Here is a 56016-nt window from a genome sequence, read left to right on the forward strand (position 1 = left end):
CCGCCACGGGCTCGGCCGCCGGTGCACCACCGCGCCCCGGCCCTCGACCGCCGCGTCCGCCGCCGCGACCGCCTCGGCGCCCAGCAGCCGGCGACCGGCCACGGTCCGCCGCTGGTGGGCGTCGAACGCGGCGGCCACCTCGGTGTCCAGCGGGTCGGCCGGGTCCAGCTCCACCCGGCCGGACACCGACAGGGTCAACAGCGCGGGTAGCCCGGCGGTGACGCAGGCGCCGGCCAGGTCGTCGACCTCCTCGGCGGTGAGCAGGTCGAGCAGCGCCGAGCCGGTCACCAGGGACGTGCCGGCGAAGTCGGCCGAGGTCAGCTCGGTCAGGTCACGCCGCACGGTCACCGCAGGGACCGGCAGGCTGGCGGCCGCGTGCCCGAGCAGCGCCAGGTCGCGGTCGGTGAGGATCCAGTGCTGGGGGTTGGGCAGCCGGGGCGCGAGCCAACGGCCCATCGACCCGGTGCCGCAGCCGAGGTCGCGCACGACCAGCGGACCGGTCAGCTGGTCACGCAGCGGTTCGAGCAGATCCTCGCTGCGCGCGGCGGCGTCGGCGGCCTCCCGCAGCGCCAGCCACTCTGGTGCGAACTCGGTGTGCACGGTCCTCCACTCGGGTCGACTCCCTCCCACTAAACACGTCCACGGTCACCAGGAAGTTCATCGCGCGATAGAACCGTTCGGGTAGTAGGGACGTATGGAGGGCGAGACCACGAACTCAGGAGGATCGCGTGGCCCTACTGACAGCGTCCCCAGCGCGCACCCTGGTCGCCGCGGCCTGCGCCCAGGCGCTGCTGCTCGGCCTGCTGGCGGCGCTCGGCGCGCTCGGCCAGGCAGGCTGGCTGGCCGGACTGGTGTACGGCGTGCTCGGCGCGACCGCGCTCATCGTCGCGAGCAGGCGGTTCGACGTCGCGTCGTTCGGCCCGGCCGACCTGGTGACCATCGGCAGAGCGGTCCTCGTCGGCGGGGTGACCGCGCTGGTCGTCGACGGCTCGGCGCCGGTCGCGCTGCTGGTGGTGGTCACCTCGGTCGCGCTCGCGCTGGACGCGGTCGACGGCCGGGTCGCGCGGCACACCAACACGATCTCGGCGTTCGGCGCGCGGTTCGACATGGAGGTCGACGCGTTCCTGATCATGGTGCTGAGCGTGCACGTGGCTGGCGACCTCGGGCCGTGGGTGCTGGCCATCGGCGGCATGCGGTACCTGTGGGTGGCCGCCGGGCGGGTGTTCGGCTGGCTGCGGGCGCCGTTGCCGCCCAGCCTGCTGCGCAAGACCGTCGCGGCGGTCCAGGGGGTGGTGCTCGTCGTCGCGGCGTCCACGCTGCTCCCACCGCTGGGCTCCGGGCTGGTCGTCGGGCTGGCGCTGGTGGTCCTGCTCTGGTCGTTCGGCCGGGACCTGGTGTGGCTGCGCGCCCAGCGGGTCGTCGAGGTCAAGGAGCGGACGCCGTTACGCCGGTTCACCGGGCGGGTGGCCACCGGGCTGGCCTGGGTGCTGGTGCTGTTCGCCCTGCTGGCGCCCAACGACCTCAGCCTGTTCACGCCGGCGACGTTCCTGCGGCTGCCGGTCGAGGCGATCCTCATCGCCGGCATGGCGGTGGTGCTGCCGCGCAGGCCCCGGCTGGTGATGGCGGTGGTGGCCGGTGTCGGCCTCGGCCTGCTGACGATCATGAAGTTCTTCGACATGGGTTTCTACGAGACCCTGGCCAGGCCGTTCGACCCGATCTTCGACTGGACCTTCCTCGGCCCCGGGGTGGAGTTCCTGCGGGACTCGATCGGCGCGTTGGGCGCGAACCTGGTCGTGGTCGCGGCGGTGGCGCTCGCGATCGGCGTGCTGGTGCTGATGAGCTGGGCGGTGCTGCGGATGTCGCGGGTGGCGGTCGACAACCGCATGCGCGCGGCCCGCGCGGTCACCGTGTTCGGCCTGGTGTGGATGATCTGCGCGATGTTCGGCGTGCAGATCACGGACAACACGCCGGTGGCCGCCCGCAGCGCGATGTCGGCGGCGTATCAGGACGCGCGCCAGATCCGGGCCGGGCTGCTCGACCCGATGGCCTTCGCCAAGGAGGCCGCCGACGACGACTTCCGGCACACCAGGGGCAGCGACCTGCTGACCGCGTTGGCCGGCAAGGACGTGCTGGTGACCTTCGTGGAGAGCTACGGTCGGGTGGCGCTGGACGACCCCGAGATCTCATCGGAGATCACCGCGCTGCTCAACGACGGCACCGACCGGCTGCGCGGCGCCGGCTTCGAGTCACGCAGCGCGTTCCTCGAGTCGTCGACCTCCGGTGGCGGCAGCTGGTTCGCGCACGGCACCCTGCAGTCAGGGCTGTGGATCAACAACCAGCAGCGCTACGACGCCCTCACCGCGGGCGACCGGCTGACGCTGTCCGGTGCGTTCCGGCGGGCAGGCTGGCGGACGGTGTGCGTCGCGCCGCAGATCACCAGGGACTGGCCGGAGGCGGAGTACTTCGGCTACGACCAGGTCTACGACGCCAACAACGTCGGCTACCAGGGTCCGCAGTTCGCGTACTCGAAGATGCCCGACCAGTTCGCCATGGCGCACTTCGAGCGGACCGAGCGCGACCGGCCGGACCGGGCGCCGGTGATGGCCGAGCTGGACCTGACCTCGTCGCACTCCCCGTGGGCGCCGCTGCCGTCGATGGTCGACTGGGACGAGGTCGGCGACGGCTCGGTGTTCGACCCGCAGCCGGCCGAGTCCACGCCGTCCAAGGAGATCTGGCCGGACCCGACGAAGGTCAAGCACGCGTTCGGCGACGCGGTCGAGTACTCGCTGGAGACGCTGATCTCCTACGTCGAGACCCACGGGGACGACGACCTGGTGCTGATCATGCTGGGCGACCACCAGCCGGCGCCGATCGTGGCCGGCAAGGACGCGCCGTGGGACGTGCCGATCTCGATCATCACCAGGGACCAGGCGGTGCTCGACCGGATGGCGTCCTGGGAGTGGCAGCCGGGCATGCTGCCGTCGCCGACCGCGACGGTGTGGCCGATGGACACCTTCCGTGACCGGTTCCTGCGCACGTTCAGCCCCCAGTCGGACCCGGCCCGCTCCGCCGCCGGCCACGAGGCGGGCTGACCAGGGGGTTCACTCGCGGCGGTTCACTCGCGGCGGCGGGGCCTGCCGAGCAGGCGCCTGCCGGCCTCCAGGAGGTGGCGGCGCAGCTCGTCGTCGGTGAGGTCGGCCAGGGCGGGTGAGCCGCCGGCCAGGGCGATCCCGAGCATCGCCACGTGTGCGGCGACCTTCGCGGCCGGGTCGCTGTCCGCGTCCCCGTTCGCAGCGCCGTTCGCAGCGCTGTTGGCACCGCACAGCAGGTCGGTCAGGCACTCCTTGACGTTCTCGCCGTCGTGCAGGGAACGCTCCAGCGCCCGCGCCACCCCGGGGTCGCTGGAGAACACCGCGGCCAGTGCCCGGTGCTCGACCACCAGCTCGACGATGCCGGCGAGCACGTGGTCGACCTGGGCCCCCCGCCGCCGCAGCGCGGAGGCCTCCTTGGCGATCGTGCCGAGCTGGCGCAACGCGGGCTCGGCCACCGCCTCGGTGATCTCGTCCTTGGTCCTGAAGTGGTAGTACACCGCCGCCTTCGTGACCCCGAGGGCATCGGCGATCATCTGCAGCGAGGTGCCCTCGACCCCGTGTTGGGTGAACAACGCGAGTGCCGTCTCGAGCAACCGGTCGCGGGTGTCGCCCGCGCGGGCGGCGACCGTGGTCACAGGCGTCATCGGACCTCCTCGCTGAGAAATCCAGCATACTCTCTCAGCTTGTCGATCGACAAGTGCCCAACTTGCCGTGCGGCAAGTCACATACTTGCCGATCGGCTTGGCGCGCGCTTGCCGTTCGGCTAGCTTCGACAGGGATCGAATCCGAGCGAAGCCCCGGGAGTTTGTGGTGGCAACATTCCTCTACCGGCTCGGCCGCGCGTCCTTTCGGCGCCGCTGGCTGGTCACCGGTATCTGGACGGTCCTGCTGATCGTGTTCGGCATCGGCGCGGTGGGGCTGTCCGGCCAGCTGTCCAACGCGGTGTCCATCCCGGGCACCGAGGCGCAGCGGGCCATCGACCACCTCAAGTCGACCTTTCCCGAGGCCGGTGTCGGCGGCGCGACCGGCCGGGTGGCGATCGCCGCCCCCGAAGGCCAGACGCTGGCCGAGCCGGCCAACCAGGTCGCGGTCGGCAAGGTCGTCGCCGCGCTGGGTGACGCGCCGGAGGTCACCCAGGTCGCCGACCCCTTCCAGACCGGGGCCATCTCCCCGGACGGGCGGGTCGCGCTGGTCCAGGTCGGCTACGACCAACAGGCCTTCGAGCTGACCGACGCCGACCGCGAGGCGCTGCTGGCGACCGCGGCCGTCGGTGAGCGGGATGGCCTGCTGGTCGAGATCGGCGGGGACGCGGTACGCGGCGCGCCGGAGACCGGCGCGACCGAGATCCTCGGCGTCGCGGTCGCCGCGCTGGTCCTGGTGATCACCTTCGGCTCGCTGCTCGCGGCCGGGCTGCCCCTGCTCACCGCGCTGGTCGGCGTCGGCGTCGGCATGGCCGGCATCACCGCCGTGTCCGGGTTCACCGAGCTCAACGCCAACACCCCGGTGCTCGCGCTGATGATCGGGCTCGCGGTCGGCATCGACTACGCGCTGTTCATCGTCTCCCGCTACCGCAGTGAGCTGGCCGACGGCCGCGACCACGAGCAGGCCGCCGCCAGGGCGACCGGCACCGCGGGCTCCGCGGTGATCTTCGCCGGCCTCACGGTGATCATCGCGCTGGCCGGGCTGACCGTCATCGGCATCCCGTTCCTGGCCCAGATGGGCATCGCCGCCGCGATCACCGTCGCGGTCGCCGTGCTGATCGCGCTCACCCTGCTGCCCGCGCTGCTCGGCTTCGCCGGCGACAAGGTGCGCGGCCGGCTCCCCGGTCTGCGTGGCGGGCCGAAGCCGGGTGCGCCCAGCATGGGCGAGCGGTGGGCGCGGTTGGTCTCCCGGCACCGGGTCTCGATGCTGGTGGCGTCGGTGGTGGGGCTGCTGGTGCTGGCCGTGCCGGCGATGAGCATGCAGCTCGGCCTGCCCGACGACAGCACCGCGGCGCCGGACTCCGGCGAGCGCAAGGCCTACGAGCTGGTCAGCGACTCCTTCGGGCCAGGGCTCAACGGCCCGCTGGTGGTCGTCGTCGACGTCGCGGACAGCCGGGACAAGCAGGCCGCGGCCGCCACGGCCATGCAGCGGATCGACGAGCTGGACAACACCGGCATGGTCACCCCGCCGCGGTTCAACCCGGCGGGCGACACCGCGCTGCTCAACGTCATCCCGGACACCGGCCCGAGCGACCCGGCCACCGAGGACCTGGTCGCCGACATCCGCGACGCCGCGGGCGGACTGGCCGACGACACCGGCGCACGGCTGTCGGTGACCGGGCAGACCGCGGCCAACATCGACGTCTCCGACCGGATGTCCGACGCGATGCTGCCCTACCTGCTGTTGGTCGTCGGGCTCGCGTTCCTGTTGCTGATGCTGGTGTTCCGCTCACTGCTGGTGCCGCTCAAGGCGACGCTGGGCTTCCTCGGCTCGGTGGCGGCGACCTTCGGCGCGGTGGTCGCGGTGTTCCAGTGGGGGTGGCTGACCGACCTGCTCGGCGTGGAGAGCACCGGGCCGATCATGAGCATGCTGCCGATCCTGCTGATCGGTGTCCTGTTCGGACTCGCGATGGACTACCAGGTGTTCCTGGTGACCAGGATGCGCGAGGAGTACGTGCACGGCGCTCCCGCGGAGGAGGCCGTGATCAGCGGTTTCCGACACGGCGCCCGGGTGGTCGTGGCCGCCGCGCTGATCATGACCAGCGTGTTCGCCGGGTTCGTGTTCGCCGAGGACACGCTGATCCAGTCGATCGGCTTCGCGCTCGCGGTCGGGGTCGCGGTGGACGCGTTCGTGATCCGGATGACGCTGGTGCCGGCGGTGATGGCGCTGCTCGGCCGCAGCGCGTGGTGGCTGCCCCGCTGGCTGGACCGGTTGCTGCCCAACGTGGACGTCGAGGGCGAACGACTGGTCGAGCCCCCACGCGACGAGCAGCCCGACCGCACCCCGGTGCCGGTCTAGGGCCCTGAATGGGTCATTGGGGACGCTCACCGTCCCCAATGACCCATTCAGGGCATCAAGCCGGCGCGGAGGGTGTTGACCCTGGCCAGGGCGTCGCCGAAGGCGGCGGGGTCCAGGGTGCCGTCGGCGAGGGCGGTGGCCAGGGCGGTGGCCGCCGCGTCGCCCTGGTCGACGTCGCGGGCCGAGGCCAGGATCAGGTCCGCGCCCGCCTGTGCGGCCAGTATCGCCCGGTTGCCGGTCGAGCCGTAGTCGCGCAACGCGTTGGCCTCCAACGCGTCGGTGATCGTGACCCCGGTGAACCCGTTGCGGGCACGCAGTTCCCGCTCGATGACCACAGTGGACAGGCCGGCCGGGCGGGCGCCGTCCACCGCCGGATACACCGCCCAGGACAGCATGACGAGCTTCGCGCCCGCCGAGATCGAGGCCTGGTAAGGAGCTTCGTGCACGGTGCGCAGGGTGTCGAGGTCAACGGGCAGGGTGACCGGTTTCTGGTCGGTGTTGTCGGTCGCGTCCGCCGGGCCGAGCCCGGGGAAGTGCTTCACCGTGGCCGCGACGCCCGCTGCCTGCTGGGCGCGCACGTAGTTCGCCCCCAGCGTGGCGACCACCGACGGGTCCGAGCTGAACGACCGCTCGTAGTTGTCCATCAGGTCGCCCGGCTCGTGGAACACGTCCAGCACGGGCGCGAGGTTGACGTTCAGCCCGACACCCGCGAGGTTCTCCCCCGCGCCGCGCCCGGCGTCGGTCGCCGCCGCGCCCGGGTCCGCCGACAGTCCGACGTCCTTGTGCGACAGCGCGGGCTCGCCGGGCAGCCGGCGGATCAGCCCGCCCTCCTGGTCGGTCATCAGCAACAGCGGTTCGCGCACCGGGCTCTGCGCGGCGGCAGCCCGCAGCTGCTCGACGACCGCGGCGATCTGCTCGGCGCTGGACACGTTCTCACCGAAGAAGATCACCCCGGCGGCCTCGCCCGCACGGATGCTGGCCAGCAGGCTCGCCGGCGGCACCAGCCCCGGATACGAGTAGACGACCCGTTGACCGGCGGCCTGTCTGGCGAAGGCGAGCTCGGCCACGGTGGCGTCGCGCTCGGCCTGGCCGCTGGTCACCGCGACCACCCCGAGTGCGACTATCCCCGCCAGCAGTCGGAAGCTCAGTCCTTGGCGCATGAGTTCGAGAGTAACTCAACAATGCAACAGACCGTAAGTTTCTAACTACCTCACGGTACGACCACGACCGGCCAGCGACCGGCGCGGATCAGCCTGGTGGCCACCGAGCCGGCGATGCGATGCCCCGCGCTGGTGGACGCGCCGACCACCACGGTGTCGGCCTGGCACCGGTCGGCCACCTCCCGCAGGCTGGAGTACGGGTCGCCGTAGCGCACGACGAACGTGACCGCGACGCCCAACTCCTCGGCCCGCTCCCGCACCTCGTCGCGCAACTCCGCCCGCAGCAGGGTGAACGTGCGCTGCTCGAAGGCCATCGCCGCACCGCTCAGCGCGAGTGCGGAGCAGGTGCCGATCAGCGCGACCAGCAGGCGGTAGCCCTGGCGCCCGGCAAGGCCGAACGCGTAGGCCGCCGCCCGCATCGCGGTGTCCGAACCGTCGACGCCGACCATGATCGTGTTCGGTGCGGTCGACCTCGGCCCGAAACGCTCCACTGTGGACTCGAACACGCCGGCGGGTTCGGGGTCCATGCCGTATCGCTCCCCTACCTCGTGATCGGGTCGTTGACCGGCTGGTCCTGCTTCTTGGTCTCCTCGAGGTCGATCGTGTTCCGCAGGGTGACCGGCTTGAGCAGCAGTGCCGCGATCAACCCGACGAACGCGGCCCCGGCGGCGATGATGAAGATGTGCGCGGTCGCGTCGCCGTACACCACCCGCACGATGTCCTGCACCTGCGGCGGCAGCGCGGCCAGATTCAGCGCGCTGGTGTCCCCGCCCTGGGTCAGGCCCTGCCCACGCATCGCGGTGGTCAGGTCGGCGGTGACCCGGTTGGCCAGCACCGCGCCGAGCACCGACACGCCGATCGTGCCGCCCAGCGAGCGGAAGAAGGTCACCGACGCGCTCGCCGCGCCGAGATCGCGCAGCGGCACCGAGTTCTGCACGATCAGCACCAGGTTCTGCATCGTCATCCCGACGCCGACGCCGACCAGCAGCATCGCACCGGACACGATGACCAGCGAGGTGTCGTGGTCGATCGTGCCGAGCCCGAGGAACCCGAGCACCAGGACGACCGCACCGGTCACCACATAGGGCTTGATCCGCCCGGACCGGCTGATCATCCGGCCGGCCACGGTGGAGGCCACCAGCACGCCGGCCATCATCGGGATCGTCAACAGGCCGGCCTCGGTCGGCGAGTAGCCGCGGCCGATCTGGAAGTACTGGCCGAGGAACACCGCCCCACCGAACATCGCGAGCCCGACGGCGAGACTGCCCAGGATCGCCAGCGACGCGGTCCTGGTGCGCACGATCCGCAGCGGGACCACCGGTTCGCGCACCCTGGACTCGACCACCGTGGCCGCCGCGAGCAGCACCACCCCGCCCCCGGCCATCGCCGCGGTCTGCCAGGACAGCCAGTCGAACGAGTTGCCGACGAAGGAGACCCAGATCAGCAGCACGCTGACCCCGACCGCGATCAGCCCAGCGCCCGCGTAGTCGATCTGCACGTCGTCCCGGCGGACGGTCTTCAGCTTGAGGGTCTTCTGCAGCACGACGAACGCGATGACCGCGATCGGCACGCCGACGAAGAAGCACCAGCGCCACCCCAGCCACGGCACGTCGACGATCAGCCCGCCGAGCAGCGGCCCGCCGACCGTGGCGACGGCCATCACCCCGCCGAGGTAGCCGTTGTAGCGGCCGCGTTGCAGCGGCGGGATGATCGCGGCTATCACGACCTGGACGAGTGCCTGCAGGCCACCGACGCCGAGGCCCTGCAGGGCGCGGAACCCGATGAGCTGCTCGGCGTTCTGGGCGAACCCGCTGGCCACCGAGCCGAGCACGAAGATCCCGATGGCGACCTGGACGAGCGTCTTCTTGTTGAACAGATCAGCGAGCTTTCCCCAGATCGGGGTACTCGCGGTGGCGGTCAGCAACGTCGCGGTGACCACCCAGGTGTACTGCGCCTGCGAGCCGTTGAGCGAGCCGATGATCAGCGGCAGGGCCGTGGACACCACGGTCGAGCTGATCATCGCTACGAACAGCACCAGCAACAGGCCGGAAAGCGACTCCAGCACCTGGCGGTGTGGCATCGGCTCGCTGCCGACCTCCGCCGTGGCCTGTGGTCTGGCCTCACCCATCCCCTCGGTCCTCCTCCTGGGTTGACGCCCGATTTGCGCATTGGGCAAAATTGCTCACAAGGAATCTAACACGAGCGGATAGGGTGCTATTCCGTGGAGCCCGTGAGCACTCTGCGTGAACGTAAGAAAGCGGCGACGAGGAAGTCGCTGCACGAGACCGCCCTGCGGCTGGCGGTGGCGCGCGGGTTGGACGGCGTGACCGTGGAGGACATCGCCGACGAGGTGGGAGTGTCCCGGCGCACGTTCTCGAACTACTTCGCCAACAAGGAGGACGCGGTCCTGCACGCCGACCGCGAGCGCACCCGGCGGCTGCTGGAGCTGGTGCGCGACCGACCGGCCACCGAGCACGCCTGGACGGCGCTGCGGCACAGCGCGGTCCAGCTGTACGACCGGCGGGCCCAGCGCGCCCCGGAGTGGGTGGCCCAGCTGCGGTTGCTTCGCCGGCATCCGTCGCTGCTGGCCAGGCAGGCAGCCGACCAGTTGGCGCTGGAGCACGACCTGGTCGACGTGCTGGTGGCGCGCGGCCTGGCCGACGTGGAGCTGGCCAGGTTGATGGCGGCGACGTTCCTGGCGGTGGTGCGCACGGCGGGCACGCTGTGGTTCGAGAGCGCGGGCGGGGTGCCGCTGCCCGACCTGGTCGACCGGCTGCTCGACCGGGTCCGGTTCGCCTGACCAGGCTCAGGCGATGTGCTCGTCCGGCCGCCGGTGGTAGCTGTTCACGTACTCCTGGCGGGACAGCTCCTGGATCGCGGCCATCACCTCGTCGGTCGCCGCCCGGCGCGCGCGCAGGTTGTGCTCGGTCCAGCCGGAGAAGTCCATCGGCTCGCCGAACCGGACGGTGACCTTTGCCGGTCGCGGGATCCTGCCGCCACGCGGCATCAGCCGCTCGGTCCCGGTGAGCGCCACCGGCACCACCGGCGCGCCGGTGGTGAACGCCAGCACCGCCACCCCGGTGTGCCCCCGGTAGAGCCGGCCGTCCAGCGACCGGGTGCCCTCGGGGTAGATCGCGAACACCCCGCCCGCGTTGAGCACCTGTTGGCCCGCGTTCAGCGCCGCCAGCCCGGCGTGCGCGTTGCCCCGCTCGACCGGGATGTAGCCGAGGCCGGACATCGCCACGGCCATCAGCCGGCCGCGCACGCCACGCGCGGTGAAGTACTCCGCCTTGCCGAGAAACCGCACCCGCCGGCGCACCACCAGCGAGATCACCGCGGTGTCGAGCACCGCACGGTGGTTGGCCGCCAGGATCACCGGGCCGTCGACCGGCACGTTGGCCAGGCCACGCACCGTCGGCCGGTAGACCAGCCGTGCCAGGGGGGCCAGGACATAACGGACTAACTGGTGCAGCACAGGTCTCTCCCGGTCTCGGACTACCGACCAGCATGCCACGCCGGCCGGTCACCGATCCGGGACACGAGCGATCCACGGCTCGCTCACGGCTGACCGTCAGGGCTCCACATCGGGGCGTTCGGCGGCGAGCTTGCGGTCAAGGCCCTCGCCCTGCTCCTGCTCGCTGGGGGTGGTGCCGAAGCGGTCCGCGCCCGACCAGTGCTCCGGCGGCTCGATGCCCTTCTCCAGCGGGTCGACGCCGAGCTCGTCCTCGTCGGTCCCCTCTGCGGTGTTCAACGTGGCCGGGTCCCATGCCTGCTCGGCAGCATCATCACCAGCATCATCACCAGCATCGTCAGCCATCGCGCCGGTCCTCGTCGTCGGCGGGCACCGGCAGGCTCTGGTCGTGCAGATCGGCCGAGTCCGCCTCGGCATCCGCGGTCGCCGGCGGCTCCTGCTCGGTGTCCGTTCCGGTGTCCGCGCCGACCTCCCGGGACTGCTCGAGGATGTCGGCCTCGTCCGCACTCGGCTCGGGGTTCACGCGGGGTCACCGGTCCACTGCAGCAGCGCGACGGTCATGGTCAGCGCGCGCCGCACGGTGTCCAGCCCGGTCAACGGATCCAACTTGCGCACCACGAGATCCAGCTGGAACGCGGCGTCCTCCTGGTTGCCGTTGAGGTCGGCCAGCAGCGCCCGCACCGTCGCCCGCACCGGTGGCGCCAGCTCGTCGACCGACAGCTGGGTGTCGTCCTCGCCGCGCAGGTCGACGGCGAAGGCGATCTCCCCACTGGCCGTGCCCGCGGTGTCGCGCACCGCGGTGGCGGCCACCTGGATCAGCTCGGCGACCACGTCCCGGACATAGGGCCGAAGCTGTTCGCCCTGGTCGGCGACGGTCTCAAGCGCCTTGGACAGGCCATCCGCGTCACTGTCCAGCACACAGTGGACCAGGCGATGCGCGGTGGCCTGGGCAGCCGTTGCTCTACGCATACCGGGGTGCTCCTTCCCTGCCGGTCGCGGTGAGGGTGCCCAGGCCATGCGCTGGCAAACCATGGGGGATCAATCCAGGGGATCAGCCGAAGGAGTTACCAGCGGTACCAGCGACCGGACCCACCGGCGGCCGGGCGACGCATCACGAAGCCGAGCAGCCAGACGACAAGCAGCACACCGGCGACGATCCACAGTGCCTTCATGGCGAATCCCGCGCCGAACAGAGCCAGGACGACGAGCAGCACCAGAATCAGCGGAAGCATGATCGTTAGAGCCTTCTTCCTTGTTGTCGGGCCGGCGGCCAATTCGGTGAACCGCCGACGCCCCACGGCTACCCTTGCCAGACAAGGAAAAACTCGGCCATCTGGCGGGTTTTGCCGTGCCCGCCACGGGTATTGTCCTCCGGTCCTGTACGCCCTACGGGGCGTCGAACAACGCGCTGACCGACTCTCCATTGTGGATTCGGCGCATCGCCTCGGCGAGCGCGGGCGCGATGGACAGCACGGTCAGCTTCGGTGTCCGGTGCCCGTTGGGCACCGGAACCGTGTTGGTGCACACAATCTCGACGACGTCGGGCTGTTCCCCGATGCGCTGCAACGCGCCCGCCGCGAACAGCCCGTGCGTGCAGGCCACCCTGATCGACCTGGCGTCGCGCTCGCGCAGCCGGTCGAGCAGCTCGATCACCGTGCTGCCCTTGGCGATCTCGTCGTCGAGCACGATCACGTCCCGGCCGGAGACGTCGCCGATGATGTCGGAGATGGTGACCTTGTCGTCGGCGAAGCGCTGCTTGGCACCGGCGGCCACCGGCACGTTCAGCAGCCGGGCGAAGTGCGATGCCTCCTTGGCGTTGCCCAGATCCGGCGACACCACCACCGAGTTGGACAGGTCGAGCCGCGTGAAGTAGGCCGCGAGCTCGCGCAGCGCGTGCAGGTGGTCGACCGGCACACTGAAGAATCCGTGCACCTGCGGGGAATGCAGCGTCATCGCGAGCACCCGGCTGGCGCCGGCGGACACCAGCAGGTCGGCCACCAGCCGCGCGCCGATGGAGATCCGGGGGGCGTCCTTCTTGTCCGAGCGCGCGTAGGCGTAGTGCGGCAGCACGACCGTGGTCCGCGCGGCCGACGCGCCCCTGGCCGCGTCGAGCATCAACAGCAGCTCGACCAGGTTCTCCTGCACCGGGTTCACCAACGGCTGGATCAGGAACACGTCCCGCTCGCGGCAGTTGGCCTGCAGCTGGACCTCGAGGCAGTCGTTGGCGAACCGCTCGACCCGGACCGGGCGCAGCGGCACCTCCAGGTGCGCGCAGATCTCCGCCGCCAACTCCGGATGCGCGCTGCCACTGAAGACCGCGATGTCCCGCACGAACGACTCCCCTGCTCGACCAGCCACGCCCGTGGCGCATCGTACTGGTCGGAGCGGGGAGTCGATCGGGCAACGGAGGTCACGTCAGAACCCCGTCAGAACGAGGTCGGCACCGACGGATGGCGCTGGATCTGCAACGCCCCGCGCACGACCACCTCCTTGTAGAAAGCGGCCAGCCTGCCGGTGAGCACGGCCTCGCGCGGGCTGTCATCCCGGTGCACGAACTGGATCAGCCCGTCCTTGCGGCCGAGGCTGATGCACTGGTTGACATACCGGAACCGCATCGGCTTCACCGTCCTGCCGGCCTGACGGGCCACGATCGCCCGCACCGCCTGCTGCGCGACCGGCAACCCGGTGGCGCACGCCATCCGCAGCTCCTGCCCGTCGGCCAGGCGCACCGCGGCCGCGTCCCCGACGGCGTAGACGTCCGGATGCGACACCGAGCGGAGCGTGTCGTCCACGACCATCCGGCCGTGGTCGTCCACCGCGAGGCCGGCCTCGGCGGCCAGCGCCGGCACAGTGAACCCGGTGGTCCAGACCACGAGGTCGGAGGGCACGTGCTCCCCGTCGGCGAGCACCACCCCGTCCGCGCGCACCTCCGCCACCAGGGCCTGGTCCAGGACGTCGATCCCCAACCGGGTGAACACTCGGCGCAGATGCCGCCGGCCGCGCTCGGACAGCCGCTCACCGAGCACGTCGCCGGTGATCAGCCGCACCTTCAACGACGGCAACGACTCGGCGAGCTCGGTGGCCGCCTCGATGCCGGTCAGGCCGCCACCGATCACGGTGGCTGTGCCCGCGGTGGTGGCCCGCGCGCGCAACGCGGCCGCCTGCTCGGCCCCGACGACGGTGTACGCGTGCTCGGCCACGCCGGGGACCGACTCCAGGTCGGCCCTGCTGCCCAGCGCGTAGATCAGCACGTCGTAGGCCAGCGGCTCCCCCGCCGCCACCTCGATCCGCCGCGCCAGCGGGTCGATCCGGGTGACCCGGTCGACGACCAGCCGCGTGCCGGTCCCCCGCAGCAGGTCGGCGAGCTTGCGCTCGCGCAGCTGCTGTCCGGCGGCCAGCTGGTGCAGGCGCACCCGCTCCACGAACCGGTCCCGCTCGTTGACCAGCGTCACGCTGGTCCCGGACTGCCTCGCGGCCAGGTTGGCGGCCACCTGACCCGCGTAACCGGCACCGACAACCACGATGTTGGTCACGGTGTTCGTCATGGTGTTTCTCCCTTCGCGTCGCCTGGTGGACGGGGCGGCGCGACGGTTCGTGACAACGCCCGATGGCGATGCCGGTCACACACGGTACGGTTTTGACAGCCGAAGGAGGAGACAAGACATGCGAGTCGTTGCGGACACCGCCCGCTGTGTTGGCGCTGGCCAGTGCGTGCTGACCGAGCCCGACGTCTTCGATCAGAGCGACGACGACGGCACTGTCGTGTTGCTGACCGAGACCGTCAACGGCGCCCATCGCGCCGCGGTGGAGGAGGCCATCGAGATGTGCCCCAGCCAGGCCATCTCCATGATCGAGGACTGAATGATCGAGGACTGACCAGCGGACTGACCGAGGGGCTCAGAACCGCACGATCGTCCGGCCGCCGCTGCCGAACCGGTCGAACGCCTCGTTCACGCCACCGAGGTCGGTGGTGTGGGTGGCCAGGGAGGCGATGTCCAGCCGCCCCTCGGCCAGTTCGTTGAGCAGCCGGGGCACGTCCACGTCCGGGTCGCTCGACCCGTACACGCAGCCCTGCAGCGTGCGGCCGAACCAGTACAGCTCGAGCGCGTTGAACTCCACCGGGCTCTTGCGGCTGCCGACGCCGATGACCGTCACCGTGCCGCCGCGCCGGGTCGCCGACCAGGACGCGCGGATGGTCGCCGGCTGGCCGACACAGTCGAAGGCGTGGTCGGCGCCTCGGCCGCCGGTCAGCCGGCGGACCGACTTGCTGGTGGTCTCGTCCGCGCGCACGAACTCGGTCGCCCCGTGCAGGATCGCCAGCGCCGCCTTCGCCTCGGTGACGTCCACGCCGATGATCGGCGACGCGCCGGCGGCCCGCGCGGCCTGCAGCACCGACAGGCCGACCCCGCCGAGGCCCATCACCAGCACCGACTGGCCAGGCCGGACCCGCGCCGTGTTGTGCACCGCGCCGTTGCCGGTGAGCACCGCGCAACCGAGCAACGCGGCCTCGGCCAACGGCACGTCGGCCGGGATCGGCACCACACCCTGTTGGGGGACAACGGTTTCCTCGGCGAAGGCGCCGGTCCCCAGGCCCGGGTACACCGGCGTGCCGTCCGCCAGCGTCGCGTAGGGCTGGGCGGCGCGCTCCTCGGCATGCACGCACAGGTACGGCTCGCCCTCCTCGCAGAACCAGCACGCCCGGCACGCGGGCGCCCAGTTCAGCACCACCCGGTCGCCGACGACCACCCGGTCGACCCCGGGGCCGACGGCCACCACCGTGCCGGCGCCCTCGTGCCCGAGTACGGCGGGCATCGTGGGCGCGAGGGTGCCGTTGGCCAGCGACAGGTCCGAGTGGCACACGCCGGCGGCCGCGATCTTGACCCGGACCTGGCCGGGGCCGGGATCGGGGAGCACGATGTCGCACACCTCGAGCGGATCGCCCTGTCGCATCAGCACCGCTGCCCTGACCATCGGTCTCCCTCGGTTCGTCGATCTGCCGGCCGTTTATACCCGTCCAGGATGACTGGCCAGGGCACCGGGGAGCCAGTACCGGTGTCCAGGTCGGTGTCCTACTGGGCGCGTCGCACAAGTGGGACTGTGCCGGAATAGCGGTCCGCGGACGTCCATTCCGGAATTGCGCACCGGGATTGTCGCGTTCGTACAATCGGCCGCGGCGGCCGCCATGCCATGCTCGGTCCTCGTGGCACGATACGGATACCTGGGAACCATGCGGACCAAGCCCGGCGGACGCGACGAGGTGGTGCGCCTGCTGCTGAGCGGTCAGGACGGCCTGCGCGCGGCTGGTTGTGAGCTCTACGTCGTCGGCACCGCCGAGCACGACCCCGACCTCATCTGGGTACAGGAGGTCTGGGGCAGCAAGGCCGAGCACGACGCCGCGCTCCACCAGCCGGCGACCAAGGCCGCCATCGCCGCCGCGATGCCGCTGCTCACCGGGGAGTTCACCAGCCAGGAGATCGACATCGCCGGTGGTCTCGGACTGACCGCCACCCCGTAGGTCACCCGTCGAACAGCGACAGCCGGATGTCCCGCGCCTCGGTGAAGTGCTCCAGTGCGAGCTTCTCCGCGGTGTCGCTGTCCCTGGCGTCGATCGCCGCCACCAACGCGGTGTGCTGGTCGTTGGACCGTCCCCAGCGTCCCGGACTGGACAGCGTCGTCGCCGGGTAGCGGGCCAGGTGCAGGTCCAGCCGCTCCAGCAGGTCGATCAGCGACACGTTGCGGCTCGCCCGCCAGATCGCGGTGTGGAACTGGCGATTGGTCTCGACCATCGCCTCGACGTCGCCCTCGGCCACCGACTCCAGCTTGGCCAGCGCCCGGCGCAACAGCATCAGGTCGTGCGCGCTGCGCCGCTCGGCGGCGAGCCGGGCGGCGGTGCCCTCCAACGCGATCCGGGTCTCGTAGATGTCGAGCACCTCCTCCGGACCGCGTTCGCGCACCACCAGGCCGCGCTCACTGCGCTCGACCAGACCGTCATGCTGCAACTTGGACAGTGCTTCCCGGATCGGCGTTCGGCTGACCTCGCACCATTCGGCCAGCGCGGACTCGACCAGTTGCTGGCCAGGACGCAGATCTCCCGACCGGATGGCTTCCTTGAGCCGCTGGTACGGTGTGATCTTGTTTACCGCTTCCGGCATTCGTACGATAGAACGGCTTGTCCTGGCGGACGCCATGACACATTCTCCCCATCTCGTGCGTCGTGGCGGTTACCCCGGTGTCCGCCGATAGAGGGCATTCTTGGCTGATTTTCGCGAGTCGTCAACGTTTTCCGGCAATTGTGGTCATAGAAATGACCACAATTGTCCTGTCCATTTCGGATCGGTGATAATCATGCGGAAACATATCGTTGTGCGACCGGGCACCCGTCGACCGGTACCGTGCGGGCCATGACCCGGATCGCGTTCATCGGACTCGGCATCATGGGCCTGCCCATGGCCACGAACCTCGTCCAGGCCGGCCATGACGTCGTCGGCTACAACCGTAGCGAGCCGAAGCGGGCCAGATTCGCGCAGGCCGGCGGTATCGCGGCCGACTCGGTGGCCGACGCGGTCGCGGACGCCGAGGTGATCATCACCATGCTGCCGGACTCCCCCGACGTGGCCTCGGTGGTGCTCGACCCCGGCGGCGTGCTGGAGTCGGCGAGCGACGGCGCGCTGCTGATCGACATGAGCACCATCGCCCCGGCCACCGCGCGCACGGTCGCCGAGCGCGCGGCCGAGGCCGACCTGCGCGCGCTCGACGCGCCGGTGAGCGGCGGCGAGCAGGGCGCGATCGACGGCACGCTGTCGATCATGGTCGGCGGCGACCCGGCCGATGTCGCGGCCGCCCGCCCACTGCTGGACGTACTCGGCGCGACGATCGTCCACGTCGGACCGGCCGGCTCCGGGCAGACGGTGAAGGCCGCCAACCAGCTGATCGTCGCCGGCACCATCGAGCTGGTGGCCGAGGCACTGACCTTCCTCGCCGCACACGGGGTCGACCAGCACCGCGCGATCGAGGTGCTCGCCGGCGGGCTGGCCGGCAGCACGGTCCTGGACCGCAAGGCGGCCGGCATGGTGGCCGACGAGTTCACCCCCGGCTTCCGGATCGACCTGCACCACAAGGATCTCGGCATCGTGGTCGACTCGGCGCGCGCGGCGGGCGTGGTGATCCCGCTCGGCGCCGCGGTGGCCCAGCTGATGGCCGCGGCCCGCGCCCAGGGCGACGGCGCCCTCGACCACTCAGCCCTGATCCGCAACGTCCGCCGCCTGTCCGGCCGGGACCAACTGCCCTGAATGCCCCATTCAGGACGCTGAACGTCGCCAATGCCCCATTCAGGGCATCGCAGCCGGCGCGGCGCCACGGGGAAGCGTCCCTGCGGTGCTGGTTGGACAGGACACTGGTTGGACACCGTGATCCAGAACGCGGAAGCTGGGTAGGACAACACTCGGCGGAAGGGAAGCCATGCAGACTCGCCGTATCGGTGACGTCCAGGTCAGCGCCATCGGGCTCGGCGGGATGCCGATGTCGATCGAGGGCAGGCCGGACGAGGCGCGCTCGGTCGCCGCCGTGCACGCCGCGCTCGACGCCGGAATCACGATCTTCGACACCGCGGACGCCTACCACGTGCGCGCCGACGAGGTCGGCCACAACGAGTCACTGATCGCGGGCGCGATCGCCAGCTACGGCGGCGACACCTCCCAGGTGCTGATCGCCACCAAGGGCGGGCACCTGCGCCCCGGCGACGGCTCCTGGACCCTCGACGGGTCGCCGGCCCACCTCAAGCGCGCCTGCGACGCCTCGCTCAAGCGCCTCGGCGTCGAGGCCATCGGGCTCTACCAGTTCCACCGGCCGGACCCGAAGGTCGACTACGCCGAGTCCATCGGCGCGCTGCGCGATCTGCTCGACGCCGGCAAGATCCGCAACGCCGGCGTGTCCAACGCCAGCGTCGACCAGATCGAGCTGGCCAACGAGATCCTCGGCGGCCGGCTGGCCAGCGTGCAGAACGAGTTCTCCCCCGCCTTCCGGTCCAGCGAGCCGGAGCTGACCCGCTGCACCGAGCTGGACATCGCGTTCCTGCCGTGGAGCCCGTTCGGTGGCATCAAGAACGCCGGCGCGCTCGGCTCCCGGTTCGCGCCGTTCACCGAGATCGGCCAGGCGCACGGGGTCGGCCCGCACCAGGTCTGCCTGGCCTGGATGCTGGCCAAGTCGCCGACGCTGATCCCGATCCCCGGCTCGTCGCGCCCGGAGACCATCCAGGACTCGGCCAAGGCGGTCGAGCTGACACTCAGCGCGGCGGAACTGGCCAGACTGGACGGCTGAGCTCAGCCCGCCCTGCCGGCGGAGTCCCGCGCGCGGTCGAGCAGCAGCCGCCGCTCGGCCTCGTTGCGGGTCAGCTCGGCGGCGCGGGTGAACTCGGCGCTCGCCTCGGCGTGCCGGTCCAGCTTGGCCAGCAGGTCGCCGCGCACGCTGGGCAGCAGGTGGTAGTTGGCCAGCGACGGCTCGGTCAGCAGCTCGTCCACGATGCGCAGGCCGGTCGCGGGACCGAAGGCCCGCGACATCGCCACCGCCCGGTTCAGCTCGACCACCGGCGAGGGCAGCACCTGGACCAGCCGCGCGTACAACGCGGCGATCTTGGTCCAGTCGGTCTGCTCCGGCGTGTTGGCCCTGGCGTGGCACGCGGCGATGGCGGCCTGCAGCTCGTAGGCGGCCGGCTGGCCGGGCAGCCGCTCCGCGCGGGCCAACGCCGCCAGCCCTCGGCGGATCAGCAGCTGGTCCCAGCGGGCCCGGTCCTGGTCGAACAGCAGCACCGGCTCCCCGGACGGCCCGATCCGCGCCTTGGCACGCGACGCCTGGATCTCCATCAGCGCGATGAGGCCGTGCACCTCGCGTTCGGCCGGCACCAGCTCGGCGAGCATCCGGCCGAGGCGCATCGCGTCCTCGCACAGTGTCGGGCGCATCCAGTCCGACCCGCCGGTGGCCGAGTAGCCCTCGTTGAAGACCAGGTACACGACCTCGCACACCGACGCGAGCCGCTCGCCGAGCTCGGCGGCGTCCGGCACCTCGAACGGGACCTTCTTCTTCGCCAGGGTCTTCTTCGCCCGCACGATCCGCTGGGCGATCGTGGACTCCGGGGTGAGGAACGCGCGCGCGATCTCGTCGGTGGTCAGCCCGCCGAGCAGCCGCAGCGTCAGCGCCACCCTGGCCTCGGTGGACAGCACCGGATGGCAGGAGATGAACACCAGCCGCAGCAGGTCGTCGCTGATGTTGCTGTCGATGGCGTCGAAGTCCGGCTCGGCCGATGGCGGCTCCTGGGTCTCCAGGTCGCGGCCGATCTCGACGACCTTGCGTTCCAGAGTCTCCCGCCGCCGGAACTGGTCGATCGCCCGCCGCTTGGCGATGGCCATGAGCCAGGCGCCCGGATTGTCCGGGACACCTGACTCCGGCCACTGCTCAAGGGCCGCGACCAGCGCGTCCTGCGCCAGCTCCTCGGCCAACCCGACGTCGTGCACCATCCTGGTCAGGCCGGCGATCACCCTGGCGGACTCGATCCGCCACACCGCCTCGACCGTCCGGTTCGCCTCCAGCGTCGCCACGACCCCATCAGAGCAGAGCCGCGAACACCACGGCAACCGGGTTCAGTTGCCCTGCTTGAGCTGCTCCTCGATCTGCTCCTGCCGCGCGCGCAGCTCCGGGGTGGCCGCGTCGCCGAGGTCGTCGAGGGTGAGCAGCTGGCGGATCTCGATGCGCCCGGGGACCGTCGGGTCCGCCGGCACCCGCTTGATCCACTCGATGGCCTCCTCGCGCGACTTCACCTCCAGGATCCAGAAGCCGCCGACGAGCTCCTTGCCCTCGGCGAACGGGCCGTCGATCACCGTCGGCTGGCCGTCGCGGAACTTGACCAGCGCGCCGTCCGACGAGGGCATCAGGCCCTCGCCGGCGAGCATCACGCCCGCCTTCACCAGCTCCTCGTTGTACCGCGCCATCTCCGCGAAGGTCGCCTCGTCCGGCGCCGGGCCGTCCTCGGTGCCGCGCACCATCACCATGAATCGCATGTCGTTCACACCCCTCGGTTCTGCTCGGTGTCGGCGCGCAGCCGGCGCTCGGTCTCCTTGAGCTCGTCACTCATGTCGTAGTCGTCCAGCTCGCCGACCCGGCGGATCTCCAGCTCGACGTTGCCGTTGCCATCCAGCGTCGGCCAGCGCTTGGCCAGCTCGATCACGTCCTGCAGCGAGTCGGCCTGGACCATCGTGTAGCCCGCGACCAGCTCGGTGACCTCGCCGAACGGGCCGTCGACCACGGTCACCCGGCCGTCGCGGAAATCGACCGCGGCGCCCGTGGACGATGGCGCGAGGCCGGCGCCGTCCAGCAGCGCGCCCGCCTTCATCAGCTCCTGGTTGTAGCTGGACATGGCGTCGAACAGCTCCTCGCTGGCCGGCACCCCCGCCTCGGTGTCCGCGTCCGCCCTGCGGATGATCATGAAACGCAACGGTGTCACTCCCCTTCGGTCAGTTCCGGTGTCAACCAGGCGTCGAACGCACCGACGCCGGATCGACACGTCGCCAAGACTATTTCCCGCCGGCCGCGCGGGCGGCCCGGGCAGCCACTGTGGCCAGCTGGTCCACCAGCTCCGGCGGCTCGTGCGCGCGGAACTCGCACCCGAGCGTGAGCAGCCGGTGAACCAACCATCCGATGGTGTCAGCCGCGCTCTCCCAGCGGCAGTGTCCGGCGTCGATCGGCGTGATTTCCCCGCCGAGGTAGGCCGGCACCGCCTCGGCCGGCAGGTGCAGCGTGACCACCGCCGGATAGGTCGGCACGGTCGAGTACAGCCTCGAGGTGACGACGGTGGCGGCGTCCGCGGCCGGCAGCTCACGCGGGGTGACCCGGGCGCCGGTGGCCACCGGATCGGTGACCCGGTCGAGCCGGTAGATCCGCCAGTCGTCGCGGTCGGTGTCGTAGCCGAGCAGGTACCAGCGACGGTCGACGGCGACCAGCCGGCTCGGCTCGACCTGCCGGCGGCTGGTGGCGCCGTCGCCCGCGCGGTAGGAGAACCGGACCCGCTCCCGGTTGGCGATCGCGGCGGCGACCGTGGTCAGCGTCTCCGGCTCGACGGCCGGGCCCGCGCCGGCCACCGCCACCATGGCCGAGCCCAGCGCGCCGACCCGGTAGCGCAGCCGTGCCGGCAACACCTGCTCCAGCTTGGTCAGCGCGCGCACCGACGCCTCCTCGATGCCGGCGACCGCCTGCCCGGCCGAGGCCCGCAGGCCGACCGCGATGGCCACCGCCTCCTCGTCGTCGAGCAGCAGCGGCGGCATCGCCGCGCCGGCCGCGAGCCGATAGCCGCCATCGGCGCCCATGCTGGCGTGCACCGGATAGCCCAGGTCGCGCAGGCGCTCGACGTCGCGGCGGACCGTGCGCGGGCTGACCGACAGCCGGTGCGCCAGCTCGCTGCCCGGCCACTCGCGCGGGGTCTGCAGCAGCGACAGCAGCGCCAGCAGCCTGCCGGAGGGATCACGCACGCCGACCACGATGCCACCCATCTAGGACACGACCTGACCTATACGGACGTTAGCGTCGCCGGTATGACCACCACGTTCACCTGGGCCCAGGTCTGCGCCAGGCGCCTCGCCCGACACGGGCTGACCAGCCAGTTCACCACCGGTCCCGCCGACGTGGTGGCCCAGGTCGCCGGCACCCACGCGCAGGTCATGTCCGCCGCCGAGCTGTCGATCGGGCTGCGGCTGGCCGGCGCGACCCGCCAGACCGTGCGCACGGCGCTGTGGACCGACCACAGCCTGATCAAGACGTTCGGCCCACGCGGCACCGTGCACCTGCTGGCCGCCAGGGACCTGCCGAGGTGGACCGGCACGCTGGCCACCATCCCGTTCCATGGCGGCCAGCCACCGGAGCACGCCCGGCTGACCGGCGAGCAGACCGAGCAGGTGCTGGCCGCGGTCGAACACGCGGTGGCCGACGCGGAGCTGACCGTCGACGAGCTGTCCGAGGCGGTCGTCGCGGCCTGCGGCTCGTGGGCGGGCGACCCGGTGATGGAGGCGTTCGGCGGCAAGTGGCCGCGCTGGCGCCAGGCCATGCACCTGGCCGGGATGCGCGGCGCGCTGTGCTTCGGTCCCGGCCGCGGCCGCAAGGTCACCTACACCAACCCGCGCCGGCTGATCCCCGGCTTCGCTCCGGCGGCCCCGGCACCGGCCGAGGTGCTGCGCGCCTACCTGCACGCCTTCGGCCCGTCGACCCCGGCCAGATTCGCGAACTGGGCCGCCGCGCCGCCGGCGTGGGCGCGCGCGATGTTCACCGAACTGGCGGACTCCCTGACGGAGGTGGCGGTCGAGGGCGAGCGGGCCTGGGTGTGGCAGGGCGACACCGATCCGCCGGCCGACCCGCCGCGCGGGCTGGTGCTGCTGCCCTACTTCGACACCTACGCCTATGCCGTGGGCAACGACCGGCCGCGGCTCTACCCCGGCCAGGCGGCCACCCGCGCCGCCGGGAACTTCCAGGTGATGCTGATCGACGGCGTCGTGCGCGGCCGCTGGCACCAGCGCCGGTCGGGCAAGAAGGTCCAGCTGACCGTCGAGCCCTTCGGCCGCTACCGCCGCGCCGCGCTGGACGAGCAGGTCGAGCGGGTCGGCGAGATCCTCGAGGCGAAGCCGGAACTGACCATCGGCGAGGTGACCGTCGGCGGCCACGCCTGACCCTGTGGACAACTGCTGGGGCCTGTCGGGCCCCGCCCCTAGAATCGCCCCGTGACGCTCCCCAACACCGCTGCCCCCGCACTGGACACGCTGCGTCGCGTGTTCGGCTACGACGCCTTCCGCGGCGACCAGCAGGAGATCATCGACCACGTCGTCGACGGCGGCGACGCGCTGGTGCTGATGCCGACCGGCGGCGGGAAGTCGCTGTGCTACCAGATTCCCGCGCTGGTCCGCCCCGGTGTCGGCATCGTCGTCTCCCCGCTGATCGCGTTGATGCAGGACCAGGTCGACGCGCTGCGCGCGCTCGGGGTGCGGGCCGGCTTCCTCAACTCCACCCAGGATCTCGGCACCCGGCGCACGGTCGAGGCGGAGTTCCTCAGCGGCGAACTCGACCTGCTGTACCTCGCGCCGGAGCGGCTGACCGTCGAGTCCACCCTGCGCCTGCTCGACCAGGGCCAGATCGCGCTGTTCGCGATCGACGAGGCGCACTGTGTCTCCCAGTGGGGCCACGACTTCCGGCCCGACTACCTCGCGCTGTCGGCCCTGCACGAGCGCTGGCCGAAGGTGCCGAGGATCGCGCTGACCGCCACCGCCACCGAGACCACCCGCAAGGAGATCGCCACCCGGCTGAACCTGGCCGAGGCCAGGCACTTCGTCTCCAGCTTCGACCGGCCCAACATCCAGTACCGGATCATCGGCAAGAACCGGCCCGACCACCAGCTGCTCGAGCTGCTCACCACCGAGCACAAGGGCGAGGCCGGCATCGTCTACTGCCTGTCCCGCGCGTCGACCGAGCGCACCGCCACCTTCCTGTCCCAGAACGGGATCGAGGCGCTGCCCTACCACGCGGGGTTGGACGCGCGGACCCGCGCGCGCAACCAGTCCCGGTTCCTGCGCGAGGACGGGCTGGTCGTGGTGGCCACGATCGCGTTCGGCATGGGGATCGACAAACCGGACGTCCGGTTCGTGGCCCACCTCGACCTGCCGAAGTCCGTCGAGGGCTACTACCAGGAGACCGGCCGGGCAGGCCGCGACGGCCTGCCCTCCACCGCGTGGCTCGCCTACGGCCTGCAGGACGTGGTGCAGCAGCGGAAGATGATCGCCACCTCCGAGGGCGACGACGCGCACCGCCGCCGGCTCGGCGTGCACCTGGACGCCATGCTCGCGCTGTGCGAGACGGTGGAGTGCCGCCGGGTGCAGCTGCTGAACTACTTCAGCCAGCAGGCCCAGCCGTGCGGCAACTGCGACACCTGCCTCGCGCCGCCGCAGTCCTGGGACGGCACGGTGCCCGCGCAGAAGGTGCTGTCCACCGTCTACCGCCTCGACCGGGAACGCCGGCAGAAGTTCGGCGTCGGTCACGTGGTCGACATCCTGCTCGGCCGGGCGACGGCCAAGGTCAGCCAGCACAACCACGAGTCGCTGACGGTGTTCGGCGTCGGCACCGAGCTGGCCGAGGCCGAGTGGCGCACGGTGATCCGGCAGATGCTCGCCCAGGGCCTGCTCACCGTCGAGGGCGACCACGGCACGCTGGTGCTCACCGAGGCGAGCGCGGAGGTCCTCGGCCGCCGCCGCGAGGTCCGGCTGCGCACCGAGCCCAAGCGGGCGACCAAGTCCGCCGGCCGCGCGAAGTCCACGCCCGTCGTCGAGCTGGCGGCCGAGGCCAAGCCGCTGTTCGAGCGCCTGCGGGCGTGGCGCGGGGCCACCGCCAAGGAGCAGGGCATGCCGGCCTACGTGATCTTCCACGACGCGACCCTGCGCCAGATCGCCACCGACGCGCCGACCACGTTGGCGCAGCTGGGCACGGTCAGCGGGGTCGGGGAGAACAAGCTGGCCAAGTACGGCCAGCAGATCCTGGACACCCTCGCGGAGAGCTGACCCCACACCGTCCCGTACGCTACAAATGTAGCGAATGGAGGCGATGATGGACGATGTGCTCATCGTGGGTGCCGGCCCGACGGGCCTGATGTCCGCCTGCGAACTGGCCATGGCCGGCGTGACCTGCACGGTCGTGGACAAGCGGGACACCGGGCAGCACGTCACCCGGGCGTTCGGCCTGCACGCGCGGGCGCTGGAGCTGCTCGACGCGCGCGGCATGGCCGACCACCTGGTCGCGCGGGGAAACCCGCTGCGGACGGTGCACCCGGCCTACGCCTCCCGGGTGGACTTCGGCCGGCTGGACACGCGGTACCCGATGATGCTGATCGTGCCGCAGAGCGGCACCGAGACGCTCCTGCGCACGCGGGCCGCCGAGCTCGGCGTGCGCGTCCGCCGCGACGCGCGGGTCGTCGGGCTCACCCAGGATCCCGAGTCCGTCCAGCTGCGCCTTGCCGACGGCACCACGCTGTCCGCCAGGTACGTGATCGGCGCGGACGGCGCGCACAGCACCGTGCGCGATGCGCTGGGCATCGGCTTCACCGGCGAGACCTACAGCCTGCCGATGCTGCTGGCCGACGTCCGGATCCCCGGCGACGAGCTGCCGCCGATCACCCAGCTCGGCCGGCAGGGCGCGGTGGTGGTCCTCCCGTTCGGCGACGGCTGGTTCCGGGTCGGCGCCTGGCTGCTCGACGGCGACGAGCGGGAGGCGTCCTTCGGCCAGCTGCGCACCGCGTTCACCCAGATCGCGGGCACCGACTACCGGATGAGCGAGCCGCACTGGTTCTCCCGCTTCGCCGCGCAACGCCGGCAGGCCAGCGACTACCGGTCCGGCCGGGTGTTCCTCGCCGGCGACGCCGCCCACGTGAACTCCCCCATCGGCGGGCAGGGCATGAACACCGGCATCCAGGACGCGGTCAACCTTGGCTGGAAACTCGCCGCCGACGTGCACGGCTGGGCACCGCCCTGGCTGCTCGACACCTACCACGCCGAACGGCATCCCGTCGGCACCGCGGTGCTAGCCATGACCGACCACCTGACGTCACTGGTGCTGACCGGTTCCCGCCTGCGCCAACAGCTCAACCGGCAGCTCATGGCGGCCCTGCTGCACACCGCCCCCGGCCGGCGGCGCGTCCTCGGCCTGCTGTCGGGCCTCGAGATCGCCTACCGGCCCGACGCGCACCCCGACCACCACCGCCTGGTCGGCCGGCGCGCGCCCGACGGGCCGACCACCGACGGCCGGCTGTACGAGGTCCTGCGCACCGGCCGGTTCGTGCTGCTCACCACCGGCGACCCAGCCGTCGCCCGGCCATGGCGCGACCGAGTACGACCCACCAGCCCACGTGCCCCGTTGGGTCCGCAGGCGGCGCTGGTCCGCCCCGACGGCTACGTGGCCTGGGCGGGCGACCACCAGGACGTCCGCACGGCCCTGATGAGATGGTGTGGCCCCGCAGCCGACCTCGATCCGGGAGACCGACCCGCCCGTGCCGCCTCCTAACCCCCAGCGCCGCGACCACCTCGCCGACGCCGCCGTCCGGGTGCTCGCCGAGCAGGGCTCCCACGGCCTGACCCACCGGGCGGTCGACACCGCCGCCGACGTCCCGCCGGGCACCACCTCGCGGTACTTCCGCACCCGCGACGCCCTGCTCGGCGGCGTCATCGACCGGTTCTCCCAGCGCCTCGACGAGCGGGTCGCCGCGCACGCGGTGCCCCCGGCCGACGTGGCGGCGGCGCTGACCACCGTGCTCACCATGATGGCGACCGACCTGCCGCACGAACCGCTGGCGCTGTTCGAGCTGCACCTGGAGAGCACCCGCAACCCTCACCTGCGGAGCGTGCTGACCACCGCGCTCCACGCCAGGCGCGACCTCATCGTGCGCCACTGCCGGGCGGCGGGCATCGACATCACCGAGTCCGACGCCATGAACCTGGAGATGGCGGTGCTCGGCATCCTGTTCACCACGCTGACCACCGGCTCGCCGGACACGCTCGGCGCGTCGATCCGCGGCGCCGTGCACACCGCGCTGCACCCGTACACCCGAGCGGGCGACTGAGCCCGGAAATCAACGTCGGCTTCACCCCGGCACTGCCACTGTGGCCCGCATGCTGGTGAACATCCTCGGTGTGCTGCTCTTCGCCCTGTGCGTGTGCCTGTCCCTGGCGCTGCACGAGGCCGGTCACCTGCTGGCCGCCAAGGCGTTCGGGATGAAGGTCCGCCGGTACTTCGTCGGCATCGGCCCCCGGGTGTTCTCGTTCCGCCGAGGGGAGACCGAGTACGGCCTCAAGGCGCTGCCCTTCGGCGGCTTCTGCGAGATCGCCGGCATGACCACCCTCGACGAGCTGACCCCGGACGAGGAGCGCCGGGCGATGTGGCGGCACAAGACCTGGAAGCGCAACACCGTCATGGTGGCCGGCCCGCTGACCCACTTCGTGCTCGGCTTCGTGCTGCTCTACGCGCTGGCGGTGTCGCTCGGCCTGCCGAACATGGCCGACAAACCGGTCGTGTCCACCACCGCGGCGTGTGTGACCGACGCGCGCACCACCGAGCAGCTCACCGACCCGGCCTGCCCGCCCGGCGCCACCGGCCCGGCGCAGGCGGCCGGCATCCGTCCCGGCGACCAGATCCTCACCGTCGGCGGCACCCCGACCCCGACCTGGACGGAGATGGTCACCGTCGTCCGCGACGCCGAGGGCCCGACCGCCTTCGAGGTCCAACGCGGCGACCAACGGCTGACCTTCACCGTCGACGTGCCGACCGTGACCCGGCCGGCGACGGCCGCCGACGGCGAGGCCGAGGTCGTCCAGGTCGGGGTGGCCGGCGTGTCGCTGTCCACCTCGTTCGACTACGGCCCGCTGTCGGCCGTGCCGGCGACCCTGAGCTTCTCCGGCGACATGTTCGCCCAGACCTTCCAGCGCCTGATCGAGTTCCCCGAGCGCATCCCGGCCCTGGTCAGCTCGATCTTCGGCGGCGAGCGCGACCCGAACACGCCGGTCAGCGTCGTTGGCGCGAGCCGGATCGGCGGCGAGGCCGTCGAGGCCGGCCTGTGGTCGCTGTTCTTCCTGCTGCTGGCCGGCCTGAACTTCTTCATGGGCGTGTTCAACCTGCTGCCGCTGCTGCCCCTGGACGGCGGCCACATGGCGGTCGTGACCTACGAACGCGTCCGCAACTGGCTGCGGGAACGCCGGGGCCTCACCGCCGCGAGCCCGGTGGACTACTCCAAGCTGTCCAAGGTCACCATCGCCCTGGTCCTGGTGGGCGGCGCGGTACTGCTGCTGACGGTCACCGCCGACATCGTCAACCCCATCCGGATCACCTAGCGGCCTTTACCCACGGCGGCCGAGCGGGTATCAGTGGACCATGTTGCTGCGCCAGCTCGAGTACCTGAGCGCGCTGGCGCGAGAGGGGCACTTCGGCCGCGCGGCCAAGGCCTGCCACGTCTCCCAGCCGGCGCTCTCGGCCGCCATCCGCAAGCTGGAGGCCGAACTGGACGTCCAGATCGTCCAGCGCGGCCAGCGGTTCGAGGGGTTCACCCCGGAGGGCAAGCAGGTGCTGCGGTGGGCGCACCGGATGCTCGCCGAGCAGGAGGCCATGCGCCACGAGCTGGCGAGCATGCGCGGCGGGCTGTCCGGGGTGCTGCGCATCGGCGCCATCCCCACCGCGATCACCCTGGCCTCGCTGCTCACCACCCCGCTGGCCGAGCGCCACCCCCAGCTCCGGGTGTCCATCGAGTCCCTGTCCAGCAAGGAGATCGTGCAGCGGCTGGCCGAGTTCGACCTCGACATCGGCATGACCTATGTGGATGGTGAGCCGCTGGGCACGGTCCGGGTGGTGCCGCTCTACCGCGAGCGCTACCTGCTGCTGACCGCCGCCGACGGCGAGTTCGCCACCCGGGACCTGGTCGGCTGGCACGAGCTGGTCGACACCCCGCTGTGCATGCTGTCGCCGGTCATGCAGCACCGCCGGATCCTCGACCGGGCCTTCGCCGAGGCGGGCGTGACCGTCAGCCCGTCGGTCGAGGCCGACAGCGTCTCCTCGATCTACGCGCACGTCGCCACCCGGCGCTGGTCGGGGGTGATCGCGCACGCCTGGCTGCACGTGTTCGGCGTGCCGGAGGGGCTGCGGGTGGTGCCGCTCGAACGGCCGCGGCGGGAGTACCAGGTCGGGCTGGTGCTGGCCGACCGCGATCCGGAGCCGATGCTGGCCAGGGCGTTGCTGGACACCGCGCACCGGGTGGACGTGCGGGCCTCGCTCGACGAGTTGGTTCGTCGGTTCCTGGCCTGATTTTCGCGTCTGGCAGGAATTTTCTCCCCCCGGCGAACCGGCGGCGGTAGGTTGTGAACTACGTTCCTCTCGCATACCGCATACGCTTCCCATGGAGGTGCGTCGTGGCCGCGTTGTCGTTCCTCGATCGCGAGCACACCGTGGCCGGTCCCGGCTACAGCCGGTGGCTCATCCCGCCCGCCGCGCTGGCGATCCACCTGTGTATCGGGCAGGCCTACGCGACGAGTGTCTACAAGAGCGCCCTGGTCGAGCACTTCGACACCAGCCTGACCGCGATCGGCATCATCTTCTCCATCGCGATCGTCATGCTCGGCGTGTCGGCCGCGGTCATGGGCACCTGGGTCGAGCGGGTCGGCCCGCGCGCGGCCATGTTCACCGCGGCGTGCTTCTGGGCGTCGGGCTTCCTGATCGGCGCGCTCGGCATCGCCACCAGCCAGCTGTGGCTGGTGTACCTCGGCTACGGCTTCATCGGCGGCATCGGCCTCGGCATCGGCTACATCTCCCCGGTGTCCACACTGATCAAGTGGTTCCCGGACCGCCCAGGCCTGGCCACCGGCATGGCGATCATGGGCTTCGGCGGCGGCGCGCTGGTCGCCTCGCCGCTGTCGCGGCAGCTGATGTCGCTCTACGACCCCGAGTACGACTCCTCGATCGCCTCGTCGGTGGCCTCCGGCGACGCGGTCGCGAAGCTGTTCCTCACCCTGGGCATCGCGTACTTCCTGGTGATGATGCTCGGCGTGTTCAACGTCAAGGTGCCCGCCCCCGGTTGGCGCCCGGCCGGCATGGACCCGGCCAGGATCCCGGCCAAACCGCTGGTCACCAGTGCGAACGTGTCCGCGGCGAACGCGATCAGGACCCCGCAGTTCTGGCTGCTGTGGACGGTGCTGTTCTGCAACGTGACCGCCGGCATCGGCATCCTCGAGCAGGCAAGCCCGATGATCCAGGACTTCTTCCGCAACGGCGGCGGGTCCAGTGTGGCGATCACCGCGGCGACCGCGTTCGTCGGCCTGCTGTCCATCTTCAACATGGCCGGCCGGTTCGTCTGGTCGTCCACATCGGACTTCATCGGCCGCAAGCCGACGTATGTGATGTACCTGGGCGTCGGCATGATCCTCTACTTCCTGCTCGCCGTCGCCGGGCACACCTCGACGGCGATCTTCGTGCTGCTCGCCGCGGTGATCATCTCCTTCTACGGCGGCGGCTTCGCGACCGTCCCGGCCTACCTGCGCGACCTGTTCGGCACCTACCAGGTGGGTGCGATCCACGGCCGGCTGCTCACCGCGTGGTCGGCGGCGGGCATCGCCGGTCCGCTGATCATCAACGGTTTCCTGGACGCGCAGGGCAAGCCGGGCGAACTGGTCGCGAGCGACTACCGGCCGGCGCTGTTCACCATGGTCGGCGTGCTCGCGGTCGGCTTCGTGGCCAACCTGCTCGTCCGGCCGGTCGCCGCGCGGTTCCACGAGGCGGCCGAGCACACCGACGCGTTCGCCGAGGCGGGGTCGACCACGACGCCGTCGGGGAGGAGCCAGCCGTGACCCAGCCGTCCGCGCCGAGCAGCCAGACCGCCAGGTTGGTGGTCTCCTGGCTGGTCGTCGGCATCCCGCTGGTCTACGCGCTCTACCAGACGATCAAGTCGATCGTGCCGCTGTTCGGGGGCTGAGCAGCGCGCTGATCCCGGCGTGCAGGCCGTCCTCGTCCAGCGGCTCGCCGCTGGCCAGCGCGCGCAGTGCCGCGCCGTCCACCAGCGCGGCGAGCGCGAACCCGGCTGCCGGTCCACCGGCCAGGCGTGCGCAGATCCCGCGCAGCCCGTCGATCCACAGCACCGCGACCGGGCGCAGCGCGGGGGTACGGGCGGCGGCCAGGCAGAGCTCGTAGTCGACCAGCGCCTGGCCGCGGTCGTCGAGGTAGCGCCGGACGAGGGCGACGAGCGTGCCGGCGGGGTCCCGGCTGGCGGTCAGCGCGTCGGCCCACTCGGTGAGTCCGGCCCGCGCGGCCTCGGTCGCCGCCCGCAGCGCGTCGGCGACCAGGTCGTCCAGCGTCGGGTAGTAGTAGGTGGTCGAGCCGAGCGGGATCCGCGCGCGGGCCGCGATCAGCCGGTGGGTCACCTGGGCGACGCCGACCTCGGCGATCACCTCGACCGCCGCGCGCACGATCGCCGCCCGCCTGCCGTCCGGGTCGCGCCGGGCGGTCACTGCGTCGCCCCGCCGAGGTTGAGCGTCACGACGCCGCCGACGACCAGCAGCACGCCGACGATCTTGGTCAGGTTGATCGACTCGTGCAGGAACACGACCCCGATCGCAACGATGACCGTGGTGCCGATCCCGGACCACAGCGCGTAGGCCACGCCGATCGGGACCTGGCGCACGGCCAGCGACAGCCAGGCGAACGAGCCGGCGTACCCGGCGAGGCAGGCGACTGTCGGCCAGAGCCGGGAGAACCCGTCGGTCGACTTGAGCAGGCTGGTCGCGGCCACCTCGAAGGCGATCGCGAGCAGCAGGTACACGTAGGCCACGCGGCGACTCCCACTGTTGTACATCAGTACATGTACAACAGTACAGGACTAGCCGGCCGCCTCCCGCGTGTAGCCGACGCCGGCCATCAGACGTGCGCGCCCGCCGAGATCTCCTCGACCGTCTTCGCGCAGAACGCGTCCAGGTCGCCCGGATCGCGGCTGGACACCAGGCCGTTGTCCACCACGACCTCCCGGTCGACCCAGGTCGCGCCCGCGTTGCGCAGGTCGGTGCGCAGGCTCGGCCAGGAGGTCATCGTGCGGCCACGCACCACGTCGGCCTCGGCGAGCACCCAGCCACCGTGACAGATCACCGCGACCGGCCTGCCGGAGAGCACGAAGTCCTTGACGAACCGCACCGCCTGGTCGTCGGCGCGGACGAAGTCGCCGTTGGCCACGCCGCCGGGCAGCACGAGCGCGTCGTAGTCGCCGGCGTCGGCCTCGCCGACCACCGTGTCGACCGGCCGGCGGTCACCCTTGTCGAGGTGGTTGAACGCCTGGATCTCGCCCGGGGCCAGGGAGAGCAGCTCCGGTCGCCCGCCGGCGTCGGCGACCGCCCGCCACGGCTGGTCGAGCTCCACCTGTTCGACACCGTCGGTGGCGATGAACGCCACCCGTTTCCCCTCGATCGTGGGCATGCCGGTCACTCCTTACTTGTTGACGGGACGTCCTGGCGTACTACCCGGACTTCTTCGCGGCAAACGCCTTGCCGCTGGGCACCCCGTCGGCCTCGGCCAGGCTGATGCCCTCCGCCGGCACGAAGCCGAAGTGCACGATCTGCCGTCGGGTCAGCAGGTCGGCGACCCAGTCGAACACCACCCGCAGGCGGTTGGACGGCAGCGCGAGCAGGTGGTAGCCGCGGGTGACGATCTTCGCCGGCAGTCCGTGCAGCGGGATGTGCAGCGGGTCGGCGACCGCCTGGGAGCCGGCGAGGTCGACCACGAAGCCCAGGTCGCGGTGCCGGTACTCGCGGGCCTCACCGGCGCCGAGCGACGCGGCGATGTTGATCGCGGCGACCCGGCCCTGCCGCTGCGCGTGCTGGGCGGTCATCGGGGTGATCTCGCCGGGCCGCACCAGGTCGGGCACGGCGGCGACATCACCCGCGGCGAACACGTCCGGGTGACCGGTGACCCGAAGGTGGGTGTCGACGTCGAGCCGACCGTCCGTGGTGGCCAGGTGCAGCGGTTCGATCAGCGGATCGGGCCGCACGCCGACGCACCAGACGACCGTGCGGGTGGCGATCCCGGTGCCGTCGGTCAGCCGGACGCTGTTCCTGGTGACCTCGCGGACGCTGGTCCCCAGCCGGACCTCGATCCCGCGCCGCAGCAGCACCCGCAGCGCCGGTCCGGACAGCCGCACACCGAGGTTGGGCAGCACCCGATCGGCCAGGTCGACCAGGATCCAGCGGACGTCCTCCGGGCGCAGGCCCCGGTAGCGGTGCAGTGCGTGGCGCACCAGCTCCTGGCCCTGGGCGACCAGCTCGGTGCCCGTGTAACCCGCGCCGACCACGACGAACGTGCTGCGCTCGCGGCGCTCGGCGGGATCGTCGGTCTGCTCGGCGAGCTCGAGCTGACGCAGCACGTGGTCGCGCAGGTACACGCTCTCGGCCACCGACTTGAACCCCTTGGCGTGCTCGGCGACCCCGGGGATCGAGAGCAGCCGGGTCACGCTGCCGGACGCGATGACCAGCCGGTCCCAGGCCAGTTCGGTGACGCTGCCCTCGACGTTGGTCACGGAGACCGTCCGGGTCGCCAGGTCGATGCCGGTGACGCTGCCGAGGACGACCTCGGTGTGCTTGAGCTTGGTGCGCAACGGGATGGCGACCTGACGGGGGTCGAGCGCGCCGCCGGCGACCTCGGGCAGCAGCGGGACGTAGAGCATGTAGTCGGTCGGGTTGACCGCGCACAGCGTGACCGCGTCGCGGGGCAGGCGGCGCTCCAGCGCGCGCAGGCAGTGGAAGCCGGCGAAACCCGTGCCGATCACGACGATCCTGGGCAGCCGTTCGAGGTCACTCGTCATCTCGCACCCTTTCCCAACTGACTCCCGGTGTCTGCCGCATACCCGAGTCGTGGTCAGGCGAACCGTCCCGGTCCGCAGGTTCACACTGGGTGTCACACTGGGTCGATGCGACGCTGGCTTCCGCTGGTTCTGCTGCTGGCCGCCTGTTCGTCACCGTCGACCGCCCCATCGTGTGACGAGGACCCGATCGAGTTGTTCGACGGCTCGCTCGCTGGCTGGTCCCAGGCCGGCCCCGGCGGCTTCGAGGTGGTCGACGGGGTGTTGCGCAGCGAGGGCGGCATGGGCCTGCTGTGGTACTCGGCCCGCGCGTTCGACGACTTCGACCTGCGCCTGGACTGGCGAGTCAGCGCGGAGACCGACAACTCCGGGGTCTTCCTGCGGTTCCCGGACCCGGGTGACGACCCGGGCGTCGCGGTGGCGAGCGGCTACGAAGTCCAGATCAACGACAATCGCGAGGGTGACCCCCAGAAGACGGGCGCGATCTACGGCGTGCGGCCGCCGTCGGCCGCCGCGTCTCACCCGGTCGGGTCATGGAACAGCTACCGCATCCTGGCGACGGGGCAGCGGTACCAGGTGTGGCTCAACGACACGCTGGTCAACGACCTGACGGGCACCGACGAGAACCGGGGCACGACCGGTCACCTCGGCCTGCAGAACCACGATCCAGCCAGCCGGGTGGAGTTTCGCGCCATCTCGCTCACGTGTTCGAATTAGCGTGTACTGTGGCCGCCATGACAGCCGGACTGCAGGGCTCACTGCTCGACGATCTCGACGAGGTCGGCCTGCGCTCACTGTCGTCGCTGAGGCGGACGCAGCTGAGCGCGGGCGCGTGGATCGACACCCGTCCAGGGTGGCTCAAGGGCGCTGGCACGGTGTTCGATCGCCTCTCCCGAGACGTGCCGTGGCAGGCCGAACGCCGCAGAATGTACGACCGCGTCGTCGACGTCCCGCGCTTACTGAGCTTCCACGACGAGACCGACCCGCTCCCCCACCCGGTGCTCGCCGCCGCGCGCGACGCGCTGAGCGCGCACTACGCGCCGGAGCTGGGGGAACCGTTCCGCACGGCCGGCCTCTGCTACTACCGCACCGGCCGCGACAGCGTCGCCTGGCACGGCGACCGGATCGGCCGGGGCGACACCGAGGACACCATGGTGGCGATCCTGTCCGTCGGCGCGCCGAGAGACCTGTTACTGCGGCCGCGCGGTGGCGGCCAGACCCGCCGCTACGCCCTTGGCCTCGGCGACCTCATCGTGATGGGTGGGTCCTGCCAGCGCACCTGGGAGCACGCCGTCCCGAAGACGGCCAAGCCGATCGGCCCGAGGATCAGCATCCAGTTCCGCCCCCGCGGCGTCCGCTGACCCGCGCCGCTCAGGACCGCACGAGCCGGGCGATCGCCTCGCTGGCCTCGCGCACCTTGTCCTCGGCATCCTTGCCGCCGTCGGCGAGGGCCTGGGCCACACAGTGGCGCAGGTGCTCGTCCATCAGGTTGAGCGACACCGCCTGCAACGCCTTGGTCGCGGCCGAGATCTGCGTCAGCACGTCGATGCAGTACTCGTCGTTCTCCACCATCCGCTGCAGGCCACGGATCTGTCCCTCGACGCGGCGCAGACGCTTGAGGACGGCGTCCTTGTCGCTCGTGTAGCCCCGCATCCTGGGTCCCTTCCCGCCGAAAACCGAACACCGAACCACCCAGTATACCCAAGGGGGGTAATCAACGCACCAGGCTGCCGCGCACGATACCGGTCGAGGCGGTGGCGGCCGGCCGCTCACCCATGCACCGCGCACGCGCCGGTCGGCCATTCCACTGTGGACCGTGCCGGCGGCCGGCCCACCAATGGTGACGACCGCGCTCATCAGTTGGAGCACGGTCGACCGGCCGTTGGACGGCACGCTGTTCCCACGCACGCGCGCGCCACCGTACTGGCGGTCCACTTGGCACGCGAACGGATCTTGGACAACTCGTTTGCGTAACGAATTCCCGTTTCAGGACAACTTGATGCGCATTGCGCAACAGGCCGGTCTCTCAGCGTTGCCGTACGGTCTAGGCTGCCGCGAGTCGCCAGCCGAACCAATCGGAAGGGAGGCGTCGCGCCGGTTTGGGTTCGGCGCGGACTCACAAAGATGGACGATGAACAGACAACGGCACCGGAAGACACCGGTCCAGGCACGTCGACTACCGCCGACGTGCCCGAACAGGCTTCCGACCGCCCAGCGGTCACCGACAAAATCGTGTTCGGGGTCGCCGCCGCGCTAACCGTGGTTTTCCTTGCCTGGGGCGTGTTCGGCACCGATTCGATGATCAGCGTGGCCAGCAGCATTCTCAATGACGGCATTATCCCCTACGGTGGCTGGGCTTTCGTCCTCGTCGCAAGTGGATTCGTGCTGTTCGCGATCGGACTGTCGATCAGCCGCTACGGCCGGATCCCACTCGGCGCGGACGAGGAACGACCGGAGTTCCGCACGGTCTCCTGGATCGCGATGATGTTCAGCGCGGGCATGGGCATCGGGCTGATGTTCTTCGGGGTCGCCGAGCCGATCCAGCACCTCATGGCCCCACCGCCGGGCACGGAGCTGCCGGCCTCCGACGGGGCCGTGCACACCGCCATGGCCACCACCCTGTTCCACTGGACCATCCACCCGTGGGCGATCTACGCGGTGGTCGGCCTCGCCATCGCCTACAGCACCTTCCGCCGCGGCCGGCGCCAGCTGTTCAGCTCGGTGTTCGCACCGCTGCTCGGTGAGCGCCGCGCGGCGGGACCGGTCGGCAAGGCGATCGACGTCATGGCGATCTTCGCCACCCTGTTCGGCTCGGCGGCCTCGCTCGGGCTCGGCGCGCTACAGGTCGGCGAGGGCATGGCGTTCGTCGGCTGGGTCGGCGAGCCGGGCACGTTCCTGATGGTGTGCATCATCGCGGTGCTGACCATCGCGTTCGTCGCCTCGGCGGTGTCCGGCGTGGCCAAGGGCATCCAGTGGCTGTCGAACATCAACATGGTGCTGGCGCTCGTGCTCGCGGCCTTCGTGTTCGTGGTCGGCCCGACGGTGCTGATCCTGAACCTGGTCCCTGGCGCGATCGGCGACTACGCCCGCGAGTTCGCCGAGATGTCCGGGCGCACCGGCGCGACCGGCGGCGAGGCGATGCAGTCCTGGCTCGGCGGTTGGACGATCTTCTACTGGGCGTGGTGGATCTCCTGGACGCCGTTCGTCGGCATGTTCATCGCCCGCATCAGCCGGGGCCGGTCGATCCGCCAGTTCATCGGCGGCGTCATCCTCGTGCCGAGTGTGGTGAGCCTGTTCTGGTTCGCGATCTTCGGTGGCGCGGCGATCCAGCAACAACGCGACGCGCTCGAGGCGCAGGGGCTGACCCCGACGGAACTGGCGCAACACAACGCGGACGGCACGATGTCCGAGGTGTACGACGCCGGCTCGTGGGTGTTCAACCCGGACGGCACCTCACAGGCGATGACGTTCTCGTTCCTGGAACACCTACCGCTGTCCACCCTGGCCGCGGTGCTGGTGATCATCCTGGTGTCGATCTTCTTCGTCTCGGGCGCGGACGCCGCGTCGGTGGTGATGGGCACGCTGTCCCAGGGCGGCTCGGTACATCCGAAACGCAACGTGGTGATCTTCTGGGGCGTGCTGATGGGTTGCGTCGCAATCGTGATGCTGCTCGCCGGCGACGGCGGTACCAACGCGCTAACCGGGCTACAGAACCTGACCATCATCGTGGCGGCGCCGTTCGCACTGGTGATGATCGGGTTGTGCTGGTCACTGTGGCGCGACCTACGCACCGATCCACTGGTACTGCGCGAGGACGAGATGATCAAGGCCCTCCGGAAGGAGGCGGCCGACGGCCGGTTCGGATCGCGCCGGCGCGGCGTGCGCAAGCGCGGCTAGCCGATCACCCGGCGGATCACGGTGATCGGCCCGATCGCGTCGATGCCGGCCAGCTTGACGTTCTCGCCGAAGGTGGGGGCGTGCACGGCGCGCTGGTTGTCCACCGCGATCGCCACATGTTGGACAGGCTGAAAATAGAAGATCAGGTCGCCCGCACGGACCTCCGTGCGGGCGATCGCCTGTCCGACCTGCGCCTGCTGCCGGGACACCCTCGGCATCGCGACCCCCGCGTTGCGGAACGCGGTCTGCACCAGCCCGGAACAGTCGTAGGAGTCCGGGCCGACCGCGCCCCACAGGTACGGCTTGCCCATCTGCGCCAGCGCGAACTCCAACATCCCCCCGACGTCGCCCGACGGCACGACCACGTCGCCGCCGAAGTCGTCGATGCCGGCCAGCAACGAGCGCTGCTCGGGGGTCAGGCCGTCCAGCGCCGAGCGCACCTCACGGATCTGCGTGTCCAGCGCGCCTCGGCGGCGCTGCACGTCCTCGGCCCCGGCGGCGACCTTGGCCTCGGCCCGGTCCGCCGCCTTCTCGGCCGCCTCGGCGACCCGCGCGGCCTCGTCGGCCCTGGCCAGCGCGCCGTCGTCCGCACCGCCGGCGCCGCTGAGCAGGGTGGCGAGCTCGGCGGCCTCCAACCGGGCCAGCAGGTCGTCCGGGGTCTCACTGACGGCGAAGGCCGACAACGCGTCGACCCCCCGCCGCCGGGTGAGCACGTCGGCCATCCGGTCGAGGTTGGGCACCGCGTTGGCGTGCCGGTGGGCCAGTTCGGCGGCCGCCTTCGCCCGGTCGGCCTCGGCCTTCGCGGTCTCCGACGCCCGCTGCTGGGCGACCAGCGACTCCTGGACGATCAGCAGTTCCTCGTTGACCCGCTCGGCTTCCTTGCTCAGGTCGTAGTAGTGGGTGAGCAGGCCGGCGGCCGTGGTCGGCTGGCCGGCGGCCGGCGTCGGCGCGACGAGGACGGTCGCCGCCAGCAGCACGACACCACTGATCGAGACCCGAACTCCGCGCACCGTTGTCCCCCTCATGAACCCTGATCCACGACCATTCTGCGGCACCGGCCGGCATCGGCGAGCGGAAACCTCCCGACCGGGCACCCACGTCTGCACCAACGGACGGTAGGCGAACCGGGATAACACGACCGTTAGGGTCTGGCAGGTGAGCACCGGCACCCTCTTCGCGGTCAGTGACCTGCACGTCTCCTACGACGACAACCGTGAGGTGGTCCGTGGGCTCAAACCGACCTCGGACGACGACTGGCTGCTGGTCGCCGGTGATGTCGCCGAACGGTTCGCGAGCGTCGAGTGGGCGCTCACCACGCTGCGGGAGAACTGGGCGAAGGTCATCTGGGCGCCGGGCAACCACGAGCTGTGGACCCCGCCGGACGACCCGGTGACGCTGCGCGGCGTCGAGCGATACGAGGCGCTGGTGGAGCTGTGCCGCCGGCTCGACGTGCTCACGCCGGAGGATCCCTACGCGACCTGGACCGGGCCGGGCGGGCCGGTGACGATCGCGCCGCTGTTCACGCTGTACGACTACACGTTCCGCCCGCCGGGCTGCGCCACCAAGGAGGAGGGCCTGGCCTACGCCCACCAGACCGGCGTGGTGTGCACCGACGAGTTCCTGCTGCACCCCGACCCCTACCCGACCCGCGACGACTGGTGCCGGGCGCGGGTCGAGCAGACCGCCCGACGGCTCGACGAGCTGGACCAGGACATGCCCACGATCCTGGTCGGGCACTACCCGCTGGTGCGCACCCCGACCGACGTGTTGCGGTTCCCGGAGTTCGCCCAGTGGTGCGGCACGGAGCTGACCGCGGACTGGCACACCCGCTACCGCGCGACCGCCATGGTCTACGGCCACCTGCACATCCCACGCGTCACGCACTACGACGGGGTCCGCTTCCAGGAGGTCTCCCTCGGCTACCCGCGCGAATGGAAGCCCCGCAGCCGCCCACACGGCCTGCCCCGCCAAATCCTCCCGGCCACCACGCAGTGAAGGGACCCTTCGCTGCGGTCAGCTGACGGCCGGGTCAGGTCGCGGCCGGGTCGAGTGGCGGTCGCGTGGGTGGGGTCAGCTGGCGGCTTCGACGATGGCCGCCATGCCCTGGCCGCCGCCGACGCACATGGTTTCCAGGCCGTAGCGGACGCCGCGGCGGTTCATCTCGTGCAGCAGTGAGGTCAGGATGCGCACCCCGGTCGCGGCGATCGGGTGGCCGAGCGACACTCCGCCGCCGTTCACGTTCAGCCGGTCGGGGTCGTCCCAGTGCCAGCCGCGCAGTACGCCGAGTACCTGGGCCGCGAACGCCTCGTTCAGCTCGACCAGTCCGATGTCGTCGAACGACATCCCGGTGCGGTCGAACAGTTTGCGCACCGCCGGCACCGGACCGATGCCCATCTCGGCCGGCTCGCAACCGGCCGCCGACCAGCCGACGAGGAAGCCGAGCGGGGTCAACCCGAGCGCGGCCAGCCGGTCCTCGGCGACCACCAGGCAGGCGGCCGCCGCGTCGTTCTGCTGGCTCGCGTTGCCCGCGGTGACCGTGCCGTCCGGCAAGATCGTGCGCAGTGTGCCGAGCACCTCCTGGCTGGAGTCCGGGCGCACGCCCTCGTCCCGGTCGAACAGCACCGGGTCGCCGCGCCGCTGGGGCACCTCCACCGGGACCACCTCGGCCGCGAACCGGCCCTCGTCCCACGCGGCGGCCGCCCGCCGATGGCTGCGCGCGGCGTAGGCGTCGGCCTGCTCGCGGGTGATGCCGTAGCGCCCGGCGACGTTCTCGGCGGTCTCGACCATCCCGGAGATCCGGCCGAACCGCCACTCCGGCTGGGACCGCTCGCGGCCACGGTCGAGCCGGTCCCACAGCTGCACGCCACCCGACTTGCTCCCCCACCGCACACCGGTGGTGTAGTGCTCGGCGTTGCTCATGCTCTCCACCCCGCCGGCCAGCACCACGTCGGCCACACCGGTCTGCACCATCATGGCCGCGGTCGCCACCGCCTGGAGCCCGCCCGCGCACCGGCGGTCGAGCTGCAGGCCGGGCACCTCGACCGGCAGGCCGGCGTGTAACGCGGCCCACCTGCCGACACACGGCGTCTCGGCGTTGGCGTAGGACTGCGCGAACACCACGTCGTCGACCAGCGCCGGGTCCACCCCGGAGCGGGCGACCACGGCCCGCACCACGGTCGCGGCGAGATCCTCGACGGGCACCTGGCGCAGGGTCCCGCCGAACACGCCGACAGGGGTACGCAACGGGGTCACGATGGCGGCTCGTCTCATGTCCCGCATTCTCACCCGAGGCCCGCTACCGCGTCGCTATGGCGGCGAGCACGTCGGCACCGGCCGCGCGCCGCGCCGGCCACAGCGCGGCGAGCACGCCGACCGCGACCATGCCGGCCAGCGACACCCCGATCACCTGGTAGGGCACGGAGATGTCGAACAGCTCCCGGCCGAGCATCACGTGCTGCATGATCGCGCCGAACACCACCCCGACGGCGATCCCGGCGACCCCGCCGTAGCCGCAGATCAGCAGGCTCTCCACCCGGACCGCGCGGCGCACCAGCCGCCGGCGGGCGCCGACCGCGCGCAGCACCCCGACCTCGCGGCGGCGTTCCAGCACCGACAACGCGAGCGTGTTGACCACACCGAAGATCGCGATCACGACCGCGGCGCCGAACATCGCGTACATCACCGCGAGCACCGACTGGAAGTCGTCGGCGTTCTCCTGGATCAGGTCCTCGCGGTCGGTGACCCGGACGTCGGGGCGCTGCGCGAACGTCCGGTCGAGCGCGGCGCGGACGGCGGCCGGGTCGGGCCCGGTGGCGTAGACGGTCGTGGCGCGCTCGCGGAACCAGGCGGGCGCGGCGCCGACATCGAGGTAGAACAGCGGCTGTGCCTCGGTGGTGGTGTGCAGGCCGACGATCGGCCGGGTCACCGGTTCGCCGTCGAAGTCCAGGGTGACCTCGTCGCCGAGGCCGACGCCGAGCATCGCGGCCTCGTTGGCGCCGACCACGAAACCCCGACGCAGGTCGTCGGTGCCGGCGGTGAGCGCCGGGGTGAGCACGGTGCCGAACGCGGCCGGCTCGATCGCCGAGACCGTGGTCTGGCCACTGCCGCCGGCGTGGCGGACTCCGGCGCGACCGTAGCGGTCGGCGGCCACGCCGGTGACGCCTGGCGTGTGCCGGACGCGGTCGAGCACGTCGGTGCCCAGCGGTGCGTCACCGGCCGCCGAGCGGATCATCGTGGTCGTGGCCGGCACGGTGGCGCGCGCCGACTCGCCGAACATCGACACGATCGTCTCCCCGAGCGTGGCGAACGCGCACACCAGCGCGAGCCCGACCAACAACGCCGAGGAGGTGGCCGCGGTGCGCCGAGGATCGCGCAACGCGTTGCGGGCGCCGAGCCGGGTGGCCGGGCCGCCGAACCGGCCGAGCAACGCGCTCACCGGGCGGAGCACGACGGCCAGTTCCGGGGCGAGCACGAGGATGCCCAACCAGCCGGTGATCCCGCCCGCCAGACCGACGATCCGTCCGGTGGTGTCCAGGTCGACGCCCGAGGTGGCCGCGACCGTCGCCACGCCCGCCGCCAGCAGCACCAGGCCGACCGCCACCCGCAGCCGCCGCGCGCGGCGGGGTAGGACGAGTGCGTCGGTGCGCAGGGCGGCCACCGGCGCGACCGTGGCCGCGCGCCGGGCCGACCCGTAGGCCGCGACCACCGTCACCCCGACGCCGACCGCGTAGCCGGCGAGAATCCCCAGTGGTGACACCGTGAAGTGACTGTCCTCTTGGGATAATGTGCTGGCGAAGGCGAGGCCGACGCCGAGCAGCACGCCCCCGGTCGCGCCCGCGGCGCCGAGCGCGGCGGCCTCGAGCAGCACGGCTCGGCGGACCTGCCGGCGGGTGGCGCCGACCGCGCGGAGCAACGCGAACTGGCGCACCCGCTGGGTGACGAGCATGGCGAAGGTGTTGGCGATGACGAACCCGCCGACCAGCAACGCCACCGCCGCGAAGGCCAGTAGCGACTCCCTGGTGGACGCGGCGGCGGCCGAGGCGTCGACGCGTGCCTCGTCGTTGAGCCGGGCCGCGGTGGCCACCTGCCGGCCGGCGTTCGGCGGCACCGCGATGGCCTCGCCGGTCAGCTCGATCCGGGTGTAGTCGCCGAACGCGGCGCGCGCGGTGTCCTGGTCGTAGGCGAGGCTGGGCGCCGGCTCGACGCCGATGGACCGGTAGCCGAAGGTGCCGACGACCGTGGCGCGTAACTCCTGGCCGTCGGCGAGGATCACCCGCGCACTGTCCCCTGTGGACAGTCCGGTGTGGTCGGCGGCGGCGACCTCGGCCGGCCCGCGCGGGGCCCGGCCGCCGGTGATGGCGAACCGGCCGGTGTCGTCCCAGCCGGTGCCGGCGCGTTCGTGTGGACCGGGGACCAGCTTGCCGTCCGCGCCGACGAGCGCGGCCGAGCCGGCGAGGACACCGTGCGCGGTGGTCACGCCCGGCAGACCGGCCAGCCGGGCCAGGTCGCTGTCGGTGAGGCCCCGACCGCTGACCGCACCGCTGACCACGATGTCCACATCGGACCGCAGGTCGGTGGCGCCGACACCGCGAGCGGTCGAGTCGGCCAGCACCCAGCTGGACACCACGAACGCCACCCCGAGCACGATCGCGACCAGCGTCAGCGCCAGGCGGCCGCGGTGCGCGCGCAGGTCCCTGATCATCGCGCGCCACATCAGGCGACCCGCTCGAGGGACTTCATCCGGTCGAGCACCCGGTTCGCGGTCGGCGCGGTGAGCTCGTCCACCAACCGACCGTCGGCCAGGAACAGCACGTGGTCGGCGTACGCGGCGGCGGCCGGCTCGTGGGTGACCATGACGACCGTACGGCCGAACTCGTCGACCCCTCGGCGCAGCAGCGCGAGCAGGTCGGCGGACGCGCTGGAGTCCAGCGCGCCGGTCGGCTCGTCGGCGAACACCACCTCCGGGGCGGTCACCAGCGCGCGGGCGCACGCGACCCGCTGCTGTTGGCCGCCGGAGAGCTGGCTCGGCCGGTGGTCGAGCCGGTCGCCGAGGCCGACCGCGTCGATGATCGACTCGACGAGCGCCGGGTCGGCCCGCCTGCCGGCGAGGTCGAGCGGCAGCATGATGTTCTCCAGCGCGGTCAGCGTCGGCAGCAGGTTGAACGCCTGGAACACGAACCCGACCCGGTCGCGGCGCAGCGCGGTCAGCTCGTCGTCGGCCAGGCCGGTCAGCTCGACCGCGCCGAGCCACACCCGCCCGGCGCTCGGGGTGTCCAGCCCGGCCACGCAGTGCATGAGGGTCGACTTGCCGGAGCCGGACGGGCCCATGATCGCGGTGAACCGTCCACTGTGGAATTCGACGGAGACGTCGTCGAGCGCGACGACGCGGGACTCGCCGCCGCCGTACACCTTGGTGAGGCCGTCCGCGCCGGCCGCTGCTGTCGTTGTGCTCACCTGATCAACGGTGCCCGCCGCGGCCGGTTCGCACATCGAACCCAGGGCTGGATCGCGGGGTCCACCCACGGGTTGACCGCCCTCCGACCGACGCGCCCGGCCGGGCCAGCAGTTACCGTCGAGCCGTGGTGCGAAAAGGACAGGCGTCGGCGCCGCTGGTGGCGATCGACGTGATGGTGGCCATGGTGATGACCGTCGTGGTGTGCTTCGCCGCGATCGACACCGCGACGCCATCGACGATCGGCGAGCCGGTGTGGCTGTCCTGGCTCGCGTCGGCCGCCGTCGCCGGGCCGATCGCGGTCCGCCGCCGCTGGCCGCTGGCCGCGCTCGCGGTGGCGATGGCCGCGACGGTGGTGAGCCTGCTGACCGGGCTGATCCCGATGGTCGCGTTCGGCGCCCCGCTCGCCGCGGTCGCGGTGACGCTGTACCTGGCCGGCCGCGCGCTGCCCAACCGGCGCTCGACGGCCGCGCTGACCGCGGCCGTGGCGGCCTTCCTCGTCACGGCGGTGGCCAGGTGGGTGATCGATCCGCCAACCGGCGACAGCTGGCTGAGCCTGGCCTACGGCATGTGTTTCGGCACCTTCCTGCTGATCCTTGGCTGGTTGTTCGGCCTCATCGCCAGGACCCGCCAGATCTACGCCGAGCAGGCGACCGCACAGGTCGCCCGCCAGGCGGTGGCCGACGAGCGGCTGCGGATCGCGCGGGAACTGCACGACATCGTCGCGCACAGCATGAGCCTGATCGCGGTCAAGGCCGGCATCGGCAACCACGTCGCGGCCGCCCACCCGGAACAGGCGCGGGAGGCGTTACGGGTGATCGAGTCGACCAGCCGGGGCTCGCTGGCCGAGATGCGCCAGCTGCTCGGCGTCCTGCGGTCCGAAGTGGACGATCCGGTGCTCGCGCCGGCGCCCGGGGTGACCGCCCTGCCCGCACTGGCCTCCCGGGCGGCCGACGCCGGCGTCGCGGTCACCGTCGACCTCGGCGACGGCGAGCTGCCAGACGGTGTCAGCCTCTCGGTGTACCGGATCGTGCAGGAGTCGGTGACCAACGTGGTCAGACACGCCGGGCCGACCCGCTGCCGGGTCACCGTCGCGCCGACGGGCGAGGATGTGCGGGTGGAGGTCATCAACGACGGCCCGGTCGTGCCGGCGCACCAGCACACCGGACACGGCCTGATCGGGATGCGCGAGCGGGTCGCGATGTACGGCGGCACGTTCGAGGCCGGACCGCGCCCCGACGGCGGTTTCCGGGTCGCGGCGACGATCCCGTACGGCGCGGCATGATCCGGGTACTCGTCGCCGACGACCAGGCGCTGGTCCGGGGGAGCTTCCGGCTGCTGGTGGAGACCGCGCCGGACATGGTGGCCGTCGGCGAGGCGGCCACCGGCATCGAGGCGGTCGAGCTGGCCGGCACCACCCAGGCCGACGTGGTGCTGATGGACGTGCGGATGCCGGAGATGGACGGCATCGAGGCGACCCGGCGCATCTGCTCGGCCGAGCGGACCGCGCGCGTCAAGGTCCTCATCCTCACCACGTTCGACCTGGACACCTATGTCTACGCCGCGCTGCGCGCGGGCGCGAGCGGCTTCCTGCTCAAGGACGCCCCGCCCGCCGACCTGCTGCGGGCGATCACGGTGATCGCCGGCGGCGACGCCCTGCTCGCCCCGAGCGTCACCCGCAGGCTGATCGCGGAGTTCAGCCTGCAGGAGCCGCTGACGCCGGCCAGGGGTCTGGACGGGGTGACCGACCGGGAGCGCGAGGTGCTGACGCTGATCGCGAAAGGACTGTCCAACCCCGAGATCGCCACCCACCTGCACCTCGGGCTGGCGACGGTCAAGACCCACATCGGCAGGCTGCTGAGCAAGCTCGGCGCCCGCGACCGCGCCCAGCTGGTGATCATCGCGTTCCGGACCGGGCTGGTCAGCACCGGCTCGGGCTGACCTCAGCGCACGCCCCGGCGCCGCGCCGACCACGCCACCCCGCCCCCGATCGCGACCGCCGCGGCGACCAGGATCGCCGTCTCGGTCCACTGGAACCGCCAGTACATGCTCGGCGGGTAGTAGTCCACCGCCAGTTGGTAGCCGTGCTCGAACAGGCAGGGGCTGTAGTCGAAGCGCACGCCCTCGTCGGCACATCCCGCGTCCAGCGCGAGGACGTAGGCGTCGGCGGTGGTGGCCTGGCCCGCGCCGTCCAGCCACTGGGAGTCCAGGCGCCACGACCCGTCCGGCAGGATGTCGGTCGCACCCGTCTGCACCACCTGTACCGGCTCGGCGTACATGTCCCGGAAGTCGACCAGCGGCGAGGCGATCACCACGAACGCCACCAGGTAGCCGGCGAAGGCCACCGCCATGGCCGGCAGCGTGCGCCGCAACGCCAGCCCGGCGGCCACGCCGAGTACGAACGCGAACAGCCACCACGCGCCCGCGGCCACTCCGGAGCCGCCGAACAGCGGCAGCAGCTGGAACCGGTAGCCGTCGCCGGTTTCCCGGAAGGTGGCCAACCAGGCGTTGATCATGGTGCCGAGCGCGAGGCCACCGAGGGTGACCACCCCGCCGAGCACGACGAGCTTGGTCACCAGCCACCGGTGCCGCGAGACCGACTGGGTCCACGCCAGCTTGGCGGTGCCCGCCTCGAACTCCCTGGTCAGCATGGGCGCGCCGAGGAAAAGGCCAACCAGCCCCGGCACCAGCGGAAGCCAGTTGATGAACAGGTACAGACCATTGAACTGCTCCCCGAACAGCCGGGCCAACTCGTCGCTGCCCGGCGCGAGGCCGGCGGCGAGGTCCGCGGTGCGCAGGCCGTGGATCAGCAACACCGTGCCGAAGGCGAGCAGCAGGAGGAAGGTGATCAGCACCGGCAACCGGTGCTGTCGCCAGACGAGCCACAACACGACAGAAACTCCTTCAAGGTAGGGCCGCGGGGGACAGCACTGGGCCTGTCCGCGCCGTTGTCGCTTGGGTTGGGCAAGTGCCCTGAATGCCCCATTCGGGACGTTGAACGTCGCCAATGCCCCATTCAGGGCATCGCGGCTCAGCCGGCCATGACCAGCCGGGGCAGTGCCGCGGACTCGGGCTGGCGCAGGTAGGCCAGCACCAGCTCCTCCAGGTTCACCGGCCGCGCGTGCCATCGCGGGTCCAGCGCCGCCAGCCCGGACTCGGCCCGGACGAGCATGGTCGCCTGCCGGTCGGTGCGGTTGTCCTCGACCACCGACAGCCGGCCGGCGAGCCCGGCGGCCAGCTCGGCCGGCCCGGACAGCAGCCGGTGCGCGCCGAGCAGCTCCTCGATGTCGCCGCTGACCTGGACCCGGCCGCGGTTGACCACCACCAGCCAGTCGCAGGTGTTCTCCAGGTCGGAGACCACGTGCGAGGACAGCAGCACGGTCATCCCGGTGTCCGCGACCGCGGTCATCAGGTCGCGCATCACCTCGTGCCGGGCGAGCGGGTCGAGGTTGGCCATCGGCTCGTCGAGCAACAGCAGCTCCGGCCGCTTCGCCAGCGCGATGGTCAGCGCGACCTGGGCCTGCTGCCCGCCGGAGAGCCTGCCCGTGCGGCGATCGAGCGGGATGTCCAGGGCGGCCAGCCGCGCGGTGGCGAACTCGTCGTCCCAGATCGGGTTCAGCCGCCTGCCGAACCGGAGCATGTCGGCCACGGTGAACGAGTCGTAGAGCGGCTTGTCCTGCGCCAGGAACGCGACCCTGCCCAGCTCGCTGCCGGCAGGCCGGCCGAACGCCCGCACGGTGCCCGCCGTCGGGGCGAGCAGGCCGACGGCCAGATGCAGCAGCGTCGTCTTGCCGGCGCCGTTGGGGCCGACGAGCGCGACCACCCGCCCGGCCGGGATCGCCAGCGAGCAGTCGCGCAGCGCCCACCGGCGCCGGTAGCGCTTACCGAGGCCGGTCGCCTCGAGGACGGTTGTCGTCATGCGGTTTCCTCCCGAAACGAGTCGATCAGTACCGAGGCGAACAACGCCTCCAGGTCCTCGGCGTCCAGGCCGGCGGCGCGGCCGTCGCGCACCACCCTGGCCAGGTCCTTGCGCAGCCGCGCGTGGTCGGTCAGCGACGCCCCGCCGAGTGAGCGCTGCACGAAGGTGCCCAGGCCGGGACGCGCGGCCACCAGGCCCTCGCGCTCCAGCTCGCGGTAGGCCTTCAGCACGGTGTTGGGGTTGATCGCCAGCTTGGCCACCACGTCCTTGGCCGTCGGCAGCCGGTCGCCTGCCTGCAGCACCCCCAGCCGCAGCGCCTGTTTCACCTGTTGCACCAGCTGCAGGTAGGTGGCCACGCCGGACCCCCGGTCAAGTCTGAAGTCGATCACGCAAACAACCCTTTCACTAATGAAGTAGTGGAATAGTGGAACCGGTCCGGGGTCGTTGTCAAGTCGTGCCCCGGTGAACCGGAGAATTCCGGGACTACTCCCCGTCGTCGCGGACTACGCTGCGATCAGACCTGGGGTAAGTCGCTCGGAAAGGGGGGCCCCGCTGCCGTGACCGCTGTCGTCGAAGCCGATCGGTCGGCACCGCCGGCGCGTGCCGAACGCGTCGCCGAGCTGAACCAACTCGCCAGGACAACACCCGGCGTGCTGACCATCCTGACCGCCGCACTGGTGCTGATGAGCGTGCTCGTCGGCGTGCTGACCGCGCTCGGGGTGCGCGGCCGCAGTGCCGCCCTGGACGATCTGGCACAACGCAGCGGCCCGCTCAGCGTGGCCGCCCAGGACACCTACCGCGCGTTGTCCGACGCGGACGCCACCGCGACCAGCGCGTTCCTGTCCAGCGGCGCCGAACCGGCGGAGTTACGCGACCGGTATGCCACCGACATCGCCAGGGCCGAGGCGGCCATCGCGGTCGCGATCGCCGCCAGGGAGCCGGCCGAGGTGTCCACCCAGGACGGTCCGCTCGCCGTGCTGTCCGCCCGCCTGTCGGTCTACACCGGACTCATCGAGACCGCGCGGGCCAACAACCTGCAGGGCTTCCCGGTCGGCGCGGCCTACCAGCAGGAGGCGTCGCACCTGATGCGCACCGAGCTGCTGCCGGCCGCCGAGGAGCTCTACCGCACCGAGACCGCGCGCGTGGCCGCCGATCAGGAACGCGCCGAGGGCTTCCCGGTGGTCGAGGTGATCCTCGGGATCGTCGCGCTGGCCGTGCTCGTGATCGCCCAGCTCTACCTGCGACGCGCGACCAGGCGGATGTTCAACATCGGCTTACTCGTGGCGACCGGTGCGGCGCTGGTCTCGCTGATCTGGGTGGTCATCGCGGTCCTCGGCGTCTCGCACAACGTCGCCCAGAGCCGCGACGACGGCTCGACCAGGATCAACCAGCTGACCGAGACGCGCATCGCGGCGCTCACCGCGCGTGCCGACGAGACGCTCACCCTCGTCGCCCGCGGCAGCGGCACCGCCTTCGAGGACGACTACCAGCGGATCGCCGACCAGCTCGGCGGGCTGCTGGAGCGCGCGGGCCTCCCCGACGCGCAGGCGGCGTGGACCGACTGGCACGCCGTGCACGACCAGATCCGCGAGGCCGACGACGCTGGCGAGTACGGCCAGGCGGTCACGCTGGCGGTCGGCGAGGACGGTGCCAGGGCACACTTCGACGCCGTGGACGGGGACCTGGCGATCGCGCTCGGCGACACCAACCGGGTGTTCACCGACGAGATCTCGCAGGCGAGCAACGCGGTCACCGGCACGGTGATCGGCGTGATCGTGCTGGCCGTGCTGATGGCCGTCGGCTCGGCGGTCGGCATCTGGCAGCGGCTCAAGGAGTACCGATGACTCACCGACCGGTTCGCCGTCTCCTGGTGGCCGTGGCGGTCGTGGCGACCGTCGCCGGATGTGGCGGCGGCGACCCCGTCGGGCGGAGCGAGGTGTCCGCGGCGGCACCCCGGCCGGCGGGCGCGAGCGAGCTGACCGAGCCGCCGGCGGCGCAGGAGCAGGTCGACTGCGGCGACCCGACCGCGCAGAGCCCTCGGCCGCCCGCCGAACTGCCGACCCCTGGGCAGATGCCGGGCGGCACCACGATGGCGCGCATCCAGGCCGACGGCAAGCTGGACGTCGGCGTCGACCAGAACACCTTCAACTTCGGCTACCGCGAGCCGGACACCGGCGAGATCGTCGGCTTCGACATCGACATGGCCCGCGCGATCGCCCAGGCCATCTTCGGCGACCCGGACGCGGTGCGGCTGCGGGCGATCACCTCCGCCCAGCGCATCCCGGTGTTGCAGGAGGGCGAGGTGGACATCGTCATCCGGACGATGTCGATCACCTGTGAACGCCTCGAGGAGGTCGCCTTCTCCTCGGTGTACTACGAGGCGGGCCAACGGGTCCTGGTGAAGAAGGAGTCCGGGTACACCGGCATCGAGTCCCTCGGCGGCAAGAAGGTGTGCGCCACCGAGGGGTCGACCTCGCTGCGCAACATCGCGGCCGCGGCGTCCAAACCGGTGCCCGTGCAGGTGCAGAACTGGACCGACTGTCTGGTGCTGCTGCAGCAGAACCAGGTCGACGCGGTGTCCACCGACGACACCATCCTGGCCGGGCTGGCCGCCCAGGACCCGTCGACCCACGTGGTCGGCGACCCGATCTACACCGAGCCCTACGGCATGGCGATGCCCAAGGGGCAGAACGACTTCGTCCGGTTCGTCAACGGCGTGATCGAGCAGACCCGCACCGACGGCCGCTGGGCGCGCAGCTACGCCACCTGGATGGCGCCCCTGCTGGGCGCGTCGGCCGGACCGCCGGCGGCCAGGTATCCGTCGTGAACGCCTGGACCAGGGATGACGTGGACCACGAGCTCGACCGGTTGGCCGCCGACTGCGACACGATCGCCCAGTCGCTGGTCGAGATGGACGGCCACCCCGGCCACCGGTTGCTGCGCGGCGCGGCGCTGAGCGGGCTCACCGCGCGCCGCTGGGCCGAGACCAGCACCGCGATGACCACCCTGTGGGAGCAGTACTCGACCTACCGCGGCCTGGTCGAGCACGCCAAGGCGACCCGCGCGCGCCGCGGCCGGCTGAGCGAGGAGGACCTCGCCGAGCTGAGCTCGCTGCTCACCGGGCACGTGGTGGAGCTGGACTCCGAGCACGTGCCGATCGAACGGCGTGGGCTGACCGGGGCCGCGGTGGTCACCGAGCGGATCACCATGGCCGAGCTGCTGGCCAGGATGAAGCAGACCTTCGCCACGGTGATCGACGTGCTCGCGACCGCGGAGTCCGCGTGGTCGGCGGCCATCGGGCGGCTCGACCCGCTGACCGACGAGCTGCGCGCGGTGTCCATCCTCGCCGAGTCCGTCGCCGCCGGCGACCAGGCCACCACCCACCGGCTCGACCGGCTGCGCCGCGAGCTGGACGACGCCCGCGAGCGGGTGGTGACCGACCCGCTGTCGGTGGCCGCCGACGACCCGTTGCCCCGGCTGGCCACCGAACTCGACGCGCTGCGCGACCACCTCGGGCGGACCGCGGCCGTGCGCGACTCGTTCGACGCCCGGCTCGCCGACATCGACCGGGTGTGCGCCGACATCGAGGCGGCCGAGGCGACCGCGCGGCAGATCTGGGCCGCAGTCGTGCAGAAGATCGCCAACCCCGGCCTGCCGGCGCCGACGACCACCGGCTCGGCCAGGCTGCGCACCGAGGTCGACGCGCTCACCAGCAGGCGGGCCACCGGCAGGTGGGGCGAACTGGGCGCCGAGGCCGACCGGCTCGACCAGGCCGCCGCCGACATCCTCGAGGAGGTCCGCCGGTCCCTGCGGACCATCCGCGGCCTGCTCGACCGGCGGGCCGAGCTGCGCGGCCGGCTGGAGGCCTACCAGGTCAAGGCCGCCCGGCTGGGCTACGCCGAGGACCTCGCGCTGCAGGAGTCACACACCGCGGCCCACCAGCTGTTGTTCACCGCGCCGTGCGACCTGGCGGCCGCCACCCGCGCGCTCAACCGTTACCAGCAGGCTCTCCAGGAGCGAGAGCGGCCACCTGAGGAGGCGACCAGATGACCGCGTGCTCCCGGCCGGACTGCTCGGGCTCGATCGACGAGGACGGCTACTGCGACACCTGCGGGCTCGAGGCGCCGGCCGGTGCGGTCGCGGCGGCCGACCCGTCGGCCAGCACGCCGAGCACCAGCACCCCGAGCACCCGCACGGCCAGTACCCGCACCGGCAGCACGGCCACCTCGTGGACCTCGCCGACGACCTCGTCCGGCGCGGTGACCACCAGCTCGCGGCGTGGCTCGACCCGATCGTCGTCGCGCGGCCTGCTCGGCGCCGGCCTGGTGGAGATCCCCCGGGTGCCCTACCGGGACCCGAGGTCGGCGGTGCTCGAGGACCCGAAGGTGCCAGAGGACAAGCGGTTCTGCAGCAACTGCGGCACCAAGGTCGGCCGCGGCCGCGACGGCACCCCCGGCCGGCCCGAGGGCTTCTGCACCAAGTGCGGACACCGGTTCTCCTTCTCCCCCAAGCTGTCCAGGGGCGAGGTGCTGCACGACCAGTACGAGGTGCTCGGCTGCCTCGCGCACGGCGGCCTCGGCTGGATCTACCTCGCGCTGGACCGGGCGGTCGCCGACCGCTGGGTCGTGCTCAAGGGCCTGCTGGACACCGGCGACGCGGACGCGATGGCCGCCGCGGTGGCCGAGCGGCGGTTCCTGGCCGAGGTCGAGCACCCGAACATCGTCAAGATCCACAACTTCGTGCAGCACCGCGACGCCGAAACCGGCGCGATGGTCGGCTACATCGTGATGGAGTACGTCGGCGGCCAGTCGCTCAAGGACATGATCAAGGAGCTGCGCCGGGCCCAGGGCGGCGCGGCGGTGCTGCCGCTGTCGCAGGCGATCGCCTACGCGCTGGAGATGCTGCCCGCGATCGGCTACCTGCACACGCTGAACCTGCTGTTCTGCGACTTCAAGCCGGACAACGTGATCCAGACCGAGGAGCAGCTCAAGCTGATCGACCTCGGCGCGGTGCGCCACGTCGACGACGAGGACAGCGCGGTCTACGGCACGGTCGGCTACCAGGCACCGGAGATCGCCAGCGCGGGCCCGTCGGCGTCCTCGGACCTCTACACCATCGGCCGCACGCTCGCGGTGATGACCTTCCCGTTCGACTTCCAGCGCGCCCACCAGTCCTCGCTGCCGACCCCGGCCGACGAGCCGATGCTGGCCGAGTTCGAGTCCTACGACCGGTTCCTGCGCCGGGCGACCGCCTTCGAGCCGTCGGCCAGGTTCACCTCCGCCGAGGAGATGCGCGAGCAGCTCACCGGCGTGCTGCGGGAGGTGCTGGCGACCGAGGACGGCCTGCCACGGGCAGGGGCCTCGACCGAGTTCACCCCGGAGCGGCGGCCGTTCGGGGTCCGCGCCGGGTCGACCCCGACCCTGCCCGAGCTGGTGACCGCGCTGCCCGCGCCGAGGATCGACGGCGCCGACCCGGCCGCGGCGTTCCTCGCCTCGGTCACCGCGACCGAGCCGGTGGCGCTGATCGAGGAGCTGCACACCGCCCCGAAGTCGACCACCGAGGTGCGGCTGCGCATCGCGCGGGCCTACATCGAGCTCGGCGACCAGGCCACGGCCGTCCGCCGGCTGGACGACCTGGCCAAGGACGCGACCGACCTCGACCGGCTGTGGCTGATCGACTGGCACCGGGGCCTGGCGCACCTGGCCAAGGACGAGGCGGCCGCCGCGCGGGAGCGGTTCGACCGGGTGTACTCGGCCGTGCCGGGCGAAGCGGCGCCCAAGCTCGCGATCGCGATGTGCGCGGAGGCCATGGCCGACTGGCCGGCCGCCGACCGCTACTACCGGATGGTCTGGCGGACCGACCGCGCCTACGTCAGCGCCGCGTTCGGACTGGCCCGCTCGTTGCTCGCCCGGGGTGAGCGGCACGAGGCGTTCGAGGTGCTCTGCTCGGTGCCGGAGACCTCCAGCCACTACGTCGCCGCGCGGCTGGCCGCGGTCGGCGCGCGAACCACGGTCGGGTCCATCGGCGAGTTGACCGAGGAGGACCTGACCGCGTGCGGCACGCTGCTCGTTGACCTGGAACTCGACGCGGAGCGGCGAGTACGGGCGACCGCCGACGTGCTCACGGCCGCGTTCGACCGCGTTCGGGCTGGTCAGGGCGTGCGGGCCGACATCACGGTGCTCGGTTACGCGCTCACCGAGCACGGGCTGCGAACGGGTCTGGAAAAGTGTTACCGGACGCTGGCCAGGCACGCCGACAACACGAAGGAGCGCATCGCTTTGGTGGACACCGCCAACCGGATCCGGCCTAGGACATGGGTATGAAGTGTCCCAACTGCGGCGAGGCCGCCGGCACCAAGGACCGGTTCTGTGAGGGGTGTGGGGCGAGCCTGCTGGTCACCCGCACACCGGAGGGCGGCCCACTGGGCGCCACCCAGGACGCGAGCTGTGCCGCCTGCCGCGGCACGAACATCAACGCGGACGGGTTCTGCGAGGACTGCGGCCGGGCCCAGCCCTCCGGGCGCGACCGGATGGTGGCCGATCTCGGCCAGGTGATCGGGATCAGCGACAAGGGTCGCCGCCGGGCGGGCAACGAGGACTCGATGGCCTTCGGCACGGTCGCCGGTGAGCGCCCGGCCGTGGTGGCCGTGGTGTGCGACGGGGTGGCCACCTCCGACCGGGCGGCCAACGCCTCGCAGCTGGCCGTCGACGAGGCCCTCGAGGTGCTGCTGGGCGCGGTGCCGGAGGGCACCGACGCCGACACGGCCACCCGCACGGCGGTCGCGCGGGCCATCCAGGTGGTCACCGAGCTGGCCGACCCGTCGGTGCCCGGCACGGCCCCCTCGTGCACCTACATCTCGGCGGTGGTCACCGACACCGAGGTCACCGTCGGCTGGGTGGGCGACAGCCGGGTCTACTGGCTCGGCGCCGACGAGGCGCGCCTGCTGACGATCGACGACACGGTCGCCACCGAGCTCGTCGCCGAGGGCATGAGCGAGGAGGAGGCGATGGCCGTGCACCAGGCGCACGCGCTGTCGAAGTGGATCGGCGCGGACGCCGGCCAGATCGAGCCACGGACGCTGACCATCCAGCCGGCGGGTCCCGGGCTGGTGCTGCTGTGCAGCGACGGGCTGTGGAACTACCTGCCGGAGCCGGCGGCGCTGGTCGCCGCGCTGCCCGGATCGCCGGCCGAGGTCGACCCGATGACCGCCGCCGACGAGCTGACCAGGGTCGCCCTGGAGCTGGGCGGGCACGACAACATCACCACCGTGCTCGTGCCGTTCCCGCCGAACGCCGAGAAGACCAGGAGCGAAGGATGAGTGCCGCGCCGGAGTTCACCGTCGACGTCTACCAGAACGAGTACCTGTCGCAGGGCGCGACCGAGGTCAACGCGATCGTCACGGTGACCGCGGCCGGCACGCCCACCGTCGAGGCGCCGGCGGGGACCGCGGCCGAGGTGATCATCATCGACTGCTCCGGGTCGATGCACGTGCCGCGCAGCAAGCTGCTGGCCGCCAAGCAGGCCACCAAGGCGGCGATCGACACGCTGCGCGACGGCGTGCTGTTCGCCGTGGTGGCCGGCACCGACCAGGCGACGCTGATCTACCCGCGCCAGCACGGCCTGGTGCCGGCCGGCGCGCGGACCC

At 71.7% G+C, this 56016-nt stretch carries 57 protein-coding genes (1 of these 57 only partly in view); 27 read left to right on the forward strand and 30 right to left on the reverse strand.

What is annotated here, in order from left to right:
- Positions 1-600: class I SAM-dependent methyltransferase (locus ACYVIP_RS42145; protein WP_460406718.1), on the reverse strand; the 600-nt coding region annotated here is incomplete at its 3' end.
- Positions 601-728: 128 nt separating this feature from the next.
- Here ACYVIP_RS42145 and ACYVIP_RS42150 point away from each other — a divergent pair.
- Positions 729-3092 carry a CDP-alcohol phosphatidyltransferase family protein gene (locus tag ACYVIP_RS42150; protein ID WP_460406719.1) on the forward strand — a complete coding sequence of 788 codons (2364 nt, stop codon included), beginning with the start codon at positions 729-731 and terminating at the stop codon, positions 3090-3092.
- Between the two features lie 23 nt (positions 3093-3115).
- On the opposite strand, the gene ACYVIP_RS42155 is transcribed toward ACYVIP_RS42150, so the two are convergent.
- Positions 3116-3736 carry a TetR/AcrR family transcriptional regulator gene (locus ACYVIP_RS42155; protein WP_460406720.1) on the reverse strand — a complete coding sequence of 207 codons (621 nt, stop codon included), beginning with the start codon at positions 3734-3736 and terminating at the stop codon, positions 3116-3118.
- A gap of 166 nt (positions 3737-3902) precedes the next feature.
- Between ACYVIP_RS42155 and ACYVIP_RS42160 the strand changes: the two genes are divergently transcribed.
- Entirely contained in the window at positions 3903-6092 is a 2190-nt protein-coding gene (locus tag ACYVIP_RS42160; protein WP_460406721.1) for an MMPL family transporter, read from the forward strand.
- Positions 6093-6139: 47 nt separating this feature from the next.
- Here the strand turns inward: ACYVIP_RS42160 and ACYVIP_RS42165 are convergent, their stop codons facing one another.
- From ACYVIP_RS42165 to ACYVIP_RS42175, 3 genes are read right to left on the reverse strand one after another with little or no spacing between them, the layout of a single operon-like run.
- A complete protein-coding gene (locus ACYVIP_RS42165) occupies positions 6140-7252 on the reverse strand; it encodes a glycoside hydrolase family 3 N-terminal domain-containing protein (protein WP_460406722.1) in 1113 nt (370 codons plus the stop codon).
- A gap of 50 nt (positions 7253-7302) precedes the next feature.
- Entirely contained in the window at positions 7303-7779 is a 477-nt protein-coding gene (locus tag ACYVIP_RS42170; protein WP_460406723.1) for a universal stress protein, read from the reverse strand.
- Positions 7780-7793: 14 nt separating this feature from the next.
- Complete coding sequence (locus ACYVIP_RS42175; protein ID WP_460406724.1) at positions 7794-9380, reverse strand: MDR family MFS transporter; 1587 nt, start codon at positions 9378-9380, stop codon at positions 7794-7796.
- Positions 9381-9482: 102 nt separating this feature from the next.
- Between ACYVIP_RS42175 and ACYVIP_RS42180 the strand changes: the two genes are divergently transcribed.
- Positions 9483-10052 carry a TetR/AcrR family transcriptional regulator gene (locus ACYVIP_RS42180; RefSeq protein ID WP_460406725.1) on the forward strand — a complete coding sequence of 190 codons (570 nt, stop codon included), beginning with the start codon at positions 9483-9485 and terminating at the stop codon, positions 10050-10052.
- Between the two features lie 6 nt (positions 10053-10058).
- On the opposite strand, the gene ACYVIP_RS42185 is transcribed toward ACYVIP_RS42180, so the two are convergent.
- The 7 genes from ACYVIP_RS42185 to ACYVIP_RS42215 form a co-directional block, all read right to left on the reverse strand.
- Positions 10059-10727, reverse strand: a complete 669-nt coding sequence (locus ACYVIP_RS42185) for a lysophospholipid acyltransferase family protein (protein WP_460406726.1) — start codon at positions 10725-10727, stop codon at positions 10059-10061.
- A 96-nt stretch (positions 10728-10823) separates the two neighbouring features.
- A complete protein-coding gene (locus ACYVIP_RS42190) occupies positions 10824-11069 on the reverse strand; it encodes a hypothetical protein (RefSeq protein WP_460406727.1) in 246 nt (81 codons plus the stop codon).
- Entirely contained in the window at positions 11062-11247 is a 186-nt protein-coding gene (locus ACYVIP_RS42195; RefSeq protein WP_460406728.1) for a hypothetical protein, read from the reverse strand. Before ACYVIP_RS42195 ends, ACYVIP_RS42190 begins: the two co-directional genes overlap by 8 nt.
- Positions 11244-11693, reverse strand: a complete 450-nt coding sequence (locus ACYVIP_RS42200) for a hypothetical protein (protein ID WP_460406729.1) — start codon at positions 11691-11693, stop codon at positions 11244-11246. The genes ACYVIP_RS42195 and ACYVIP_RS42200 overlap by 4 nt, the downstream gene beginning before the upstream one ends.
- Before the next feature lie 95 nt (positions 11694-11788).
- Positions 11789-11956, reverse strand: a complete 168-nt coding sequence (locus tag ACYVIP_RS42205) for a DUF5670 family protein (RefSeq protein ID WP_460406730.1) — start codon at positions 11954-11956, stop codon at positions 11789-11791.
- Between the two features lie 154 nt (positions 11957-12110).
- Positions 12111-13055 carry a ribose-phosphate diphosphokinase gene (locus ACYVIP_RS42210; RefSeq protein ID WP_460406731.1) on the reverse strand — a complete coding sequence of 315 codons (945 nt, stop codon included), beginning with the start codon at positions 13053-13055 and terminating at the stop codon, positions 12111-12113.
- Between the two features lie 95 nt (positions 13056-13150).
- Positions 13151-14269: an NAD(P)/FAD-dependent oxidoreductase gene (locus ACYVIP_RS42215; RefSeq protein WP_460406732.1), complete on the reverse strand. Its 1119-nt coding sequence runs from the start codon at positions 14267-14269 to the stop codon at positions 13151-13153.
- A gap of 118 nt (positions 14270-14387) precedes the next feature.
- On the opposite strand from ACYVIP_RS42215, the gene ACYVIP_RS42220 reads away from it, so the two are divergent.
- On the forward strand, positions 14388-14585 hold the full coding sequence (locus ACYVIP_RS42220) for a ferredoxin (protein ID WP_460406733.1): 198 nt from the start codon (positions 14388-14390) through the stop codon (positions 14583-14585).
- A 36-nt stretch (positions 14586-14621) separates the two neighbouring features.
- On the opposite strand, the gene ACYVIP_RS42225 is transcribed toward ACYVIP_RS42220, so the two are convergent.
- Positions 14622-15695: an alcohol dehydrogenase catalytic domain-containing protein gene (locus tag ACYVIP_RS42225; protein WP_460406734.1), complete on the reverse strand. Its 1074-nt coding sequence runs from the start codon at positions 15693-15695 to the stop codon at positions 14622-14624.
- Positions 15696-15951: 256 nt separating this feature from the next.
- On the opposite strand from ACYVIP_RS42225, the gene ACYVIP_RS42230 reads away from it, so the two are divergent.
- Positions 15952-16239, forward strand: a complete 288-nt coding sequence (locus ACYVIP_RS42230) for a putative quinol monooxygenase (RefSeq protein WP_460406735.1) — start codon at positions 15952-15954, stop codon at positions 16237-16239.
- 1 nt (position 16240) lies between these two features.
- Here the strand turns inward: ACYVIP_RS42230 and ACYVIP_RS42235 are convergent, their stop codons facing one another.
- Positions 16241-16876 (reverse strand): GntR family transcriptional regulator, encoded by a 636-nt coding sequence (locus tag ACYVIP_RS42235; RefSeq protein WP_460406736.1) that lies wholly within the window; start codon positions 16874-16876, stop codon positions 16241-16243.
- A 249-nt stretch (positions 16877-17125) separates the two neighbouring features.
- Between ACYVIP_RS42235 and ACYVIP_RS42240 the strand changes: the two genes are divergently transcribed.
- The gene (locus ACYVIP_RS42240) at positions 17126-18013 is read left to right on the forward strand and encodes a 2-hydroxy-3-oxopropionate reductase (RefSeq protein ID WP_460406737.1); all 888 of its coding nucleotides are present in this window, start codon (positions 17126-17128) and stop codon (positions 18011-18013) included.
- A gap of 169 nt (positions 18014-18182) precedes the next feature.
- Complete coding sequence (locus ACYVIP_RS42245; RefSeq protein ID WP_460406738.1) at positions 18183-19040, forward strand: aldo/keto reductase; 858 nt, start codon at positions 18183-18185, stop codon at positions 19038-19040.
- Between the two features lie 2 nt (positions 19041-19042).
- Here the strand turns inward: ACYVIP_RS42245 and ACYVIP_RS42250 are convergent, their stop codons facing one another.
- The 4 genes from ACYVIP_RS42250 to ACYVIP_RS42265 form a co-directional block, all read right to left on the reverse strand.
- Positions 19043-20314, reverse strand: coding sequence for an RNA polymerase sigma factor (locus ACYVIP_RS42250; protein WP_460406739.1), 1272 nt, complete (start codon positions 20312-20314; stop codon positions 19043-19045).
- 42 nt (positions 20315-20356) lie between these two features.
- Positions 20357-20773 carry a YciI family protein gene (locus ACYVIP_RS42255; protein ID WP_460406740.1) on the reverse strand — a complete coding sequence of 139 codons (417 nt, stop codon included), beginning with the start codon at positions 20771-20773 and terminating at the stop codon, positions 20357-20359.
- Between the two features lie 5 nt (positions 20774-20778).
- Complete coding sequence (locus tag ACYVIP_RS42260) at positions 20779-21198, reverse strand: YciI family protein (protein ID WP_460406741.1); 420 nt, start codon at positions 21196-21198, stop codon at positions 20779-20781.
- Between the two features lie 88 nt (positions 21199-21286).
- Positions 21287-22237 carry a helix-turn-helix transcriptional regulator gene (locus ACYVIP_RS42265; protein WP_460406787.1) on the reverse strand — a complete coding sequence of 317 codons (951 nt, stop codon included), beginning with the start codon at positions 22235-22237 and terminating at the stop codon, positions 21287-21289.
- Positions 22238-22300: 63 nt separating this feature from the next.
- Here ACYVIP_RS42265 and ACYVIP_RS42270 point away from each other — a divergent pair, with 63 nt between their 5' ends.
- From ACYVIP_RS42270 to ACYVIP_RS42305, 8 genes are all read left to right on the forward strand, one after another.
- The gene (locus ACYVIP_RS42270) at positions 22301-23425 is read left to right on the forward strand and encodes a winged helix DNA-binding domain-containing protein (RefSeq protein WP_460406743.1); all 1125 of its coding nucleotides are present in this window, start codon (positions 22301-22303) and stop codon (positions 23423-23425) included.
- 51 nt (positions 23426-23476) lie between these two features.
- On the forward strand, positions 23477-25300 hold the full coding sequence (gene recQ / locus ACYVIP_RS42275; RefSeq protein ID WP_460406744.1) for a DNA helicase RecQ: 1824 nt from the start codon (positions 23477-23479) through the stop codon (positions 25298-25300).
- Between the two features lie 46 nt (positions 25301-25346).
- Positions 25347-26795 carry an FAD-dependent oxidoreductase gene (locus ACYVIP_RS42280; RefSeq protein WP_460406745.1) on the forward strand — a complete coding sequence of 483 codons (1449 nt, stop codon included), beginning with the start codon at positions 25347-25349 and terminating at the stop codon, positions 26793-26795.
- Positions 26740-27351, forward strand: a complete 612-nt coding sequence (locus tag ACYVIP_RS42285; protein ID WP_460406746.1) for a TetR/AcrR family transcriptional regulator — start codon at positions 26740-26742, stop codon at positions 27349-27351. The genes ACYVIP_RS42280 and ACYVIP_RS42285 overlap by 56 nt, the downstream gene beginning before the upstream one ends.
- A 49-nt stretch (positions 27352-27400) precedes the next feature.
- Positions 27401-28615: a M50 family metallopeptidase gene (locus ACYVIP_RS42290; RefSeq protein ID WP_460406747.1), complete on the forward strand. Its 1215-nt coding sequence runs from the start codon at positions 27401-27403 to the stop codon at positions 28613-28615.
- A 40-nt stretch (positions 28616-28655) separates the two neighbouring features.
- The gene (locus ACYVIP_RS42295) at positions 28656-29579 is read left to right on the forward strand and encodes a LysR family transcriptional regulator (RefSeq protein ID WP_460406748.1); all 924 of its coding nucleotides are present in this window, start codon (positions 28656-28658) and stop codon (positions 29577-29579) included.
- 104 nt (positions 29580-29683) lie between these two features.
- A complete protein-coding gene (locus ACYVIP_RS42300; RefSeq protein ID WP_460406749.1) occupies positions 29684-31114 on the forward strand; it encodes an OFA family MFS transporter in 1431 nt (476 codons plus the stop codon).
- Positions 31111-31239 (forward strand): MFS transporter small subunit, encoded by a 129-nt coding sequence (locus ACYVIP_RS42305; RefSeq protein ID WP_460406750.1) that lies wholly within the window; start codon positions 31111-31113, stop codon positions 31237-31239. The genes ACYVIP_RS42300 and ACYVIP_RS42305 overlap by 4 nt, the downstream gene beginning before the upstream one ends.
- Here ACYVIP_RS42305 and ACYVIP_RS42310 read toward each other — a convergent pair.
- From ACYVIP_RS42310 to ACYVIP_RS42325, 4 genes are all read right to left on the reverse strand, one after another.
- The gene (locus tag ACYVIP_RS42310; RefSeq protein WP_460406751.1) at positions 31208-31771 is read right to left on the reverse strand and encodes a TetR/AcrR family transcriptional regulator; all 564 of its coding nucleotides are present in this window, start codon (positions 31769-31771) and stop codon (positions 31208-31210) included. The genes ACYVIP_RS42305 and ACYVIP_RS42310 overlap by 32 nt on opposite strands.
- Entirely contained in the window at positions 31768-32091 is a 324-nt protein-coding gene (locus ACYVIP_RS42315; protein ID WP_460406752.1) for a DMT family transporter, read from the reverse strand. Before ACYVIP_RS42315 ends, ACYVIP_RS42310 begins: the two co-directional genes overlap by 4 nt.
- Before the next feature lie 86 nt (positions 32092-32177).
- Complete coding sequence (locus ACYVIP_RS42320) at positions 32178-32726, reverse strand: type 1 glutamine amidotransferase domain-containing protein (RefSeq protein ID WP_460406753.1); 549 nt, start codon at positions 32724-32726, stop codon at positions 32178-32180.
- A 40-nt stretch (positions 32727-32766) separates the two neighbouring features.
- Positions 32767-34107 carry an NAD(P)/FAD-dependent oxidoreductase gene (locus ACYVIP_RS42325; protein WP_460406754.1) on the reverse strand — a complete coding sequence of 447 codons (1341 nt, stop codon included), beginning with the start codon at positions 34105-34107 and terminating at the stop codon, positions 32767-32769.
- A 105-nt stretch (positions 34108-34212) separates the two neighbouring features.
- Here ACYVIP_RS42325 and ACYVIP_RS42330 point away from each other — a divergent pair, with 105 nt between their 5' ends.
- Positions 34213-34821, forward strand: coding sequence for a 3-keto-disaccharide hydrolase (locus tag ACYVIP_RS42330; RefSeq protein ID WP_460406755.1), 609 nt, complete (start codon positions 34213-34215; stop codon positions 34819-34821).
- A gap of 17 nt (positions 34822-34838) precedes the next feature.
- A complete protein-coding gene (locus tag ACYVIP_RS42335) occupies positions 34839-35465 on the forward strand; it encodes an alpha-ketoglutarate-dependent dioxygenase AlkB (protein ID WP_460406756.1) in 627 nt (208 codons plus the stop codon).
- A 10-nt stretch (positions 35466-35475) separates the two neighbouring features.
- On the opposite strand, the gene ACYVIP_RS42340 is transcribed toward ACYVIP_RS42335, so the two are convergent.
- Positions 35476-35757 carry a metal-sensitive transcriptional regulator gene (locus ACYVIP_RS42340; protein WP_460406757.1) on the reverse strand — a complete coding sequence of 94 codons (282 nt, stop codon included), beginning with the start codon at positions 35755-35757 and terminating at the stop codon, positions 35476-35478.
- 471 nt (positions 35758-36228) lie between these two features.
- On the opposite strand from ACYVIP_RS42340, the gene ACYVIP_RS42345 reads away from it, so the two are divergent.
- Positions 36229-38001 (forward strand): BCCT family transporter, encoded by a 1773-nt coding sequence (locus ACYVIP_RS42345; protein ID WP_460406758.1) that lies wholly within the window; start codon positions 36229-36231, stop codon positions 37999-38001.
- On the opposite strand, the gene ACYVIP_RS42350 is transcribed toward ACYVIP_RS42345, so the two are convergent.
- Entirely contained in the window at positions 37998-39026 is a 1029-nt protein-coding gene (locus ACYVIP_RS42350) for a C40 family peptidase (protein WP_460406759.1), read from the reverse strand. The genes ACYVIP_RS42345 and ACYVIP_RS42350 overlap by 4 nt on opposite strands.
- A gap of 130 nt (positions 39027-39156) precedes the next feature.
- Between ACYVIP_RS42350 and ACYVIP_RS42355 the strand changes: the two genes are divergently transcribed.
- Entirely contained in the window at positions 39157-39996 is an 840-nt protein-coding gene (locus ACYVIP_RS42355) for a metallophosphoesterase family protein (protein WP_460406760.1), read from the forward strand.
- A 75-nt stretch (positions 39997-40071) separates the two neighbouring features.
- On the opposite strand, the gene ACYVIP_RS42360 is transcribed toward ACYVIP_RS42355, so the two are convergent.
- The 3 genes from ACYVIP_RS42360 to ACYVIP_RS42370 are packed head-to-tail and all read right to left on the reverse strand — an operon-like array spanning position 40072 to position 44490.
- Positions 40072-41271: an acetyl-CoA C-acetyltransferase gene (locus ACYVIP_RS42360; protein ID WP_460406761.1), complete on the reverse strand. Its 1200-nt coding sequence runs from the start codon at positions 41269-41271 to the stop codon at positions 40072-40074.
- Positions 41272-41296: 25 nt separating this feature from the next.
- Positions 41297-43702 (reverse strand): FtsX-like permease family protein, encoded by a 2406-nt coding sequence (locus ACYVIP_RS42365; protein ID WP_460406762.1) that lies wholly within the window; start codon positions 43700-43702, stop codon positions 41297-41299.
- 11 nt (positions 43703-43713) lie between these two features.
- A complete protein-coding gene (locus ACYVIP_RS42370; RefSeq protein ID WP_460406763.1) occupies positions 43714-44490 on the reverse strand; it encodes an ABC transporter ATP-binding protein in 777 nt (258 codons plus the stop codon).
- An 89-nt stretch (positions 44491-44579) separates the two neighbouring features.
- Here ACYVIP_RS42370 and ACYVIP_RS42375 point away from each other — a divergent pair, with 89 nt between their 5' ends.
- Both ACYVIP_RS42375 and ACYVIP_RS42380 read left to right on the forward strand, forming a co-directional pair.
- Positions 44580-45737, forward strand: a complete 1158-nt coding sequence (locus ACYVIP_RS42375; RefSeq protein WP_460406764.1) for a sensor histidine kinase — start codon at positions 44580-44582, stop codon at positions 45735-45737.
- Positions 45734-46393, forward strand: coding sequence for a response regulator (locus ACYVIP_RS42380; protein ID WP_460406765.1), 660 nt, complete (start codon positions 45734-45736; stop codon positions 46391-46393). The genes ACYVIP_RS42375 and ACYVIP_RS42380 overlap by 4 nt, the downstream gene beginning before the upstream one ends.
- Positions 46394-46395: 2 nt before the next feature.
- Here the strand turns inward: ACYVIP_RS42380 and ACYVIP_RS42385 are convergent, their stop codons facing one another.
- The 3 genes from ACYVIP_RS42385 to ACYVIP_RS42395 all read right to left on the reverse strand — a co-directional run bounded on the left by ACYVIP_RS42385 (position 46396) and on the right by ACYVIP_RS42395 (position 48760).
- Positions 46396-47343, reverse strand: a complete 948-nt coding sequence (locus ACYVIP_RS42385) for a hypothetical protein (RefSeq protein ID WP_460406766.1) — start codon at positions 47341-47343, stop codon at positions 46396-46398.
- A gap of 140 nt (positions 47344-47483) precedes the next feature.
- Positions 47484-48371 (reverse strand): ABC transporter ATP-binding protein, encoded by an 888-nt coding sequence (locus ACYVIP_RS42390; protein ID WP_460406767.1) that lies wholly within the window; start codon positions 48369-48371, stop codon positions 47484-47486.
- Positions 48368-48760 carry a GntR family transcriptional regulator gene (locus ACYVIP_RS42395; RefSeq protein WP_460406768.1) on the reverse strand — a complete coding sequence of 131 codons (393 nt, stop codon included), beginning with the start codon at positions 48758-48760 and terminating at the stop codon, positions 48368-48370. Before ACYVIP_RS42395 ends, ACYVIP_RS42390 begins: the two co-directional genes overlap by 4 nt.
- Before the next feature lie 168 nt (positions 48761-48928).
- Between ACYVIP_RS42395 and ACYVIP_RS42400 the strand changes: the two genes are divergently transcribed.
- The 6 genes in view from ACYVIP_RS42400 to ACYVIP_RS42425 are tightly spaced (each overlapping or abutting the next) and all read left to right on the forward strand, a layout consistent with a single transcriptional unit that may run on beyond the window.
- Positions 48929-50215, forward strand: coding sequence for a hypothetical protein (locus tag ACYVIP_RS42400; RefSeq protein ID WP_460406769.1), 1287 nt, complete (start codon positions 48929-48931; stop codon positions 50213-50215).
- A complete protein-coding gene (locus ACYVIP_RS42405) occupies positions 50212-51198 on the forward strand; it encodes a glutamate ABC transporter substrate-binding protein (protein ID WP_460406770.1) in 987 nt (328 codons plus the stop codon). Before ACYVIP_RS42400 ends, ACYVIP_RS42405 begins: the two co-directional genes overlap by 4 nt.
- Complete coding sequence (locus ACYVIP_RS42410; protein ID WP_460406771.1) at positions 51195-52421, forward strand: hypothetical protein; 1227 nt, start codon at positions 51195-51197, stop codon at positions 52419-52421. Before ACYVIP_RS42405 ends, ACYVIP_RS42410 begins: the two co-directional genes overlap by 4 nt.
- Positions 52418-54694 carry a serine/threonine-protein kinase gene (locus ACYVIP_RS42415; protein WP_460406772.1) on the forward strand — a complete coding sequence of 759 codons (2277 nt, stop codon included), beginning with the start codon at positions 52418-52420 and terminating at the stop codon, positions 54692-54694. Before ACYVIP_RS42410 ends, ACYVIP_RS42415 begins: the two co-directional genes overlap by 4 nt.
- Complete coding sequence (locus ACYVIP_RS42420) at positions 54691-55689, forward strand: protein phosphatase 2C domain-containing protein (protein ID WP_460406773.1); 999 nt, start codon at positions 54691-54693, stop codon at positions 55687-55689. The genes ACYVIP_RS42415 and ACYVIP_RS42420 overlap by 4 nt, the downstream gene beginning before the upstream one ends.
- Positions 55686-56016 carry the 5' end (the start) of a vWA domain-containing protein gene (locus tag ACYVIP_RS42425; protein ID WP_460406774.1) on the forward strand. 968 nt of this gene lie beyond the right edge of the window, so the window shows 331 of its 1299 coding nt (coding positions 1-331); its start codon is at positions 55686-55688; the stop codon falls past the right edge of the window. The genes ACYVIP_RS42420 and ACYVIP_RS42425 overlap by 4 nt, the downstream gene beginning before the upstream one ends.

This window comes from Actinophytocola sediminis, assembly GCF_054779715.1.

Bases quoted from the DNA above. Each gene is read 5' to 3' on its own strand.
- ACYVIP_RS42155 (WP_460406720.1), bottom strand. From the start codon at position 3,736: ATGACGCCTGTGACCACGGTCGCCGCCCGCGCGGGCGACACCCGCGAC.
- ACYVIP_RS42165 (WP_460406722.1), bottom strand. From the start codon at position 7,252: ATGCGCCAAGGACTGAGCTTCCGACTGCTGGCGGGGATAGTCGCACTC.
- ACYVIP_RS42170 (WP_460406723.1), bottom strand. From the start codon at position 7,779: ATGGACCCCGAACCCGCCGGCGTGTTCGAGTCCACAGTGGAGCGTTTC.
- ACYVIP_RS42175 (WP_460406724.1), bottom strand. From the start codon at position 9,380: ATGGGTGAGGCCAGACCACAGGCCACGGCGGAGGTCGGCAGCGAGCCG.
- ACYVIP_RS42190 (WP_460406727.1), bottom strand. From the start codon at position 11,069: ATGGCTGACGATGCTGGTGATGATGCTGGTGATGATGCTGCCGAGCAG.
- ACYVIP_RS42200 (WP_460406729.1), bottom strand. From the start codon at position 11,693: ATGCGTAGAGCAACGGCTGCCCAGGCCACCGCGCATCGCCTGGTCCAC.
- ACYVIP_RS42205 (WP_460406730.1), bottom strand. From the start codon at position 11,956: ATGCTTCCGCTGATTCTGGTGCTGCTCGTCGTCCTGGCTCTGTTCGGC.
- ACYVIP_RS42215 (WP_460406732.1), bottom strand. From the start codon at position 14,269: ATGACGAACACCGTGACCAACATCGTGGTTGTCGGTGCCGGTTACGCG.
- ACYVIP_RS42220 (WP_460406733.1), top strand. From the start codon at position 14,388: ATGCGAGTCGTTGCGGACACCGCCCGCTGTGTTGGCGCTGGCCAGTGC.
- ACYVIP_RS42225 (WP_460406734.1), bottom strand. From the start codon at position 15,695: ATGGTCAGGGCAGCGGTGCTGATGCGACAGGGCGATCCGCTCGAGGTG.
- ACYVIP_RS42230 (WP_460406735.1), top strand. From the start codon at position 15,952: ATGCGGACCAAGCCCGGCGGACGCGACGAGGTGGTGCGCCTGCTGCTG.
- ACYVIP_RS42235 (WP_460406736.1), bottom strand. From the start codon at position 16,876: ATGCCGGAAGCGGTAAACAAGATCACACCGTACCAGCGGCTCAAGGAA.
- ACYVIP_RS42240 (WP_460406737.1), top strand. From the start codon at position 17,126: ATGACCCGGATCGCGTTCATCGGACTCGGCATCATGGGCCTGCCCATG.
- ACYVIP_RS42245 (WP_460406738.1), top strand. From the start codon at position 18,183: ATGCAGACTCGCCGTATCGGTGACGTCCAGGTCAGCGCCATCGGGCTC.
- ACYVIP_RS42255 (WP_460406740.1), bottom strand. From the start codon at position 20,773: ATGCGATTCATGGTGATGGTGCGCGGCACCGAGGACGGCCCGGCGCCG.
- ACYVIP_RS42260 (WP_460406741.1), bottom strand. From the start codon at position 21,198: ATGATCATCCGCAGGGCGGACGCGGACACCGAGGCGGGGGTGCCGGCC.
- ACYVIP_RS42270 (WP_460406743.1), top strand. From the start codon at position 22,301: ATGACCACCACGTTCACCTGGGCCCAGGTCTGCGCCAGGCGCCTCGCC.
- ACYVIP_RS42280 (WP_460406745.1), top strand. From the start codon at position 25,347: ATGGACGATGTGCTCATCGTGGGTGCCGGCCCGACGGGCCTGATGTCC.
- ACYVIP_RS42290 (WP_460406747.1), top strand. From the start codon at position 27,401: ATGCTGGTGAACATCCTCGGTGTGCTGCTCTTCGCCCTGTGCGTGTGC.
- ACYVIP_RS42295 (WP_460406748.1), top strand. From the start codon at position 28,656: ATGTTGCTGCGCCAGCTCGAGTACCTGAGCGCGCTGGCGCGAGAGGGG.
- ACYVIP_RS42320 (WP_460406753.1), bottom strand. From the start codon at position 32,726: ATGCCCACGATCGAGGGGAAACGGGTGGCGTTCATCGCCACCGACGGT.
- ACYVIP_RS42325 (WP_460406754.1), bottom strand. From the start codon at position 34,107: ATGACGAGTGACCTCGAACGGCTGCCCAGGATCGTCGTGATCGGCACG.
- ACYVIP_RS42330 (WP_460406755.1), top strand. From the start codon at position 34,213: ATGCGACGCTGGCTTCCGCTGGTTCTGCTGCTGGCCGCCTGTTCGTCA.
- ACYVIP_RS42335 (WP_460406756.1), top strand. From the start codon at position 34,839: ATGACAGCCGGACTGCAGGGCTCACTGCTCGACGATCTCGACGAGGTC.
- ACYVIP_RS42340 (WP_460406757.1), bottom strand. From the start codon at position 35,757: ATGCGGGGCTACACGAGCGACAAGGACGCCGTCCTCAAGCGTCTGCGC.
- ACYVIP_RS42345 (WP_460406758.1), top strand. From the start codon at position 36,229: ATGGACGATGAACAGACAACGGCACCGGAAGACACCGGTCCAGGCACG.
- ACYVIP_RS42350 (WP_460406759.1), bottom strand. From the start codon at position 39,026: ATGAGGGGGACAACGGTGCGCGGAGTTCGGGTCTCGATCAGTGGTGTC.
- ACYVIP_RS42360 (WP_460406761.1), bottom strand. From the start codon at position 41,271: ATGAGACGAGCCGCCATCGTGACCCCGTTGCGTACCCCTGTCGGCGTG.
- ACYVIP_RS42365 (WP_460406762.1), bottom strand. From the start codon at position 43,702: ATGATCAGGGACCTGCGCGCGCACCGCGGCCGCCTGGCGCTGACGCTG.
- ACYVIP_RS42370 (WP_460406763.1), bottom strand. From the start codon at position 44,490: ATGTGCGAACCGGCCGCGGCGGGCACCGTTGATCAGGTGAGCACAACG.
- ACYVIP_RS42380 (WP_460406765.1), top strand. From the start codon at position 45,734: ATGATCCGGGTACTCGTCGCCGACGACCAGGCGCTGGTCCGGGGGAGC.
- ACYVIP_RS42390 (WP_460406767.1), bottom strand. From the start codon at position 48,371: ATGACGACAACCGTCCTCGAGGCGACCGGCCTCGGTAAGCGCTACCGG.
- ACYVIP_RS42405 (WP_460406770.1), top strand. From the start codon at position 50,212: ATGACTCACCGACCGGTTCGCCGTCTCCTGGTGGCCGTGGCGGTCGTG.
- ACYVIP_RS42415 (WP_460406772.1), top strand. From the start codon at position 52,418: ATGACCGCGTGCTCCCGGCCGGACTGCTCGGGCTCGATCGACGAGGAC.
- ACYVIP_RS42420 (WP_460406773.1), top strand. From the start codon at position 54,691: ATGAAGTGTCCCAACTGCGGCGAGGCCGCCGGCACCAAGGACCGGTTC.